Annotated in this window: 49 protein-coding genes (1 of these 49 running past the window's edge); 22 read left to right on the top strand and 27 right to left on the bottom strand. The window is 60.0% G+C overall.

Annotated features, from left to right (window positions below; all coding sequences use genetic code 11):
* The 3 genes from ligM to MGEO_RS05280 all read right to left on the bottom strand — a co-directional run.
* Positions 1 to 724 carry the 5' portion of a vanillate/3-O-methylgallate O-demethylase gene (gene ligM / locus MGEO_RS05290; RefSeq protein WP_085635678.1) on the bottom strand. It extends 683 nt beyond the left edge of the window, so only the first 724 of its 1,407 coding nucleotides appear in the window; the start codon lies at positions 722 to 724; its stop codon lies off the left edge, out of view.
* 23 nt (positions 725 to 747) lie between these two features.
* A complete protein-coding gene (locus tag MGEO_RS05285; RefSeq protein WP_085635677.1) occupies positions 748 to 1,476 on the bottom strand; it encodes a GntR family transcriptional regulator in 729 nt (242 codons plus the stop codon).
* Positions 1,477 to 1,607: 131 nt separating this feature from the next.
* Positions 1,608 to 2,501 carry a helix-turn-helix transcriptional regulator gene (locus MGEO_RS05280; RefSeq protein WP_085635676.1) on the bottom strand — a complete coding sequence of 298 codons (894 nt, stop codon included), beginning with the start codon at positions 2,499 to 2,501 and terminating at the stop codon, positions 1,608 to 1,610.
* Positions 2,502 to 2,576: 75 nt separating this feature from the next.
* Between MGEO_RS05280 and MGEO_RS05275 the strand changes: the two genes are divergently transcribed.
* The 8 genes from MGEO_RS05275 to MGEO_RS05240 are packed head-to-tail and all read left to right on the top strand — an operon-like array spanning position 2,577 to position 12,080.
* Positions 2,577 to 4,070 carry an aldehyde dehydrogenase family protein gene (locus MGEO_RS05275; RefSeq protein ID WP_085635675.1) on the top strand — a complete coding sequence of 498 codons (1,494 nt, stop codon included), beginning with the start codon at positions 2,577 to 2,579 and terminating at the stop codon, positions 4,068 to 4,070.
* 13 nt (positions 4,071 to 4,083) lie between these two features.
* Positions 4,084 to 5,286, top strand: coding sequence for an amino acid ABC transporter substrate-binding protein (locus MGEO_RS05270; protein WP_085635674.1), 1,203 nt, complete (start codon positions 4,084 to 4,086; stop codon positions 5,284 to 5,286).
* 54 nt (positions 5,287 to 5,340) lie between these two features.
* A complete protein-coding gene (locus tag MGEO_RS05265) occupies positions 5,341 to 6,207 on the top strand; it encodes a branched-chain amino acid ABC transporter permease (RefSeq protein ID WP_085635909.1) in 867 nt (288 codons plus the stop codon).
* Positions 6,204 to 7,145, top strand: a complete 942-nt coding sequence (locus MGEO_RS05260) for a branched-chain amino acid ABC transporter permease (protein WP_211297937.1) — start codon at positions 6,204 to 6,206, stop codon at positions 7,143 to 7,145. The genes MGEO_RS05265 and MGEO_RS05260 overlap by 4 nt, the downstream gene beginning before the upstream one ends.
* Positions 7,142 to 7,879 (top strand): ABC transporter ATP-binding protein, encoded by a 738-nt coding sequence (locus MGEO_RS05255; protein WP_085635672.1) that lies wholly within the window; start codon positions 7,142 to 7,144, stop codon positions 7,877 to 7,879. The genes MGEO_RS05260 and MGEO_RS05255 overlap by 4 nt, the downstream gene beginning before the upstream one ends.
* Complete coding sequence (locus MGEO_RS05250) at positions 7,872 to 9,026, top strand: ABC transporter ATP-binding protein (protein ID WP_085635671.1); 1,155 nt, start codon at positions 7,872 to 7,874, stop codon at positions 9,024 to 9,026. Before MGEO_RS05255 ends, MGEO_RS05250 begins: the two co-directional genes overlap by 8 nt.
* Before the next feature lie 4 nt (positions 9,027 to 9,030).
* Positions 9,031 to 10,506, top strand: a complete 1,476-nt coding sequence (locus MGEO_RS05245) for an aldehyde dehydrogenase family protein (protein WP_085635670.1) — start codon at positions 9,031 to 9,033, stop codon at positions 10,504 to 10,506.
* A 23-nt stretch (positions 10,507 to 10,529) separates the two neighbouring features.
* The gene (locus tag MGEO_RS05240; RefSeq protein ID WP_085635669.1) at positions 10,530 to 12,080 is read left to right on the top strand and encodes a flotillin family protein; all 1,551 of its coding nucleotides are present in this window, start codon (positions 10,530 to 10,532) and stop codon (positions 12,078 to 12,080) included.
* Positions 12,081 to 12,158: 78 nt separating this feature from the next.
* Here the strand turns inward: MGEO_RS05240 and MGEO_RS05235 are convergent, their stop codons facing one another.
* Genes MGEO_RS05235 through MGEO_RS05225 form a run of 3 tightly spaced genes read right to left on the bottom strand, consistent with a single transcriptional unit; the run spans position 12,159 to position 15,428 of the window.
* Positions 12,159 to 12,953: a nitroreductase family protein gene (locus tag MGEO_RS05235; RefSeq protein WP_085635668.1), complete on the bottom strand. Its 795-nt coding sequence runs from the start codon at positions 12,951 to 12,953 to the stop codon at positions 12,159 to 12,161.
* Positions 12,954 to 12,978: 25 nt separating this feature from the next.
* A complete protein-coding gene (locus MGEO_RS05230; RefSeq protein ID WP_085635667.1) occupies positions 12,979 to 13,734 on the bottom strand; it encodes a sulfite exporter TauE/SafE family protein in 756 nt (251 codons plus the stop codon).
* On the bottom strand, positions 13,734 to 15,428 hold the full coding sequence (locus MGEO_RS05225; protein WP_085635666.1) for a thiamine pyrophosphate-requiring protein: 1,695 nt from the start codon (positions 15,426 to 15,428) through the stop codon (positions 13,734 to 13,736). Before MGEO_RS05225 ends, MGEO_RS05230 begins: the two co-directional genes overlap by 1 nt.
* A gap of 110 nt (positions 15,429 to 15,538) precedes the next feature.
* Between MGEO_RS05225 and MGEO_RS05220 the strand changes: the two genes are divergently transcribed.
* The 6 genes from MGEO_RS05220 to MGEO_RS05195 all read left to right on the top strand — a co-directional run bounded on the left by MGEO_RS05220 (position 15,539) and on the right by MGEO_RS05195 (position 23,098).
* Positions 15,539 to 16,489: a TAXI family TRAP transporter solute-binding subunit gene (locus MGEO_RS05220; RefSeq protein WP_085635665.1), complete on the top strand. Its 951-nt coding sequence runs from the start codon at positions 15,539 to 15,541 to the stop codon at positions 16,487 to 16,489.
* Positions 16,490 to 16,573: 84 nt separating this feature from the next.
* A complete protein-coding gene (locus tag MGEO_RS05215) occupies positions 16,574 to 18,490 on the top strand; it encodes a TRAP transporter permease (protein ID WP_085635664.1) in 1,917 nt (638 codons plus the stop codon).
* Positions 18,487 to 19,260 (top strand): IclR family transcriptional regulator, encoded by a 774-nt coding sequence (locus MGEO_RS05210; RefSeq protein WP_085635663.1) that lies wholly within the window; start codon positions 18,487 to 18,489, stop codon positions 19,258 to 19,260. The genes MGEO_RS05215 and MGEO_RS05210 overlap by 4 nt, the downstream gene beginning before the upstream one ends.
* Positions 19,261 to 19,288: 28 nt before the next feature.
* Positions 19,289 to 20,734, top strand: coding sequence for an aldehyde dehydrogenase family protein (locus MGEO_RS05205; protein WP_085635662.1), 1,446 nt, complete (start codon positions 19,289 to 19,291; stop codon positions 20,732 to 20,734).
* On the top strand, positions 20,731 to 22,308 hold the full coding sequence (locus MGEO_RS05200; RefSeq protein WP_085635661.1) for an FAD-dependent monooxygenase: 1,578 nt from the start codon (positions 20,731 to 20,733) through the stop codon (positions 22,306 to 22,308). Before MGEO_RS05205 ends, MGEO_RS05200 begins: the two co-directional genes overlap by 4 nt.
* Before the next feature lie 4 nt (positions 22,309 to 22,312).
* Entirely contained in the window at positions 22,313 to 23,098 is a 786-nt protein-coding gene (locus MGEO_RS05195; RefSeq protein WP_233139658.1) for an SDR family oxidoreductase, read from the top strand.
* On the opposite strand, the gene MGEO_RS05190 is transcribed toward MGEO_RS05195, so the two are convergent.
* The 3 genes from MGEO_RS05190 to MGEO_RS05180 form a co-directional block, all read right to left on the bottom strand.
* Positions 23,089 to 24,603: a malonate--CoA ligase gene (locus MGEO_RS05190; RefSeq protein WP_085635659.1), complete on the bottom strand. Its 1,515-nt coding sequence runs from the start codon at positions 24,601 to 24,603 to the stop codon at positions 23,089 to 23,091. The two genes, MGEO_RS05195 and MGEO_RS05190, sit on opposite strands and share 10 nt — an antisense overlap.
* Before the next feature lie 31 nt (positions 24,604 to 24,634).
* Positions 24,635 to 25,321 carry a fumarylacetoacetate hydrolase family protein gene (locus MGEO_RS05185; RefSeq protein ID WP_085635658.1) on the bottom strand — a complete coding sequence of 229 codons (687 nt, stop codon included), beginning with the start codon at positions 25,319 to 25,321 and terminating at the stop codon, positions 24,635 to 24,637.
* A 97-nt stretch (positions 25,322 to 25,418) separates the two neighbouring features.
* Complete coding sequence (locus tag MGEO_RS05180; protein ID WP_085635657.1) at positions 25,419 to 26,288, bottom strand: M15 family metallopeptidase; 870 nt, start codon at positions 26,286 to 26,288, stop codon at positions 25,419 to 25,421.
* Positions 26,289 to 26,630: 342 nt separating this feature from the next.
* On the opposite strand from MGEO_RS05180, the gene MGEO_RS05175 reads away from it, so the two are divergent.
* The gene (locus tag MGEO_RS05175) at positions 26,631 to 27,140 is read left to right on the top strand and encodes an OmpA family protein (RefSeq protein ID WP_408607487.1); all 510 of its coding nucleotides are present in this window, start codon (positions 26,631 to 26,633) and stop codon (positions 27,138 to 27,140) included.
* Between the two features lie 33 nt (positions 27,141 to 27,173).
* The gene (locus MGEO_RS05170; protein ID WP_085635655.1) at positions 27,174 to 29,369 is read left to right on the top strand and encodes a serine/threonine protein kinase; all 2,196 of its coding nucleotides are present in this window, start codon (positions 27,174 to 27,176) and stop codon (positions 29,367 to 29,369) included.
* 8 nt (positions 29,370 to 29,377) lie between these two features.
* Here the strand turns inward: MGEO_RS05170 and MGEO_RS05165 are convergent, their stop codons facing one another.
* The 17 genes from MGEO_RS05165 to tssA all read right to left on the bottom strand — a co-directional run bounded on the left by MGEO_RS05165 (position 29,378) and on the right by tssA (position 52,374).
* A complete protein-coding gene (locus MGEO_RS05165) occupies positions 29,378 to 30,103 on the bottom strand; it encodes a PP2C family protein-serine/threonine phosphatase (RefSeq protein ID WP_085635654.1) in 726 nt (241 codons plus the stop codon).
* Entirely contained in the window at positions 30,100 to 30,783 is a 684-nt protein-coding gene (gene tagF / locus MGEO_RS05160) for a type VI secretion system-associated protein TagF (protein WP_085635653.1), read from the bottom strand. Before tagF ends, MGEO_RS05165 begins: the two co-directional genes overlap by 4 nt.
* A complete protein-coding gene (gene tssM / locus MGEO_RS05155; RefSeq protein WP_085635652.1) occupies positions 30,783 to 34,337 on the bottom strand; it encodes a type VI secretion system membrane subunit TssM in 3,555 nt (1,184 codons plus the stop codon). Before tssM ends, tagF begins: the two co-directional genes overlap by 1 nt.
* The gene (gene tssL, locus MGEO_RS05150; protein ID WP_085635651.1) at positions 34,334 to 35,791 is read right to left on the bottom strand and encodes a type VI secretion system protein TssL, long form; all 1,458 of its coding nucleotides are present in this window, start codon (positions 35,789 to 35,791) and stop codon (positions 34,334 to 34,336) included. Before tssL ends, tssM begins: the two co-directional genes overlap by 4 nt.
* A 15-nt stretch (positions 35,792 to 35,806) precedes the next feature.
* Positions 35,807 to 37,147, bottom strand: a complete 1,341-nt coding sequence (tssK, locus tag MGEO_RS05145) for a type VI secretion system baseplate subunit TssK (RefSeq protein WP_085635908.1) — start codon at positions 37,145 to 37,147, stop codon at positions 35,807 to 35,809.
* A 37-nt stretch (positions 37,148 to 37,184) separates the two neighbouring features.
* Positions 37,185 to 38,726: a type VI secretion system-associated FHA domain protein TagH gene (gene tagH / locus MGEO_RS05140; protein WP_085635650.1), complete on the bottom strand. Its 1,542-nt coding sequence runs from the start codon at positions 38,724 to 38,726 to the stop codon at positions 37,185 to 37,187.
* A 198-nt stretch (positions 38,727 to 38,924) separates the two neighbouring features.
* Positions 38,925 to 39,524 carry a DUF6931 family protein gene (locus MGEO_RS05135; protein ID WP_085635649.1) on the bottom strand — a complete coding sequence of 200 codons (600 nt, stop codon included), beginning with the start codon at positions 39,522 to 39,524 and terminating at the stop codon, positions 38,925 to 38,927.
* Between the two features lie 9 nt (positions 39,525 to 39,533).
* Positions 39,534 to 41,537, bottom strand: coding sequence for a type VI secretion system Vgr family protein (locus tag MGEO_RS05130; protein WP_085635648.1), 2,004 nt, complete (start codon positions 41,535 to 41,537; stop codon positions 39,534 to 39,536).
* 99 nt (positions 41,538 to 41,636) lie between these two features.
* Positions 41,637 to 44,348 carry a type VI secretion system ATPase TssH gene (tssH, locus tag MGEO_RS05125; RefSeq protein WP_085635647.1) on the bottom strand — a complete coding sequence of 904 codons (2,712 nt, stop codon included), beginning with the start codon at positions 44,346 to 44,348 and terminating at the stop codon, positions 41,637 to 41,639.
* Positions 44,349 to 44,384: 36 nt separating this feature from the next.
* Complete coding sequence (gene tssG / locus MGEO_RS05120; protein WP_085635646.1) at positions 44,385 to 45,428, bottom strand: type VI secretion system baseplate subunit TssG; 1,044 nt, start codon at positions 45,426 to 45,428, stop codon at positions 44,385 to 44,387.
* The gene (tssF, locus tag MGEO_RS05115; RefSeq protein ID WP_085635645.1) at positions 45,392 to 47,272 is read right to left on the bottom strand and encodes a type VI secretion system baseplate subunit TssF; all 1,881 of its coding nucleotides are present in this window, start codon (positions 47,270 to 47,272) and stop codon (positions 45,392 to 45,394) included. Before tssF ends, tssG begins: the two co-directional genes overlap by 37 nt.
* Positions 47,273 to 47,278: 6 nt before the next feature.
* Positions 47,279 to 47,776: a type VI secretion system baseplate subunit TssE gene (gene tssE / locus MGEO_RS05110; protein ID WP_085635644.1), complete on the bottom strand. Its 498-nt coding sequence runs from the start codon at positions 47,774 to 47,776 to the stop codon at positions 47,279 to 47,281.
* Entirely contained in the window at positions 47,769 to 48,602 is an 834-nt protein-coding gene (locus MGEO_RS05105) for a type VI secretion system accessory protein TagJ (protein WP_085635643.1), read from the bottom strand. Before MGEO_RS05105 ends, tssE begins: the two co-directional genes overlap by 8 nt.
* Positions 48,603 to 48,663: 61 nt before the next feature.
* A complete protein-coding gene (locus MGEO_RS05100) occupies positions 48,664 to 49,152 on the bottom strand; it encodes an Hcp family type VI secretion system effector (RefSeq protein WP_085635642.1) in 489 nt (162 codons plus the stop codon).
* 87 nt (positions 49,153 to 49,239) lie between these two features.
* Positions 49,240 to 50,733: a type VI secretion system contractile sheath large subunit gene (tssC, locus tag MGEO_RS05095; protein ID WP_085635641.1), complete on the bottom strand. Its 1,494-nt coding sequence runs from the start codon at positions 50,731 to 50,733 to the stop codon at positions 49,240 to 49,242.
* Positions 50,734 to 50,736: 3 nt separating this feature from the next.
* Positions 50,737 to 51,258, bottom strand: coding sequence for a type VI secretion system contractile sheath small subunit (gene tssB, locus MGEO_RS05090; RefSeq protein ID WP_085635640.1), 522 nt, complete (start codon positions 51,256 to 51,258; stop codon positions 50,737 to 50,739).
* Between the two features lie 69 nt (positions 51,259 to 51,327).
* The gene (tssA, locus tag MGEO_RS05085; protein ID WP_085635639.1) at positions 51,328 to 52,374 is read right to left on the bottom strand and encodes a type VI secretion system protein TssA; all 1,047 of its coding nucleotides are present in this window, start codon (positions 52,372 to 52,374) and stop codon (positions 51,328 to 51,330) included.
* Between tssA and MGEO_RS21835 the strand changes: the two genes are divergently transcribed.
* Positions 52,373 to 52,498: a hypothetical protein gene (locus MGEO_RS21835; RefSeq protein WP_269845876.1), complete on the top strand. Its 126-nt coding sequence runs from the start codon at positions 52,373 to 52,375 to the stop codon at positions 52,496 to 52,498. The genes tssA and MGEO_RS21835 overlap by 2 nt on opposite strands.
* Positions 52,499 to 52,606: 108 nt before the next feature.
* On the opposite strand, the gene MGEO_RS05080 is transcribed toward MGEO_RS21835, so the two are convergent.
* Positions 52,607 to 53,731 carry a methyltransferase domain-containing protein gene (locus tag MGEO_RS05080; RefSeq protein WP_143746233.1) on the bottom strand — a complete coding sequence of 375 codons (1,125 nt, stop codon included), beginning with the start codon at positions 53,729 to 53,731 and terminating at the stop codon, positions 52,607 to 52,609.
* A gap of 389 nt (positions 53,732 to 54,120) precedes the next feature.
* Here MGEO_RS05080 and MGEO_RS05075 point away from each other — a divergent pair, with 389 nt between their 5' ends.
* From MGEO_RS05075 to MGEO_RS05055, 5 genes are read left to right on the top strand one after another with little or no spacing between them, the layout of a single operon-like run.
* The gene (locus MGEO_RS05075) at positions 54,121 to 54,543 is read left to right on the top strand and encodes a hypothetical protein (protein ID WP_408607486.1); all 423 of its coding nucleotides are present in this window, start codon (positions 54,121 to 54,123) and stop codon (positions 54,541 to 54,543) included.
* Position 54,544: 1 nt separating this feature from the next.
* Positions 54,545 to 55,168 carry a MotA/TolQ/ExbB proton channel family protein gene (locus MGEO_RS05070; protein ID WP_085635637.1) on the top strand — a complete coding sequence of 208 codons (624 nt, stop codon included), beginning with the start codon at positions 54,545 to 54,547 and terminating at the stop codon, positions 55,166 to 55,168.
* A 10-nt stretch (positions 55,169 to 55,178) separates the two neighbouring features.
* Complete coding sequence (locus MGEO_RS05065) at positions 55,179 to 55,622, top strand: ExbD/TolR family protein (RefSeq protein WP_085635636.1); 444 nt, start codon at positions 55,179 to 55,181, stop codon at positions 55,620 to 55,622.
* Positions 55,619 to 56,035 carry an ExbD/TolR family protein gene (locus MGEO_RS05060; protein WP_085635635.1) on the top strand — a complete coding sequence of 139 codons (417 nt, stop codon included), beginning with the start codon at positions 55,619 to 55,621 and terminating at the stop codon, positions 56,033 to 56,035. Before MGEO_RS05065 ends, MGEO_RS05060 begins: the two co-directional genes overlap by 4 nt.
* Positions 56,032 to 57,570, top strand: coding sequence for a DUF4384 domain-containing protein (locus MGEO_RS05055; RefSeq protein WP_085635634.1), 1,539 nt, complete (start codon positions 56,032 to 56,034; stop codon positions 57,568 to 57,570). The genes MGEO_RS05060 and MGEO_RS05055 overlap by 4 nt, the downstream gene beginning before the upstream one ends.
* Positions 57,571 to 57,671: the final 101 nt, after the last annotated feature.

Here is a 57,671-nt window from a genome sequence, read left to right as displayed (position 1 = left end):
CGCACTGGACGAGGTCGACGCCCGCATCGCGCGCCGCTTGAAGAATGGTCGAGTGGATGTAGTGCTTGTCCTCATACGGACCCCAGACTTCGAGACCCGGCGCGCCGGACATGCCATGGCGCAGCGCCTGCACTTTCTTGGAGCCGATATTGATCCAGTCGACATGGAAGAACTTGATGTCCGGGATCGGGCCGCCGTTCATCTTTTCAAAGATCTTCGGCGCGTCCGGACCCTGAATCTGATAGCGGTAATGGGTGCGCAGGACGCGTTCGCCCTCGGGGCGCGACGTGGAGCGGGGATCGTGCTTGATCCGGACGTTCCACTTGCCCCAGGCAGCGGCGAACATCAGCCAGTTCGAAGTCGGCGCGCGGCCCACGAGGATGAATTTGTCCTGACGTTCGCGGAAGATGATGTGGTCGCCGATCACATGGCCGGCAGGCGTCACCGGGACGTAGTGCTTGGCCCGGTTCAGATCGAAATTCGAGAAGCTGTTGATGCCGTGATAGGCAAGGAATTCTTCCGCCTGAGGCCCTTCGACGATCAGTTCGTCCATATGGTGCGACTGGTCGAAGAGAACGGCAGAATGGCGCCACGCTTCCTGTTCAACACGCCAGTTGCGGAATTCCGGCGTAACAACCGGATACACATACATCCCGATCTGGGAATTCCGAAGCATTTCAACGGGATTCCCCCATTCCTTCATCTTATCAGACAAGCTGGGCATAGACGTGATCTCCTCCTAGGATCTTATTCGGCTGATAGAAGTGACAGGCCGGGAACCCGCGTCGCGACCCCCGGTCCTGCGTTGGCCAGGTAGTCAAGGTTGCGCCGCGCAAGGCGGGCGTGTTCGCGTGACAGGGCTTCGGCCCTTGCCCCTTCCCGGGCCACGATGGCTTCGAGAATGGCGCGGTGCTGGCCCTGAGCAATGACCAGGGATGCGCTGAAATCCGGGATCAGTTCCTGTTCGCGCAGGAACGCACTGGGCGAGGCCAGCGGAAGCTGGCTGATCCGGGCGACCTCGCGTTCGATGATCTGACTGCCCGACATGCCCGCAAGAAGCGCGTGAAACCGTGCGTTTTCATGGACATATGCATCGAAGTCAATGTTGTCGGGCTGCATCAGAGCGCCATCGATCGCTTCAAGGACGTAGCGCGCTTCTTCCAGTTTGACCGGATCGGCACCGCGCTCAGCCGCCAGACGCGCTGCGGTGCCTTCGATGACCCCCCGAAGCTCGATCGCGTCGTTGATGTCATCGAGCGTAAAGCGCGCCGCGCGGCAGCCACCGGTTTCGATGCGTTCCAGCAACCCTTCGGCAACAAGCCGGTCCATCGCCTGACGCAGCGGCGTTCGCGAGATCCCGAGCCGCTCGGCAAGAGCGACTTCCGGCAACCGCGCGCTGGCTGCGAATTCACCGCTCATTACAAGCGAGCGAAGACCCAGCAGCGCCTTGTCGAACTGCGTCTTACGATCTGACATGCACCCCCCAGTGCAAACCGCCTCCCCGCGGCATTCTGGCACTCTGGCTATTCTGTATACAGAAATCTGTCAATCAGTAAGTTTGAGGCGATTTTTCGCCTTATGAGGATATTTCTGTATACATTATTGATTTAGGGCCAGTCGAATGGGCGTCCCGGATCGGACACACCAAGTTCGGTGCCCTTCTGAAATGCCGCGCGATAGGCACCCGGAGGTTGCTGCGCGTGACGCACGAAGAATCGGTTGAACTGGGCGGACGAGCCAAAGCCCAGCGCGCTCGAGATTTCGTTGATCGACCGGCCCGACGTTTCCAGAAGCAGCCGCGCTTCGATCATCACGCGTCGGTCGATGATGTCTTTCGGACCAAGATCGCGGACCCGGCGACAGATGTCGCCAAGCCGGTCACGGGTGAGGCCCAGACGTTCGGCGTAGTCATTCACAGTCCAGCGTTCCCGGAAATGCCGTTCGACAAGAGTGCTGAACCGGGTGAAGGCGCGGTGTGACGGGCTGGCCCCGCGCGGACCGCCCGAAAACGACTGGGCCGAGCGGAAGATCTCGATCAGGATCACCCGGAGATAGGCTTCGACCACCACATGTGCCGCAGCGGCGTCTTCATCGAGTTCGCGCCGGATCCCTGCAAAAGCGGTGCGCAGCGCAGCGCGTTTTTCGGAAGCCTGCCTGAGCGGAACGCTGATGTCGTGATCGGCAACGTCGCGAAGATCGCGCGCCTCTGGAAGGTGGCCGATCGTGTTGCCCAGCACGCTTGCGTTGAGGAGCACGTAGGCCCCTACCGCCCCGGCCTCGAACCTGAGGCGCAGACCTTCGCGCCACGGGCGCCAGGCCAGCGCCGGCCCCTCGATGCGCTGCGCGCCTTCGGCAATGTCGACGGCCCCGTCTTCAAGCAGAATCGCACACCAGGACGGCCCGCGCAAACTCTCGGCCAAGCCCACAATTCTGGGTCGCAGCGGACCCTCAACTGCCCCGGCGCGCACGGTTGCGGAGTCGTGCAGTTTCTGATCCGGCATACATATTCCCACAAAACGATAATCATTTGCTGCAGAATATCATTTACTCTGCCATTCTCCGAGCGATTTTATGAAATGGCCGAGGGGATACGGCCTGCGTTCAGTGAGCCTGGGGAGGAGCACCTGTACGAAACCCGCTTGATAATTGCCGGGCGTCACGTCGCGCCTGACCCGGTTGTTGCGTTTGAACGCCGACACCCGGTGTCGGACGCCATTGTGACCCGTGCCGCGGCTGGCCGCGCCGCCGAGGCGCGCGCTGCGGCGGCGGCTGCAGCCAATGCATTCGCAGGGTGGTCGGCCTTACCAACCCGAGAGCGTGTCGGTCTTCTGCAAAGCGCAGCGGACGCGTTGATCGCCCGTGTCGATGAGGTGGTCGAAATCGCATCGGCCGAGGTGGGATCGGCCCCTGACTGGGTGCGTTTCAATGTCGATCTGGCCGCAGGTATGCTGCGCCAGACATCGGACCTGATCGAAGTGATCGACGATACAGCGTCACCGATCCCCGGACATACTCTTCGCCGACGGCCTTGTGGCGTCGTGCTGGGGATCGCCCCGTGGAACGCGGCGGTCACCCTTGCCACACGGGCCGTGGCCGCGCCGCTGGCCTGCGGAAACACCGTTGTGCTGAAGGGGTCGGAGCTTTGCCCGAAAACCCACGAATGGGTCGCGGATACAATCTGCGGTGCGGGCCTGCCGCCCGGCGTTCTGAACTACATCACCAACGCGCCCGACCATGCAGAAGAGGTGGTCGAGGCGCTGATTGCCCACCCTGCCGTGCGTCGGGTGAATTTCACCGGATCGACCCGGGTGGGCCGCGAGATTGCCGTGACGGCGGCACATCACCTGAAACCCTGTCTGCTGGAGCTGTCGGGCAAAGGCACGGCAATCGTTCTGGCGGATGCGGATTTGGACCTGGCCGCGCGTGCCATCGCGCATGGCAGCTTTTTCAACCAGGGCCAGATCTGCATGTCGACGGAGCGGATCATTGTTGCCGATGCAGTTGCGGATGATTTTGCCGGGCGGTTGGCGAACGAAGCCGAGGCCTTGCGGTTTGAACCGGGTCAACCCGGACCGCTGGGCGCGCTCATCAGCCCCGCAGCGGCGGTGCGTTTGCGTGCGATGATCAACGACGCCCTGTCGAAAGGGGCCGAACTGATCACCGGCGGCGAGTTGTCCGGGGGTGGGATACAGCCCGCCGTGCTCGACCGGGTCGCTCCGGGGATGATGTTCTACGACGAAGAGGCGTTTGGCCCGATCACCGGGATTATCCGCGTGGCGGATGCCGAAGAGGCGCTGGCGTTGGCCAATGACACGGATTTCGGCCTCGTCGCTTCGGTTTTCAGCCGTGACACAGAGGCGGCGCGCGACATGCTCTGCCAGATCGAAACCGGGATCGGCCATGTCAACGGATCAACCGTTTACGACGATCCCCGACTGCCCTTCGGCGGGGTCAAAGCCTCGGGCTATGGCCGTTTTGGCGGGCGTGATGCGGTGCATGAATTCACCGAATGTCAGTGGATCGCAATCCACGACACGGCTCAATCAAACGACACAACAAACGATCAATAAGGGAGGAAGACACATGAAACGCAGAGAACTCTTCGGACTGGCCGCCTCAATGGCCCTTGCTGCGGGTCTGGCAGGCCCGGCTGCGGCGCAGGACGCGCTGAAGATCGGGGCGGTCGGCCCCAAGACAGGTCCGCTTGCGGGCGGTGCGGCGGTGACATTCTGGCCGAACGTCCAGCTTTGGGCGCATGATGTGAACGAAGCCGGCGGCATCGACGTGGGCGGCACCAAGCGGATGGTCGAGATCATCGAATATGATGACCAGACCAACCCCGGCGAAACCATCAAGGCGGTGCAGCGTCTTGCCACACAGGACGAAGCCGATTTCATCCTTGCGCCCTACGGCACCGGTTTGAACATCGCGTCCGCGCCGATCTTTGAGCGCTATGGCTACCCGATGGTCACGCACACGGCGATTTCCGACCAGATCGAGGATCTGTCGGGCAAATTCCCGAACATGTATTTCCTGCTCGGCGGTGCGACCGGCCTTGCGGGCGGCGTGGTCGAGGTGCTGAGCCAGATGCGCGAAGCCGGTGAGATCGGCAGCAGCGTGGCGATGGTCAACGTGGCCGACGCGTTCGGTATCGAACTGGCCGAAGCGGCACGTCCGCAGTTCGAGGCAGCCGGGTTCGACATCGTGTACGACTCGTCCTACCCGCTGGGCACCCAGGATCTTTCGCCCGTCATCAACGGCGCAAAGGACGCCAATCCGGATGCCTTCGTGGCGTGGTCCTACCCGCCTGACACGTTTGGTCTGACCGAGCAGGCACAGATCGCGGGTCTTGCGCCCAAAGCGTTTTACACCGCTGTGGCCACCGCCTTCCCGGCCTATGCCGGACGGTTCGGCGCTGCTGCTGAAGGCGTGCTTGGTGCAGGCGGCGTCTATGCGGATGGCGACGCGTTCAAGGACTACGCGGCGCGGCACGAAGCCGTGACCGGCGCCAAGCCGGACTACTGGGCGTCCGCCCCGGCCTATGCCTCGTTCCAGATCCTGCAGATGGCCATCGAAGGCGCGGGTACGACCGACAAAGCAGCCGTGGCCGAGTACATCGCCAACAACGATTTCGACACCGTGATCGGGCCGATTTCGTGGGACGAGAACAACTCCAACGCGGAATACTGGACGGTGGGCCAGTGGCAGGGCGGCGTCTTCAAGGGCGTGGCCTCGACCGGACGTGACGGTGCGGTTCCGGCGCAGCCGAAGACCGGCTGGGAATAATCCCGTGTCGGCCCCGGCATGTCCGGGGCCGTCCACACCAATCCCGGAGACCACATGGATATTCTGATCACAGGGCTCTTGCTGGGCGGCACCTACGCACTGATCGCGATGGGGCTGAACCTGCAATACGGCATGGCAAGGATCATGAACCTCGCCAATGGGGAATTCCTTGTGGCCGGGGGGTTTGCCGCCTTCTGGTTCTACACGGCCGGGCAGGTCAGCCCGCTTCTGACGATCTTCATCGTTGCGCCACTGGCCTTTCTTCTGAACTGGCTGGTGTACGTGGTGATGCTGCGGCCGCTGGTGAAGCGCGCCAAATCCCATGGCCAACTCGAGGTTGATGCGATCCTGACCACCTTTGGCCTCGCCTTTGTATCGGTTGGCATCATGCTGGCTCTCTTTGGCGGAGACTACTTTTCCTATTCCTATCTCGCCCGGCCCATTACCCTGATCGGGGACACCTACGCTCTGAACCGCGTGACGGCGGCTGTGGCGGCGGTGATCATCTGCGGCGGTTTGTGGCTTTGGCTGAACCGCACCCGCGCGGGCATGTCGATCCGGGCAATTGCCGTCGATCCGAAAAGCGCGCGGCTGGTGGGTATCGACGTGCCGAAGCTGTCGGCGCTTGCCTTTGCGCTTGGCGGCGCGGTGACGGCTGTGGGCGGGGCTTTGATCTCCACTTTCCTGACGCTGGATGCCTCGACCGGCGTTCTCTTTACGCTCAAGGCACTGGTGATCGTGATCATGGGCGGTGTGGGTGACGTGCGCGGCACCATTGTTGCGGCGCTTCTCCTCGGTATCCTGGAGACCTTTGTGGCGACACTGATCGACCCCGGTCTGACCTTGGCTGCTGCCTATCTGCTCTTTGTGCTGATCCTGCTGTTCCGTCCACAGGGCCTGTTCGGGAGGCGCACGACATGAGCATGACCAAGCGCGACTGGCAATCCATCACGCTCTCGGCGGTCCTGCTGGCGGTTGCCGCCTGCCTGCCCCTGACCGGCGACGCCTACATGCTGTCCATCGGCATCACCATCGCGATGTATGCCGTGCTGGCGACAAGCTGGGCGCTGTTTTCCGGCCCGACGCATTACATCTCTCTCGCCACGGCCGCGTTCTTTGGCCTTGGCACCTACACCACGGCCATTGGGATCGAGAACGGACTGAACTACTGGGCGACGCTGCCCATCGCTGCCGTTCTCGGCGCTGTTCTGGCGGCACTTGTCGGACTGGCGACGCTCCGCCTGTCGGGGGTCTATTTCGTGATCTTCACGCTGGGTCTGGCCGAGCTGGTGCGTCAGGTCGTGACATGGGGGCAGAACGTGTCCGGGCAGAAAGGCCTCTATGTTCTGACCGACATCACCGAGGTGCACATCTACTGGCAACTGCTGGTGCTTGGCGGGATCGTCTACCTGACGGGCTGGGCCATCGGACGGTCGCGGCTTGGGTTCGCCCTGCGCATCATCGGGGATGATGAAGAGGTCGCGCGCCATTCCGGGATCAACACATCACGCGCCAAGATCCTTTTGTTCATGGTGTCAGGAGCCACCGCAGCGGTGGTCGGGTCGATGCTCGCCCCTCGCTATATCTACATCGAACCTGCGCTGGCCTTCACGCCGATGCTGTCGTTCCTTGTGGTCATCATGGCGCTCCTCGGTGGCACAGGTCGGCTTTGGGGGCCGCTTGTCGGCGTGATCCCCTTCACCCTGCTGTGGGAGGCAATCTCGGCCAGCTTCCCGAACCAGACGACGCTGCTTCTGGGCCTCAGCTTCCTTGTCATCGTGTACCTGCTGCCACGCGGGTTTGTCGGACTGATCGAAAGCGGCAAGCGCAGGATGCGGGAACGGGAGGCCTTTGCATGACTACCGGTCCCACAGTCCTGTCCCTGCGTGGTGCCACCAAACGGTTCGGCGGGCTTGTCGCCGTGAACGACATGGATTTCGACGTGACCGAGCACGAGGTGCTGGGCCTGATCGGCCCCAACGGGTCGGGCAAATCCACGACGCTCAACCTGATCTCTGGCGCGTTGAAACCGACCGAGGGAACGATTTCCCTGCGCGGCACACCGATTTCGCATCTTTCAGCCGCAGACATTGCGCGGCGGGGCATTGCCCGGACATTCCAATTGGTGCGGCTTCTGCCGTCCATGACGGTGCTCGAGAACGTCCGTGCGGGTGCCGTGTTCGGCCATCGCCGCCGTTGGGGCGCCGAGGCGGATGCCCATGCGATGCGGATGCTGGCACTGGTGGGGCTAGACCGACGGGCGAACGCCCATGTGGGCGAGTTGACCTATATCGACACCAAACGTGTCGAGCTTGCCCGCGTTCTGGCGTCAGAGCCGAAGGTACTGCTTCTGGACGAATGGCTCGCCGGGTTGAACCCGACCGAGCTTGAGGAAGGTATCGCGCTGATCAAGCGGCTGCGCGACGAGGGGCGCACCATCATTCTGGTCGAGCATGTGATGGACGCGATCCGATCGCTCTGCGATCGCTGTGTTGTCATGTCCACCGGCACCAAGATCGCGGAAGGTACCCCCGAAGAGGTGCTGTCCGACCCCGAAGTGATCCGCGCCTATCTGGGGGATGACGATGCTTGAGGTTCGCAATCTCTCGGTCAGCTATGGCAAGCACCGCGCGTTGGACGGCGCATCGCTGCGTGTCGGCAAAGGCGAGATCGTCGTCATTCTGGGGGCTAACGGCGCCGGAAAGTCGACGCTTCTCAAAGCGATCTGCGGGATTTGCGAAGGGCATGTGGCCGGTCAGGTGTCGCTGCAGAACGCCGAACTGGTGGGGGAAAAACCGCACAGGATCGTCGAAGCGGGCATTGCTCTGGTGCCAGAGGGCCGGGGGGTTTTTGGCGATCTGACGGTCGAGGAGAACCTGACGCTTGGGGCCTACGCCGAACGCGCACGTGACGAAGAGGCCGGCAATCTGCAACGTGTGCTGTCGCTGTTTCCCAAACTGCAGGAGCGCCGCAAGCAGACCGTGCGCACCATGTCGGGGGGCGAACAGCAGATGGTCGCCATCGGTCGCGCGATGATGTCGAACCCGTCGATCCTTGCGTTGGATGAGCCATCACTCGGGCTGTCGCCGCTGCTCTGCAAAGACCTGTTCGAAAGCCTGCGCGTGGTCAAACAGGCGGGCTTGGGCATCCTATTGGTCGAACAGAACGCCAAGCAAAGCCTGCGCATCGCAGATCGCGGCTATCTATTGGAGAACGGAACCATCGTGCACGAGGATGATGCAGAGCGGCTGGCGAATGACCCGGCGGTGCAGAAAGCCTATCTGGGCGGCAGCGGAGCCGCGACCGGGGCCAAGCGCCCTGCCCCGGTGGCAGCGCCGAAACCCGCAAGCCCGCGCCCGGCGTCTGGGCCGAAGCCGAGCGATATTGCAGCAGCCGCCATGAAGTCGGTCAGTGCTCCGGCGCGTCCGGTGCCAGCGGCCAAGCCCGCAGCGCCAGCGCCCAGACCAGCGCCCGTGACCAACGGCACGGCCCCTGCCCCAAAGCCCAATGCGCCGAACATCTCGGATCTGGTGGCCAAGGCCAGTGCGACCGCATCACGCCGCAACGGCGCAATGCCGCCACCGCGTGCGCCCGTGCCGGCGCCTGCGCCAACACAACCCGCGCGCCCGGCGCAGCCCGCGATCCCGGACTTCGCGTCGTCGTCGGATCGGTTGCGCGCGATGATCGAAGATATCGAAGCGGCCGCCCGCCGCGCCGAAAGCTACAAGCCAAGGAGATAACGCCATGCTCGACTCCACCGCCTCTGCGCCCACCATCCGCGGCATGTATATCGGAGGAAGCTGGGTGCCCGCCGCGCGCACCTTTGATGACCTGAACCCATCGGACAATTCGCTGTTCGCCCGCATCCCGGATGGCAGCGCCACCGACATGGACCGCGCGATTGCAGCTGCGCAGGCCGCATTTCCGGAATGGTCAGGCAGGACGTTTCAGGAACGCGCCAAGATGCTGCTGCGCATCGCGGATGTCTGGGAAAGCCGCAAGGACGACTTCATCCATGCTGTGATGCACGAAGGCGGCGGGTGGTTCGGCAAAGGTGTATTCGAGGCCGGGTTCGTGGCCGAGATTTTCCGAACATCCGCCTCGCTCTGCTATCAATCCACCGGGGAAGTCCTGCCTTCCGCAGACGGCAAGGTGTCGATGGCGACCCGCTGGCCGCTCGGTGTGGTCGGCGTGATCTCACCGTGGAACATGCCGGGCATCCTCACATCGCGCGGATACGCAGCGGCGCTGGCGGCGGGCAATTGCGTTGTGCTGAAGCCATCCGAGGACACGCCCTATTCAGGCGGATTGTTCCACGCCGAAGTGCTTGAGGAAGCGGGCGTTCCGGCGGGTGTGTTCAACGTGGTCACCTGTTCGCGCGAAAGCGTGGGCGAAGTGGGCGATGCGCTGATCGAAGACCCGCGAGTAAAGGGCATTTCCTTCACCGGTTCGACCGCTGTCGGTCGCCACATCGCGGCGAAATGCGGTGCGCATCTCAAGAAGTGCTGCGTTGAACTGGGCGGCAAGGACTCGATGATCGTTCTTGAAGATGCCGATCTCGACAAAGCCGCCGAGGCCGCAAATTTCGGCTGCTTCATGCACCAGGGTCAGGTCTGCATGTCCACCGAGAAGCTGCTGGTCCATGAAAGCGTCTATGAGCCGTTCATGCAGAAATTTCTGGCCCGCGCGGGCAAGCTGAAGACGGGGCATGTGAACGACAAGTCCAACACGCTTGGCCCACTGGTGAACACCCGTCAGGCGCACCGGGTCAAGGCGCTGATCGACGATGCGGTTGCCAAGGGCGCGCAGGTGGCTCTGGGCGGCAATGCGTGGGACAATTTCGTGGAACCCACTGTGCTGACCCATGTCGATCGCGACATGGACATCTGGCACGACGAAACCTTTGGCCCGGTGGTGGTGGTGATCCCGTTCCGCAGCGAAGATGAAGCGATCGAGCTGAACAACGACACCGAATACGGCCTGACTGCCGCAGTCTGGACCGCCAATGAGGGCCGCGCTCTGCGCATGGCCGGGCGGCTTGAGACCGGGATGGTCCATGTCAACGACCAGAACATCAACGACGAACCGCAAGTGCCGTTTGGCGGTGTCAAAGCGTCAGGCGTCGGCCGCTACGGCGGGCGCTGGTCGCTGGATGCCTTTACCGAACTCCGGTGGATCACGCTTGAACGCGGCGGTCGCCATTACCCGCCGGTCTTTTGATCAGCGTTTAGGGAGGATTACACATGACAGCCCTTGGATGGATCATCCTGCTACTGGTCATTGCCGCCATCATCTTGGTGCTGGCCGCTTGGTTTTATGAGCGCGCCACAAATGAAATCAGCCTTGTGCGCACCGGGGTCGGTGGGCGCAAGGTGGTGATCGACGGGGGCACCCTTGCCATTCCGTTCTTTCACGAGATCAGCCGCGTCAACATGCAGACCATCCGTATGGAGGTCAGCCGCGCGGGCGACAGTGCGCTGATTACGAAAGATCGGATGCGCATCGACGTTGGGGCCGAGTTCTATGCCTCGGTCATGCCGGAGGAAGCCGCGATCGTGCGCGCGGCGCAAACGCTGGGCAAACGTACCTTCCAGCCGGATCAGCTCAAGTCTCTGATCGACGGGATGATGGTGGATGCCCTGCGTTCTGTCGCCGCGCAGATGACGATGGACGAGCTACACGAGAACCGTTCGGAATTCGTGCGTGAGGTGCATGAGGCGCTGGCGGACACTCTGGTGAAATACGGATTGCAGTTGGACAGCGTGTCCCTGACCGCTCTGGATCAGACGCCGTTTTCGTCTTTGGATGAGAACAACGCCTTTAACGCCGTCGGGATGCGCAAGCTGGCCGAGGTGATCGCCAAGTCCAAGAAAGAGCGCGCGGAAATCGAAGGCGAAACCGCCGTTGCCGTGCGCCGCGCCGAGGTGGACGCGAACCAGCGGCGTCTTCAGATCGAACTGGAAGAGCGCCGCGCCGAGATTGCGCAGACACAGGAGATCGAGACCCTGCTGGCCGCGCAACTGACCGAGGTCGCCCGCAAGAAGGCCGAGGCTGAACGCGAAGCGGCGCAGGCGCGTATACGCATGGAGCAGGAAATTCAGGCCACCTCGATCCAGCGCGAATTGCAGATCCGCGAAGCCGAGATCGCGCAGTTGCGCGCGCTGGAAATCGCTGAGCAGGAGAAGGTCATCCAGACTGCTGCCAAGAGCGAAGAGGAATCCAAAGCCAAGGCCGAAGCCACGTTGGCACGCGCCGCGCTCGTCAAGGCGGAGGAGGAAATCCAGACCCTGCGCGCAATGGCCGAAGCGGAACGCCGGAAGTCGCTTGCCCTGCTTGCCGCGCGTCAGGATGCCGAGGCCAACGCCGAACGCGCCCGGATCACCTCGGTCGCGGATCAGGAAGTGGCCAAGGCCAAGGGTGTGATCCGCCGCGAGGAAGCCGCGTCCATGAAGGTCTACAAGACCGCCGAGGCCGAAGCCGAAGCGGAACGCATCAAGGCGGAGAACACTCGGTCCAAAGAGCTCATGGCGATGGAGCTTGAAAAAGTCCGGTTGGATGCGATGCCCAAGATTCTTGCCGAGATGGTCAAACCGGCCGAGAAAATCCGGGGCATCAACATCAACCACGTCAGCGGTCTTGGGAAATCCGAGGGTGGCAGCACCGGGTCTCCGGTCAGTCAAACCATCGACTCCATCCTCGACATGGCTGTGGCCCTGCCCGCCATGAAGAAGATCGGCGACCAGATCGGCGTCAATCTTGACGGTGTTCTGCCGGAGGACGGAAAAAAGAGCTGACCTCGGGCACGCTTATCCGCGCCCGACACATCAAACGCCATCCCGCCGACAAACGGGGTGGCGTTTCACTTGTCCGGATCAGTCGATCTTTGACGCATCCTTGTACATGACGCGATGTCGGCGGGTCCTGATCCAGTCGTCAAGTTCGTCATCGGACATGAAGTATGTCTTGTCATACCGATCCCGGTGCAGGATTTCCTCCATCGGACGCCGCCAGCGCTTGTAGGGCTTGGCCGCAGGAGGTCCGAAGAGGAAAATGTCGAGCACCGAAATCTCGTCTGGAATCCCGAGCAGTGGGCGCATGGCGTTCTGCGCCTCCTCCTGACCGATCGCTGTAACCCACCAGACGTTGTAGCCCAAAGAGGCCGCCGCGAGATGTGCCGACATCGTTGCAGCCGCAACGGATTGCAGCAGAATACGCTCGGCATTTTCATGATACATGCGGTCGAGGTCCGAGCCGTCATTCAACACCGGAAACGCATTGGTCCAACGCATGTCCGAGCACACGACAATGAACCCCGGCGCCGTCGCCAGACCGCGATAGTCGGGCGTCGGGAATTTCATCTTGGCCTTCGCACGAAAGCGCTGCTCGGCCACGAAATACTCGGTGATCTTGGCTTTGGTGTCCTGATCGCGCACGACGATGAACTGCCACGGTTGCGCGTTTGCTCCGGATGGCCCGTGGCGTGCCGCTTCGAGTATCATCTCATAGTGGCGTTCGGGCACGACATAGTCCGGATCGAATTTCCGCACCGTTACACGGTTCCGGATCGTTTGCATCAGTGCCTCGTAGCGGCTCTCATCACCGATTTCCGGCAGATCGACCTCGGCTTCGGCTTCGGTCAGATCAACAGCTGGCGTTGTGTCAGTCATGGTCCTCCCCCCTTACTGATCCGCCTCACCCCAGAATTCCACTGTTCCAGGCGTCCCAGATGAGCTTGCTCGCGATCACCGCAAGCAGCGTCAGGATCACCCGGTCAAAGGCGCGCTTGGACAGGAACTTTGCGCTCCAGGATCCGACAGCGATGCCCATGAACATCGGGACAAGTGCGGCGAGCGCGAGTATAACACGATCCCAAGTCAAAATCCCCAACGCCGCCAAGGTCGGGATCTGAAGGGCCGACATGGCGAGGAAAAAGACGGATATGGTCCCGATGAATTCGGCCCGCGACAGGTTCAACGCGTTGAGAAATGTCACGGACACCGGCGCGGACAGGCCCCCGGCCCCCTGCATCACACCGCCGACAAATCCGACGGTCGCACCCATCTTTCGACCGCGATCCCGGGACAGGTACCAGTCAGGGCGCGCCAGACGCAGCCCGATATAGCCGAACACGACCAGTGCCAGGGCCGCCATGAGGATCGGCACGGGCAAGGTTGCCAGCAGCACCGACCCGACAATCACCCCAGCCGCGCCCGTCGCGGCGAATGTCAGGGCAAAGCGGCGTTCGGTGACTTCGTTGCGGAAGGTCCAGGACTGCCAGATGTTGGTGCACAGGTTGAGCACCGAGAAGATCGCCACCGCCATCGGAACATCGAAGATCAGCGCAAGGACCGGGACGCCCACAACCGGCGCACCCGCCCCTGTTGCGCCCTTCAGGAAACCGCCCAATGCGATTCCGACGCAGGCCAGAGCGAGAGATGCAGGATCCATCAATGGTCGTCCGATGCCGCGACGGACAGATCAAGCAGCACCTGTCGCCGTTCCGTTCGGATGATCTCGACCGCGCGGCGCAGTGCGTCCGGCAGATCAGCGCCCCGTTCGATGCGCTCTGCATGAGCACGGCTGGCCCTGGCCACCTGCGTGAAATCCGGGAGTGGTTCAAGCGAAGTGAGCGGAACGCGGTTCTGGCGCACCGCTGCCCCATCCGGATACCCCTTGACCACCGAACGGCGCACCGCGTTCCACATCGCATTGTTCTTGATGATCGTAAGGATGGGAAGGTTCAGCGCTTCGGCAATCTGATGGCAGGCCACCGGATTGGCAAACATATAGGATCCGTCTCCCATACAGGCGATCACCAAGCGGTCGCGGTCAGCCAGCTGCGCCCCAAGAGCCGCAGGCATGGCCCAACCGAGGCCTCCCGCGTGGACGTTGGAAAAGACCCGGTTCGGCCCCTTGACGGTCATATGCGGCAGCAGGAGCCCAAGTTCGGAGAACGCCACCGCGCCATCATCCATGATGTCCGAGACACAGGCGCTCATCCATTCCGCCGACATCGGGCCATCGCCGCCCGCGTCATGTTTTTGGACGGCATTGCGGGAGTCCATTGCCCAGGCCCGGACGCGGTTTCGCCGGGCCGATGCGCCCGCATCCGGTGTCATTTTCAAAAGCGACTCAAGTGCCACAGCGGGATCGGCGGTGATCGCAAGATCGGTGCGATACCCCCGAACCGGCATCCGGCGGAAAAGCGGGTCCGGACCGATATGCACGACCCGGATATCCCTCTCAGGTGCGCTGACAGCTTCAATCCAGGGCACGCCGGAGTCCAGCACGATCACGAGATCGGCCCCTGCGGTGGCCGCTTTGGGGTTGTAACCGATCAACGACGGGTCGGTCGATGCCAGCACATTGCGGATACTGAACGGCTCTGCAACCGCGAGACCGAAGACATCCGCGCAGCGCGACAGGGCGTTTGACACCCTGCCCTTCGGGTCGCCGCGCTGGCAGAGGACGACGGGTGATTGTGCCTCGGCGATCCATGAGGCCAGCGTTGCAATCGCCTCTGTTTCCGGAACCGTTGGGCGCGCGCTGACCGGAGCACCGGCTGCCGCAAACCCGTCCGGCAGCGGCTCTGTCAACGGCTCTTTCGGCAGGCTCATGTAGACCGGGCCTTCAGGGGCGCTTGTCATCAGCGCCGCTGCGCGCTTTGTCACGCTGTCTGCCTGTTCGGGATAGCGCAGTTCGTAATCGAATTTGACCACGTCCCGGACAAGGCTGGTCTGATCATACATCTCCTGACCATACTGGATCGGCGTCATGCGGCCGCCCTTGCGCCCCGTCTCGGTCAACGGAGTGCGGCCTGACAGCATGAAAACCGGCACATTGTCCGATGCTGCATTGATGACCCCCATCACGGCATTGGCCAAGCCGACATTCACATGGACCATGACCGCCTGCGGTTGCCCGGTCACGAGCCAACAGCCATGCGCCATCGCAACTGCCGCGGTTTCATGCGGCACCGTCACGGGCGTTGGCACAGCACTTTCGGGAAGCCGCGCAAGCCCTTCGATTATGGGCGGAAAATCCGTTCCGGCATTGGCAAAGAGGTAGTCGATCCCACAGTCTTTCAGGGCCGTCAAAAGCGCTTCGCCGCCGGTCTTTGGCCGGGCTGCATTTTCAAACATACATCCTCCCTGAATCTCCTGCTTGATATTCTGCCGACCCGGCGTAAAGTCAATGTATTCTCAATAATTGGGATTCTAACCCAAGCGAGAACCATATTTGGGAGGACACCATGAAGACGCTACTCACCGCGGCTGCGGTATTCCTGAGCGCGGCCATCGGCACGTCGGCCACGGCCCAGAATGTCGGCATTGCCACATCGAACCCCGGATCGCTTTTCCACAACATCGGTACTGCCGTTGCGAATGCGGCCAACGCGGCCGGGCTGAACACCACGATCCAACCGGCCACAAGCCCCAACCAATTCATCCCGTTCATCGATCAGGGCGGAATCGAGTTTGGCGTGGCGAACCTTCAGGAGGTCAATTACGCCATTACGGGTGACGCATGGTGGGACGGACGCACCAACCCCAACCTGCGGGTCGTGGCGCATCTGATGCCGCTGGTCGAAGCGATCTTCGTGCGCGCCGACAGTGACATCATGAAAGTGTCCGACCTCAAGGGCCAGCCGATGACCGATGGCTACACGGCACAAAACACCATCCTTCCGCAGCTGTCGGCATTTTACGCGACAGCAGGCATGACGCGCGACGACGTTGAAAAGGTCTCGGTCGCAAGCGTGGTCGCAGGGGCCGATGCGTTTATGGCCGGTGATACGGTCGGTTTCATCTTTGCGCACGGTGCAGGCAAAGTCCGCGAGGCGGATGCTGCCGTCGGCGGTCTGCGGGCGCTTGGTGTCGAGGATGACAGCGACGCAGCCCTTGCCGCAGCGCGCGAGCATTGGCCGACCGCCTTTTTCACCACGCTGCCCGAAGGCGCGATGCCCGGTGTGCTGGAGGACACGGTCTATATCGCGTTCCCGCAGGTGATCTTCACCCACGCCAATGCTTCGGATGATGCGGTCTATGCGATGGCAAAAGCGATGTACGAAAACGCGCAGGTCATGGCGGACACTTTCCCGCCGTTCCGGGCGTTCAAACCGGAAAACATGAAGGGCGATCCCGGCATTGCCGAGTTCCACCCCGGAGCGCTGCGCTTTTTCGAGGAAGTCGGCCTGAACTGACGTCAGTCCGAATGCGTGCGCCTTTTTTGGGCGCACGCTCTGACACACACCGGTTCAACAGACCGTCAGGATTACGAGAGACCTATGCCCGCCCTGCCAGCGCGCCTTGCCAAACCCTTGGCCGACCTGCTTGCCGCCTGCCTTGTTCTGCTGGCGGTCGGTTGGGCCTTGTCGCTTCAGCGGCAACTGGGGCTCGATCTCTATCCTCAGCAGTTTTTTGCTGGGGTGCTGTTTTTCGCGCTGCCGCTTGCTTTCCTGACCCTTCCCGCCAGGCGCACACCGGAGCGGGGTGATGTTCCGCTCTACGATCTGGCGCTGGCCGCTCTGTCGATGGTCGCCATTGCCTATATCGCAGTGAACTATCCCGATCTGGTGCTGATGATCTTTTCCCGGCCGCCAGAGCTTTGGGTGACCGGGTTGGTCGTTATCCTCCTTCTTATGGAGGCTCTGCGCCGCGCGACAGGTCTCGCTTTGGTCCTGATCATCGCAGCATTCCTGCTCTACGCGCTTTTCGGAGACCAGTTTCCGGGGCGTCTCCAGGGCCGCCCCCAGAACTGGCAGCTTCTGGCAGGATATTTGGCGGTCGACTCGAACGGCGTACTTGGCCTGCCGATGTCGGTTGCGTCCACCGTCGTGATCGCCTTCATTCTCTTCGGGGTGCTGCTTGGCATCACGGGCGGATCGCAGTTCTTTACCGATGCCGCAATGATCGGCATGGGGCGGTTCCGCGGTGGGTCGATGAAAATCTCGGTTCTTGCCTCCGGTCTGTTCGGATCGATCTCGGGTTCTGCCGTGGCCAATGTGGTCGGTACCGGCGTTGTCACCATCCCGATGATCAAGCGCGACGGCTACCCGGCGCACAAGGCGGGTGCCATCGAAGCCGTCGCGTCGACCGGAGGGCAGTTGATGCCGCCCGTCATGGGCGCGTCCGCATTTCTCATGGCTGAATTCCTCGCCATTCCCTACAGCCAGATCGTCATGGCGGCCTTGCTGCCTGCAATTCTCTACTACGTGGCGCTGTTTATTCAGGCAGACCTGGAAGCGGCAAAACTTGGGATCCAACGTGTCCCGGAAGACCAGATCCCGGACCGGCGCACGGTTCTGGTGGGCCTGCATTTCGTCACGGCCTTTGCAGTTCTGATCTATCTGCTGTTCTGGCAGCGCTACCAACCGGAACGCGCAGCGCTTTGGGCGGCCCTCGCCCTGTGCATCACCGCGCTGATCTTTGGATACAGAGGCCTGCGCCCGACGCTGGCGAACCTGTTCGGAAGCCTTGCCAGGACCGGGCGGGGCGTGATCGAAATCCTGCTGATTTCGGCGGCATCCGGAATAGTCATCGGTGTGCTGAACATCACCGGTCTCAGCTTCAACCTGACCTATGCGCTTGTGCAGGTCGGCGGGGGGAGCGCCGTGATGCTGCTGGCCCTGTCTGCCATCGTCTGCATCATTCTGGGCATGGGCCTGCCGACCCTGGGGGTGTACGTTCTGCTGGCCGCGCTTGTGGCCCCTGCCCTGATCGAGGTTGGGATAGAGCCTATTGCAGCGCACCTTTACGTCCTCTACTTCGGCATGATGTCGATGATCACGCCACCGATTGCGCTTGCCGCATTTGCGGCTGCCGCAATTGCCAAGGCACCCGCAATGGCAACAGGCTGGGCCGCGATGCGATTTGGCTGGGCCGCTTATGTCATCCCGGTTCTCTTCGTTTTCAGCCCGTCGCTCATCCTGATTGGGGAAACCGGTGAAATCCTGTTTGCGGCCGTCACCGCAGGGCTTGGGGTCTGGCTCGTCTCGGCAGCCTTGGCCGGATATTTCGTAGACCGCCTGACGCCTCTCAAACGGCTGCTGTTCATCGCAGCCGGGCTGATGGCACTGGTCCCCGCCGGAGCCTTCCAAGGCGCACTTCTGACCGACGCGGCCGGGGTGGCACTTGGCCTGCTGCTGATCGCGACCGAACTGATGCGCCGTCGCGCGCCTGTTGCCGGGGAGGATTCAGCATGAGATCAGTATCCGGGTCCGGAGAACGTCTGCTCGCCATTCTTGGCCTGTTCTCGGAAGAGCGCCCCGAGTGGTCGCCCGAAGAGATGATGCACGCGCTCGGGTTCTCGCGACCGACGCTTTACCGCTATCTCAAGACGCTCAAGGATGCGGGCTACATCGTTTCGCTGCCACAGGCGGGGTATACGCTTGGACCTCGGGTAACGGAGCTCGATTTCCTCATGCGTCGGTCCGATCCGCTGATTGCCGCTTCGGATCAGCACCTCAAGGACCTCGCGCGCGACTTCATCGGTTCGGCCTTCGTGCTACGTTTCTACGGTCAGAAGATGCTCTGCGTCGCTTCCGAGGTATCTGCGCCGGAACCCAGATCGTCCTACCCGCGCGGCCGTCCGATGCCCATTGGCAAGGGCGCCGTCAGCCGGGCCATCGTCGCCTTTCTGCCGCCAAAGGATCGCTCTGCTTTGGTCACCGATTACCTTGACGCCTTCGTCACGTCTGGCATCGGATCGACCAAGGAAGCCGTTCTGGCCGAATTGAAGCGCATTCGCCGGGACCGCGTGGCCACGGCTCGGGGCGAAGTCACGCCCGGGCTCGTCGGGGTTGCGGCCCCGATCCTGGCTGGTGACGGCACCCCGATCGGCGCGCTGTGCCTGTCTACTGAGGAAGCCTGCCTGACCGAGGATCAGTTGGATGACCTGCGCGACACGATCCGTGACCGCGCCGAGGTGATCTCGGCCTTGCTTGCACAGCCACAAAGGCAGGCCATCGCATGACACGTCTTCGTTTCAAAAGGCATCACCCATGACCCACTCTCCTGCACGACATTATATCTGTGGTCACTGGATCGGAGACGGACCGCTTGCCGACAGCGTGAATCCGGCAACCCTTGCGCCCATCGGACAATACCATCCGGGAAGCGCCGCTCTGGCGGACTCGGCCGCGAAAGCCGCCCGCGATGCGTTCTTTTCAACGGACTGGGCTTACGCCCCGCGCCTGCGGGCGCAGGCTTTGCTCGAAATCGCAGATCGGATTGAGGCCGCAAAGGACGAGATCGCGGATCTTGTCGTTGCGGAGAACGGCAAGATCCGCGCCGAGGCCATCGGCGAAACGATGGCTGCCATTTCCGAAACACGCTATTACGCCGGTCTGGCACGCGACATCCGCGGCTCGATGCAGGAGATCATGCCCGGGAGCCTGTCGCTTTTTCATCGCGAGGCCGCGGGAGTCGCGGGCATCATCGTGCCCTGGAACGCGCCAGTTACGCTTTTGATGCGTTCGCTTGCGCCGGCGCTTGCGGCGGGCTGCACCGCCGTGATCAAGCCTGCGCACCAGACGCCTTTGGTTCATGCACGCATCATGGAGGCCATTTCACAGGCTCCGTCCCTTCCGAAGGGCGTTGTCAACTCGGTCAACGAAAATGGCATCGACGTGGGACGCGCGATGACCGCATCGCCTGATATCGACGTGATCAGCTTTACCGGGAGCAGCCAAACCGGACAGGCCATCATGGCCGCCGCTGCTCCGACGCTGAAGCGGGTCGGTCTGGAGTTGGGCGGCAAGGCCCCAGCGGTGATCTTTGAAGATGCCGATCTGGATCTGGCCGCGCGGGAACTGACTCACGGCGCGTTGGCGATGGCCGGGCAGATCTGCGTGGCTGCAGCGCGCTTTCTGGTTCACGAGTCTGTCGCAAAGGAATTCGAAACCCGCGTAAGCGCCGCTTTCAAATCCGTTCGTGTCGGCCCCGGAGACAAACCCGAAAGCCAGATGGGATCGCTGATCGACCTCGACAACCGAGCCCGGATCGAGCGGTTGATCGAACAGGCTGGCGACGAAGGGGAGTTGGTCCTCAAAGGAGCCGCTCTGTCCGAGGCCGCCTTCCTGACCCCCACCCTTTTTCGGATCGATGACGTCAATTCACCGCTCGTTCAGGAAGAACTGTTCGGTCCGATCGTTTCGATCGAAACATTTGCTGACGAGCAGGAGGCCGTCGCCAAGGCCAATGCGACCGCCTACGGGCTGGCCGCATCGGTGTTCACGGCTGACCATCATCGCGCCCTGCGCATGGCGCGGGCGATCCGCGCGGGAACGGTCTGGCTCAACTCCCATCTCAAGCTTTTTGCCGAAGCGGAGACCGGTGGTTACGGCAAGTCAGGTCTTGGCCGTCTGCACGGCCCCGAAGGGCTCTACGATTTCCTAGAGACCAAACACATCTACTCCGAACCCGGACGTGTGGGGGGAATGGCATGAGCAACAGTTTCGACGTTGTTATCAACGGTGGCGGTCCGGTTGGGCTTGGGCTGGCCATCGAACTGGGCCAGCGCGGCATCCGAAGCTGCGTCGTCGAGAGGTATCCGGACCCGCAACCGATCCCGAAGGGGCAGAACCTGACACAGCGCACGGCAGAACACTTTCAGGCTTGGGGCTGTGAAGCCGAACTTCGCACCGCGCATCCAATCCCTGAAGGTGGCGGAATCGGTGGTATGACGGCCTATGGGCAACTGCTGTCGGATCACACCTATGACTGGCTGAACCGGTCCAATGTGCGGGACTATTATTTCGCCGAGAACGCACGTCTGCCACAATACGCGACAGAGCGGGTTCTCCGCGCAAGAGCCGCAGAAATACCCGAGATTACGGTGCTTTACGGGTGGTCTGGCGAAGGCCTGGAGCAATCTCCAGACGGCGTACGCCTGCAAATCCGTGAACGCGATGGCGATGGCGAACAGGTGATCGAGGCCGCCTATGCGGTTGGCTGTGATGGCAGCCGATCCTTTGTGCGCGATGCCGCCGGGATCAGCGAGACCCTGTCAGACCATAACCGTCTGATGGCGTTGCTCGTGTTCCGTTCCGAGCAGCTACACGACCTTCTGAAACGCTATCCCGGCAAGGCGTTCTACAATGTCCTGCACCCGGATTACGAAGGATACTGGCTGTTTTTCGGACGGGTGGACTACGGTTTGTCGTGGTTCTTCCATGCGCCGGTCCCGTATGGCACCACCACCGAGAATTTCGATTTCCGCGCTCTGTTGCACAAGGCTGTCGGGCAGACCTTCGACCTGGATTTTGACCACATCGGCTTCTGGGACCTGCGCGTGTCGCTGGCCGACACCTACCGCGCCGGTCGGGTGTTCATTGCCGGTGATGCTGCGCACAGCCATCCCCCCTATGGCGGCTACGGTATCAACACCGGGTTCGAGGACGCGCGCAACCTCGGCTGGAAGCTGGCCGCAACCCTGCGCGGTTGGGGCAGCGACGCGCTGCTGGACAGCTACAGTGCAGAACGCCAGCCGGTGTTTGCCTCGACTGCGCGCGACTTCATCGAAAACTTCATTCACGAAGATCGGGCGTTCCTGAAGGCACATGACCCGCAGACCGATCAGGACGGCTTTGCCAAGGCGTGGCGTGCACGCGCTGAAGGGGGATCGGGCGTCGAGGATTTCGAACCGAACTACGAAGGTTCTCCCATCGTGCCACAGACATCGGGCAGGCCAAGTGCAAAAGGCTCCCACAGTCTTGTCGCGCGGGCAGGACACCACCTGCCCCCTGCCGGAGCCGAAGGGCGAACCGTATCCAAAGCGCTTGGCCACGACTTCACCCTGCTTGCCCACACACCGGGCACGGCTCAGGCCTTCAAGGCGGCGGCAGAGGAACTGAACATTCCGTTGGCCATTCCCGAAAGTGCGCCCGACTGGCATCGCCATTGGGGCAAGAGCACCGTTCTCGTGCGCCCGGACGGGTTTGTGGGTTGGTCGGGGGGTGACGTGACATCCGGGGATGCGCGCACGATCCTGCGTCAGACAACCGGACAGGCCGGGGACTGATACGTTGGCAGGTCGGAAACATGTTGTCGTGACCGGGGGCGCGTCAGGCATCGGCGCGGCGACCGTAGCGCTGTTCCGCGAGGAAGGTTCCCACATCACCGTCATTGACCGGACCGATCCCGGTGCGACTGCGGATGCCTGGGTACGGGTCGATCTGTCGGACCTGAAGGCCATTGACCGTATCGACCCCGGTCCACGGATTGACGTGCTGGTCAATGCCGCCGGTCTGCCGCCCCGACCCGGACTGGAAAGCATGGTGCTGCGCGTGAACGCGCAGGCACTTGTCGCGCTCACAGAACATCTATTGCCACGGGTGCAACCCGGTGGCGCCATCGTCAACATGGCGTCGAAAGCCGGTGGGAAATGGCGCGAGCACCTTGCGCAGGTCCGTCGTTTTCTGGCGCTGTCCGGTCCTGACGATCTGGATGCATTCGTCAAAGCCGAAGGCATCGACCCGGTGCGCGCCTATGACCTGTCGAAAGAGGCGGTGATTGTCTGGGGTCTGTCCAATATCGCGCGGTTTCGCGATCTCGGGCTTCGGGTGAACTCGGTCAGCCCGGCGGCGGTGGCAACCCCGATCCTTGACGACTTCATGTCTGCCTTCGGAGACAGGGCGACCCGGGGCGTTGCGATCACCGGGCGCGCAGGTCAACCAGAGGAAATTGCACGGGTGATCCGTTTTCTGGCGTCAGATGAGGCTTCCTGGATGACCGGCTGCAACATCGACTGCGATGGCGGACTGACCGCACAACTGGAATACGACGCGCTTGTTGGGCAGGATCAGCCCTGAAACACCTTGGCATAGGTGTCGCGCAACTGGTTCTTTTGGACCTTGCCCATGGTGTTGCGCGGCAGCGCGTCCACAACCTCGAACACCTTCGGACGTTTGAATCCGGCCAGATGCTCGCGCGCTGCGGTCTTGATTGCATCCACATCAATGGCATGGCCGGTTTCCGGCACGATCACGGCCACCACGCTTTCCCCGAAATCCGGATGCGGTGCGCCGATCACGGCGGATTCCCGAACGCCGGGTAGCGCATCGAGGAACAGTTCGATTTCTTTCGGGTATATATTCAAGCCGCCCGAGATGATCAGGTCCTTGCCGCGCCCGGCGATCTGCACGTAGCCGTCACCGTCGATCAGTGCCAGATCTCCGGTGATGAAGAAACCGTCCTCGCGCAACTCCTCCCGGGTCTTCTCGGGCATGTTCCAGTACCCTTTGAACACGTTGGGGCCGCGAACCCACAGCACACCGATGTCACCGGCCGGGAGTTCCACGCCGGTATCGGGGTCGCAGACTTTGACCTCGCTCCCCTGAAGCGGAAACCCAACCGTTCCCGCGCGGCGCTCACCATCGTACGGATTGGATGTCGACATGTTGGTTTCGGTCATGCCGTAACGTTCGAGGATACGGTGGCCCGTACGTTTTTCGAACCGCTCATGCGTTTCCGCCAGAAGCGGGGCAGACCCCGAGACGAACAGGCGCATGTGAGCCGCGACGTCCGAGGTAAACCGCGGGTCATCCAGAAGCCGCGTATAGAAGGTCGGCACACCCATCATGGACGTTGATCGAGGCAGAGCGGCAAGCACAGAATCCAGATCGAACTTCGGCAGAAAGATCATGGATCCACCGGCCAGCAGCATGATGTTGGTGGCGACGAACAGACCGTGGGTGTGAAAAATCGGCAGCGCGTGAAGCAGAACGTCCTTTTCCGTGAAACGCCAGGCATCGACCAGAGCTTCGGCATTGGACAGCAGGTTGTTCTGCGTGAGCATTGCCCCTTTCGACCGCCCGGTCGTACCGGAAGTATAGAGAAGCGCTGCAAGGTCGTCTCGGCTGCGCGGAACGACATCGGAACGGGTGGCCATTGTACAGGCAAGCTCCGTGAACGACCCGTCGCCGTTCGATCCGAGCGTTCGAAGCGGACACCCAGCCTTTTCCGCGATGGGGCGCAGGGCTTCTTCTTCGCCCGGATCGCAAACAAAGATCGACGCTCCGCTGTCATCGACAAAATATGCCAGTTCCCGCGCGGTATACGCCGTGTTCAGAGGCAGGAAGATGACCCCCGATTTGACGCATGCTGCGTAGAGCGCAAGCGCATGGGGTGATTTCTCGATATGGACGGCGACCCGGTCGCCGGTCGATACGCCCAGGTCCGCCAGAGCGTTGGCCATCCGCGCCGCCATTTCGAGGAATTCGGCGTGCGAGATGGTGCCTCCGTCGGGCAACTCCAGAAACGTACTCTGTTGTCCCTCATGCGGCGCAAACAGCGCATCATACAGCGGATTGCTCATCGGGCAGTTCTCTCGGTAACCAGGTTGCTTGTCAGACGACCTTTACGGTGAGGCTACCAAGACCGTCGACCGACATGACCATCACATCCCCCCGCACGACCGGACCGACGCCCGACGGGGTTCCGGTCTGGATGATGTCGCCTGCCGCCAGTTCAAAATATTCGCTGAGATAGGAGATCATTTCGGGCACTTTCCAGATCATCTGGTTCAGGTCGCCCTCCTGACGCACTTCCCCGTTGACGGTCAGGGTCAGAGCACCTCTGTCTGGGTGCCCGGTCTCTTCCACCGGAATAACCGGACCGCAGGGTGCGGAGCGTTCAAAGGCTTTGCCGATTTCCCAGGGGCGGCCCATTTTCTTCATCTGTCCCTGCAGATCGCGGCGTGTCATGTCGAGTGACAGGCCATAGCCGTAGACATGATCCAACGCGTTTTCGATCGGAATGTTGGTCCCACCGGACTTGAGCGCGACGAACACTTCCGCCTCGTGGTGAACGTCTTCGCTGTGCGGCGGGTACGGAAATTCGCCGGACGGATCGAGGTTGTCCGGGTTCTTCTGGAAAAAGAACGGCGGCTCGCGGTCAGGATCGTGCCCCATCTCGATGGCATGTGCCGCATAGTTGCGACCGATGCAGTAGACGCGCCGCACCGGGAACAGAGCGTCTGTCCCTTGAACCGGCAACGCGACGGTTTTCGGGGTGTCGATTACGTATGTGGCCACGCCAGCCTCCTGAATGTCGAAAGATTGGCGGCGGTCTATGTCACGGTCTGGCGGAAATCAATTCCCGGGGCGGCGGCATTGCGGCGCAAGGGATGCGTCAGAGGGCACCTGCGTTGATCCACTCGTCCAGCTTCTGCCGGCTGACCTCGAAATGCATGCTGTCCTCCCGGCCCCAGGACGCGCCCCAGACCCAGCCTTCGGTGCGGAAGAAATCCGCGAGGATCGTCAGACCAAGCTGGGTTTTGCCGTCGCCAAGGGTATCAAGAACGCCGTCGATGTTCAGATCGACGGCCAGCCCGAAGGCATGCGTAGAGGCCCTGCCCCGCGTGCCACGGATCTGACGGACACAAAGCGAACCAGCTGTATCGATCCGGTCGTAGAGGTCGGGATCTGTCACGCGGATTTCCTCGAACACCCGTCGCAGGGAGTCTGCTGCAGGCTTCAGCATACGGACGCGGATCGGACCCACATCCTCAAGCACGAGCTTGCTGGCCAAGCGCGGATTGGTCATCTCTTCGCAGCGGTCGGACATGACTTCGCGAGGCGGACCAAAAACGCGCGTCAGGTAAGATGGACCGGCGATGGTCAGACCTTCATTCACCTTCTTGCGGTTGGCGATGAGAACCACCTGAGCATATGCGTCGATGATGTCGTTTTCGCCGTTCTGACGGAACACATCCGCGCCACCATCATCGGTCGGGGCCTGGACAGAGGGCTGACTGGGCGCCATTTGCATCCGCGACGCAGAGGCGGACACCCGGGAAATTTCCTTGGACAGATCTTCAACCTGGATCTGCAAATCCTCGACCCGCTGGCTCAGCATCTCGATTTCGATCCGTGCTCCGGAGTCAATCGCAGGACCCGCAAACTCATCCTGGGATCCCTGCATGAGCTTGGGGAGGAATATCCAGATGATCGGGGCCAGTATGATTGCGATGCTGAGAATGATCGCCGGAAGAAGACGCATGAATACAAAATCCTAACCACAAAAAACTTTATTGGAGTAAATCGGATTCCCGATTTCAAGCCAAGGAAAACCTTGGCGGTCGATACGCGAGAACGGTGACGGGCGCGTGACAGAATACAATCCTTCCATCCTCGCGAAGCCGTGCAGGGCTTTTCGGTTGCCGCTCCGTCAAAGCCATTGCCGGTCGGCCGTAGCTAAGCTAGACTTTCCGTATCAACGCTTTTTCATTCGAGGACATGTATTAAAATGTCGTACATTCGAACTGTTTCTGCACTTACTCTTGCGATTTCCTTGACTTCCGGGTTGTCCGGATACGCTCAGGCACAGTCTTCCGACGGTGGCATGACCGCGGAAGAAATCACTCAGGCATTTGAAAAACAGAAAACCCGAGGACTGGTTCTTGTTCCGTCCGACACGACCGCCCCATCGACCGATACGTCGACCACGGCAAGCACGGCAGCGGCAGCCAGCACCACGGTGACCACCACTGAGACCGTTTACAACGAAGTCGACAAAGCGGATCAGGTGAACATCAAGATCAAGTTCGACTTCGACAGCGCGACGCTGCGCGATGATCAGAAGCCGCAGCTTGCGACCCTGTGTCAGGTCATGAAAGCCGTGGACGTGAAACTGTTCCAGATCGTCGGACACACCGACAGCTCGGGATCGGCCTCTTACAATGAAAACCTGTCCCTGCTGCGTGCCAAAGAAGTGAAACGGCATCTCGTCAACGAATGCGGCATTGCGGAAGACCGCCTTGAGGCAATCGGGATGGGAGAAAGCGTACCCTTTAACGCCGCCGACCCACGTAGTGACGAAAATCGTCGTGTTGAGTTCCAAGCGCTTGGTTAATGACTTCGGTCACCGTCTGAAACCGGAGACATTATGACAGAAAGCCGTCCAGGAGACCTCTTTCAGCCTGGCGATCTGGTGAATAACACCTACCGCGTCGAAGCTATTCTTGGGCGTGGGGGGACATCTGATGTTTACCGCGCCCGATCCGAAATCTCGGGACGACTTGTTGCACTCAAGGTGCTCAAGGCAGAGTTCTCAACCAATGAAGACTATCTTCTTCTGCTCACCCGCGAAGAAGCGATGCGCGAAATCCGCCATGACGCCATCGTGCGCTATTCCGAGAACCACCGCACGGCAGATGGTCATGTCTATCTGCTGATCGACTACATCGACGGACCCGGGCTCGACAAAAAGCTCAAGGAAGGGCCGATGTCGGCAGACGATCTGCTGGTGATCTGCCGGCGTGTCTGCGAAGGGCTTCAGGCCGCGCACGAGCGCAACATTTTCCACCGCGATCTGTCGCCAGACAACATCCTTCTGCGTGACGGTGATCCGGCGCAGGCTGTGATTATCGATTTCGGCATCGCAAAGGACACCAATCCGGGTGCCGAAACGATTGTTGGCAATGAGTTCGCCGGAAAATATGCCTATGCGGCTCCAGAGCAGTTGGCAGGCAAGACCGACGCGCGAACTGACATCTACTCGCTGGGCGCATCTCTGCTGGCAAACTTCCGGGGCAAATCACCGGATATCGGACGAAACCCGATGGAGGTTGTCCAGAAGAAGGCCGAACCTCTCGACACTGAGGGTGTTCCCGAGCCGCTGAAGGCGCTGCTGGACAAGATGACTCAGCCGAACCCGGATGACCGGTTTCAGAGCGCGGCTGCGGTTTTGGCCGCGCTTGAAGGCGGATCATTCAACACGCCAGACGCCGACGAGTTGTCCGACGCGACGGTTATCGCGCCGCTTCCCTCGGCGTCCAAATCTGAGCCCGAGGCGAAGCCGGTGACGGCCCCACCCAAGCCTGAACCGCAACCAAAGACCGCCAAGCCCGCATCTTCGAAGGAAGGCAAAAAAGGCGGAGCCGTTCTTCCCATCGCAATTGGTGGTGCGGTTGTTGCTGCAGGGCTGGCCGGGGCATTTGCGTTCGGGCTCTTCTCGTCCGAACCAAGCCTGCCTGTTGCCGAACCCTATCGCTTGTCGATTGCCAAGGCAAAGGACTCTCTTCCACGTGCGGTCGGATTTGTCCCGGCAGAAGAAGTCGCCTCGGAGTTGCGTGAGCAGATGCAGGCGCAAGACGGAACTTTCGACCTGACGCTGGCAAGTGGCGCGATTTCCGAGACATGGGGCGAGGATGTGCTTGCGGTGGTCGATGCCATCGACGAAATGGATACGTGGCGGGTGTCGCTGTCGGGGGACACCGCTGATATCGAAGGGGCAACGACCAGCCGACCGATCTACGATGCGGTTCAGGCGGCCTTCGATGCGGGGATCATGGGGGCCTTGAGCGGCACACCCTCGCTGACGCTCGAAGAAATCATTCTGGCTCCCGAGCAGATCGATCCGATCCTCAACACCTATGCCGACTGTGGGCCGCTCACGCTGGCGAACCGCCCGATTGCGGGATACGGCCCGGAAAGCCTGGTCGAGGTGCGAGGCGTGCTGTCGAGCGAAGAAAGCCGCGCGGCCCTGTCCAATGCGCTGAGTGCTGTTGCCGGGTCACGTCCGGTGCGGATCGACGCCGAAATTCTGAATTCGACACTCTGCCTGATCGAAAGCGTGATGCCGAAGGCTCCGTCCAGCGCGATCGACATTGCGTTCTATCAGGGGGACCAGGACAACAACCCGAACCCGACCGGAGAATTCGTCGTCGGCGAAAACCCTGTGATCGACGTGGAGCTGCCTGCGGGCGTGACGGACGGCTACCTGTCGGTGTCGGTGCTGGATGTCTCGGGCAACGTTTTTCACCTTCTGCCAAACCTCAACCGTCCCGATAATTCCGTCGAAAGCCTGCGCGACGGTCAGGATGGCGCGATCCCGATCCGGGTGGCCTATTCGATCCAGGAGGCTCAGCAGACCGGTGGTCTGGCATTCCGGGTAGATGACTCGACACTGGGCAAGACAAAGGTGATCGTCATTCATTCAAGCGAACCCCTGTTCACCGAACTGCGCCCCACGAGCGAGTCCGCGCTGAGCTATTCAGAAGCGCTTCTGGAGCAGGATCGAAACCCGTCTTCGCGCATCTTCTCACTCGACAGCCGCATTCTGGAAACGCTCGCCCGCTGAAGACGGGGTCAGGTTACGTCGACAACGATCACCGTGATATTGTCGGCCCCGCCCCCGTCGAGTGCGATCTGAATGAGCCTGTCGGACACCGTTTCGAGCGGTTCTGTGCGCAGAACGTTTTCGATCATTCCGAAGGTCGCGTATTTTGTCAGGCCGTCCGAACACAGAAGGAACCTGTCTCCCGGTTCCACGACACCACGGACCTTGTCGAGTTCAAGCTCGTCTCCGACACCAACCGCGCGGGTGATGGCATTTGACTGTGGATGATGTTCGGCTTCATCCCATGTCATCTGGCCCGCTTCGACCAAGGGCGCGACAAGCGAATGATCGGCGGTCAGCATCTGGATATCGCCGCCATGCAGGCGGTAAATCCGGCTGTCCCCGGCCCAGATCCCGACAAAGTGCGAATTGGCGAGCATCAGACTCGCGACGGTGGCACCGATAGTTGCCGCTCCGCGTGCATCGGCTTCGGCACGAATGACACTGTGCGCTTTCTGAATGGCGTGGCGCAGGGCATGCATGCGCTCGGTCGCTGGCAGGTCGGGTTCAATCGTAGCGATCATATCCGTGATCAAGCGGCTTGCGAAATCGCCCGCCTCGTGACCGCCCATTCCATCGGACACCACCCAGATATTCTGTTCCGGCAATGCCAGAACCGAGTCTTCATTGACCTTGCGCTTTAGGCCCACATGGCTGCGGGCGTTGAAGCGGACCCGTGGGGTAACAACATTCATAAAATGCCTTCGCTCCAAAGATCTGCGTCCAGATCGAACAAACCTTGCATGTTCGGCCCATCCGGTAAACCGTCACAGACCATCAAGCGCGCGTCGTCGTCGAGCATTGCGGTCCAGATCGACGGCGATTGAAAGGATCGGGTCATCAGGTCCGCCGCCAAACGGGGCATCAAGGCATCCGCCTGTTTCGCCCTGCAGGCGATAACGGCTCCCGGCGTCACTCGGCACGCGCCGTCATCAACAGCTTCGCTCAGGGTCACTCCCGCGAGTTTTTCCTCCAGCGCATCTTTGCTGATGTCTTCGTCCAGAACCGAAAGCGCGATCAATTCGAGCGCATCAAAGGTCTTATCTTCGTCAAAATGACTTCTGATCACTGCGGTGTCGTCGGCAAGCGCGGTCATGAGCGTCAAAGGGAACCGCCGTCCAACCCTGTCCACTGAAGGCATGAGAACGCCAAGAACGGCTGCCTCCCCTGCCACACCGGCAGAAAGACAAAAGCGCCAGATGGGAACGGACATGTAGAGTTCATCCCACCTGTCTCCGTAGGCATGTGCCCCGGACACAAGGCAACGCTGGAGCCACTCATCCCACACTGTCGCAAAACCCGGCGGTGCATTGATGCGGAAGAAATCCCCGACAGAGGGGATTTTCCCGAAGGCTCCGAACGTTGCTGCCGTCATCAGAACGTTTTCGGGCAGCTGAATTTCGAAAGCGCCGGCAGCGCAAACGGATTCAAGACTGATCCGGCCTGAAGTTGGAAGATCGAAATGCGCCCGCCGACATTGAAGATGACCCGCTTGCGGTCCGACACATTGGTCCGCCGAACCTCGGCCGCATCGAGCAATCGGAACCAGGCCCAGGGGCCGTCCTTCTGCAGGACACTTTCCGCGTTCGACGCTGGCGGTGCAAAGGTGATCCGCGCCAGTCCGACCGCTCCGGGCCAATCCAGCGCGACGGGTGTTGGTGCCCCACCGCGATGTGCAAAGGGAATCTGTTTGCCATGCACCTCGAGCATGACGGATTCCGCTTTCGGATCCAGAGCCTGCGGCATGATCTGAAACTGGATGTTGGGCGTGCCGCCGGCAAAGAAAGCCTCGCGGATTTCGGCCGCGTACTGCAACTGCTCAAGCACCGCAGGACTGATACCGAGATCGACATCATTGACCTGTTTCCAGGACCACGGACGCGTCCGCGTATCGATATACTGAAGCAGGTTCTCGTTGACGAAATTGTCGATGAGACCCGCAGGGCCGAACAGCTTTTGGAAGTCGGCTATCGCAACATCCGCACGAGCACGACGGTTGAACGGATAGCGGTCCGCCAGTGCCTGTTCGCAGAACGGCAGGATGGTCGATTGCCAGCGGGCATTGATCCCGGTGCGTGTGTTGTCCGATGTGATGCCCGAGGACCCCGATGCGATCTGCGTCGCCCAGCGCTCCAGCGGCCCATCAGCACGCGCTGCGGCTTCCTGAAACCGTTGGATCGCCGCTCCGCCTTCGCTGCTGGAGGATGAACCGGAGAAACTCATCTTGTTCAGTTCCTGATACAGCTCGGTCAGAAGTCCGATCAACTCATCCAACTGCGACGGCAATCCCGGTTCGGGTGCCTGAGTAAGCTGGTGCAGCCAGGTAAAGCGTTCCTCAACATATGCGCCCGGCGGTTTGGGCTCTGCTTCGCCTGAAGCCGCAGCAGATTTGGCCAGAGCTTCAAGAAGCACTCGGGTGCGAGATCCGGCTTGACGCTGTGCGCCTTGCTGAACTGCAGAACCAAGATCATCGGCCAACTGCCCGGTGGCTCCCGAGCGGTCCTCGGTCAGCTTGGTCTCGTCGGCAATGGCTTCGAGGATATTCACGATCGGGGACGTCGGCCCCGACAGCACATTGGTGACCTCGACCGCATGACTCAGCGATTCAAGCGGGATGATATCGATGTCCCCGAGGATGGCATCGTACCGGGCTATGAAGTCGTTGTAATAAAGGTCGAGCACATCCCTGCTCAGGGCCGCAAGCGCCTGTTCGGTCTGCTCTGCCTCGCCCCTTGGACCAAGAACCCAGCTTTCCCTTTGAATCCGTTCCGCAACGCTGAGCGCTTCACCGAGGAATACGTCGTTGAACCCGTCATAGGTGAAGATCCCGTCCACGCCATCGGTCAGCGGCTTGCCGGAAGAGCGAACCAGCACACGGGCCACAGCCGGCCCGCCCGCGTCGGAAATCCGCCACTTCGGAAGCGCCACCGCGTTCGGGCTGTTGATGATGCCATTGTAGACCCGCTGGGCCAGCGGCATCTCGGAAAGCAGGGTCTGCACCTGTTCGATCAGCGGACCGTTGAGTTCGATCTGCTGCATCGGCTGATCCAGAAGCGCCGCAAGATGGATATTGAGATCCTGCCGGAATTCCTCGCGCGCCGGTCCCGGATAGGCCAATTCCCAATCAAGCTGCATCCATTCCGTGACCAGATCCCGGTTCATCGGCCCCTGAAGGCCGAGGATCAGATAGATCTTCAGCGCCTCATAGAGCAGATCCGCATTGTTCATGTTGGCGCTGATCTGTTCCTCAAGCCGCAGCAAGAGCCGCGGCAGAAGCCTTTGGTTCAGCGCCCGGCGATAGGTCTGGGCCGACTGAGAGCCGATGACCTCTCCCTGGTACAGCCCGTATGTCAGACGGCTGTCCGGTTCGGGATCAGAGATCGTCGGGTTTGCCGGCATGTCGCGCAGCACATTCAGCGCTTCGACCACCGGAACCAGATCCGTATCGCCAATCGGGCTTCCGGGAAGCGTCGAGGCGGCGGCGGAATATTCAGACACATGCGCGTTTGCCTGTGCGATCAGGTCGCTGTTGCCCTGGAAAGACCGAACGAGAAGTGTCCCCGCGCCGGCTGCCACCATGATCGTCGAAATGATTGCCGCCCATTTGGTGATCCTGTAGCGCCGTTCCACCTTGTCGTCGGCCGAGACAAGTCCGGCCTCGGGAAAAATGACACCTTCGAAAAGCCGTGTCAGGAAGTAGGAGCGCCCTGCCCCCTGCCCCGACCCGATGGCCTGTCGACCGATACCGAAGGTCCGCGCCATACTGAGCATCAGACGGTCGATCGGCGTGCCTTCCTGCGTGCCGGAGGTAAAGTAGACACCACGCAGCATCTGACGGTGCTGGTAGCGGTTTTCCTGGAAAACCTCGGTCAGGAACGCCTTGGCGACACTCCGGATCGACGCCACCTGGGTCGGGAACCCGGCCACCAGAGTCCGGCGCTGCGGATCCGTTTCCGCCTGCATCCGTTCCAGTGACTGAGAGTTCAGGCGCTCCAGCAGAAGCGCGAACTCCTCGTCGAACCCGGCAATTGGGGAAGCTTCGGCCTTGCCCTGTTCAAGTGGCAGGGTGAAGCCCCAGACCTGTTCGCGGTCTTCCTTGCCGAGGTTGTCGTGGAACTCGGTAAAACCTGCGATCAGGTCGGCCTTGGTGAACAGCACATAGACCGGAAAACGCACCCCAAGTTTTTCGCGCAATTCGGTCAGGCGCGCCCGCACCGCAGCCGCATGACCTTTTTGGGTGATTTCGTCCTGCAGAGCCAGATCGCTCAGGCTGATCGCAATGATCGCGCCGTTGATCGGCTGCCGCTTGCGGTACTTCTTGAGCAAGTTGAGAAAGCCAAGCCAAGCCGCGTTGTCGACCTGAGCATCGCTTTCCTGTGTGGTGTAACGGCCTGCGGTGTCGATCAGAACGGCATTGTTGGTGAACCACCAATCGCAGTTGCGAGTACCGCCGACCCCACCGATGGCCTGCTTACCCATTTCATCCGCAAGCGGAAACTGAAGGCCTGAGTTCACAATCGCTGTGGTCTTACCGGCGCCCGGCGGTCCGATCATGATATACCACGGCAGCTCGTTGAGGTGCTTGCGCCCGTTCTTGGACTTTCGCAGCTCGGACATTGCCGTCTTGAGCTTGTCCCGCAGTTCCGAGATTTCGCCACTCGCGATGTCGTCCCCGCCATCCGCACTGGCCGCGATTTCCTCGGTCAGTTCCGTTTCGCGCTTGCGACGGGACAGAAAGATGCCAAGGCCGATCCCGCCGAAGATCAGCGCGAATATGCCAACAGTGATCAGGCGCGAGAGCAGCGATCCGAAGGGCCGGAACTGGTCATTTCCAATAAGCGGTCCGAGATACCAGACCAGCAGCGACAGAACGAGAGCCGCAAAGAGGAGGCCGAAATAGATCGACGTAAAGAAGCGCAACACCTTCATGCTTCATCCTCCCGAACAAGAACCACTTCGATCCGGCGGTTGGTCGCCCGGCCCTCGCGCGTGCCGTTGTCGGCAATGGGCTCCGAATCCGCTCGTCCCTCGGCGCTCATGCGCGCGTCATCGTCAATGGCGCCGGCCATTCTGTTCATCACGGACTTCGCGCGCGCCAGAGACAGGTGCATGTTCGACGGGAACCGCGATGACCGGATCGGTACATTGTCCGAATGGCCGACCACGATCACCTTGCCCGGCTCATCATTCAGCGCCTGCGCGATCCGGTCGATGATGTTGTGAAACTTATCGACAAGGGTATCGGACCCCGAGCCGAACATCCCGGACCCGGCTATGCGGATCACCAGAGTGTTGCCCTGGCCGAAGACCTTGACCAGTCCCTCGTCGATTTCAGGTTTGAGGAATGTGACGAACTTCTCGAGTTGCACCGCCTGCGTATCTACCGGCGGCGGTGGTGGCGGTGGCGGGGCGCGACGTTCCAGCTCGGCGACCGGCCCGGCTTCGATGATCGACAATTGGCCGATAAGGTTTTCGGTCCGGTTGGACAGCACATAGCTGAGGCTGGCAAACTCGGAAATGAGCAGCAAGCCCGTCATGCCCAGCGCGATCCAAACCGGCTTCCATGCGGACAAGGCCCGGTACGGTTTGTCCGCGCCCTTCCAGTGTGGCGACAAATCGCGCTCAAGCGCACCGCGCTGTGCGCGGATCAATGAGGCCAGACCGGACCGGATGCGCAAATGCTTGTCGACGCCGCCCTGCTCGACCCTGAGACGGCCTTCGAACCCGAGCGACAGACACATATACATGAATTCGAGCAGATCGATATTGTTACCCGGTTCCTTTTCCAACCGAGCCAAAAGGTCATAAAAGCGGTCGCCGCCGACGGTTTCCCTGTGAAACGTGCCGACCATCGACTGCAGGCCCCAACTCGACTGTCCGCCCCAAGGTGTGTTCAGAACCACATCGTCAAGTGTTGCACACAGCGCGTAGCGGGCCGCCTTGACGGTCTGCGCCGGAATGCCCGCCTGCAGCGCGCGGTTCTCGAAGGCGCGGACTTCGGACACGACCGATTGGCGGAGTTTGTCTGCATCCATGTGCTGGGCGCGGTTGCGGATACGGCTGATGAGGGAAAACAGAGGCGCTGCACAGGCATTCAGCCGGTTCATTCCGGTCAGAACCTGTTCGACCTCCTGCGGCTGGCTTTTGGGCGCTGCTGTCGCACCGCCCTGCCCGCCAGGTCCCGAGGGAATTCCAAAGGTGTCTACCGCCGGCGCCGCGGACTCGGGCACAGGTTGTGGCTGAGGCGGCACCGGCTGCTGTGGCGGCACCGGCTGCGCATAGGCAGGTGGCGCCTGCGGGGCCGAGCGGCGGCCTCCCGGGTTGGGCTTGATGACCGTTCTATCGGTATCGTCCGGTTCGGCAAACGGGTCTTCGTCCGACATCGCAGCAGCCTTTTCTTAACTATTTCGTATCGCCCACAGCTCCATATCGAGTCCCGGGTACTGACCTGACACATGGACGGCGATGCCGCCGGACGTTGTCATTTTGCCCCAGTACGGACTGTCGGCGTCGAGTTCAAAATACACTTTTCCCGCCTGATACGGCACTTGTCGGGGCGCGACAGGCAGGGGTCTCAATGTGATGCCCGGCAGGGCCGAATTGACCAGTTGCCGGATCTCTTCCACGGGACCAATCTTGGATTGGCCCGCAAAATGGCGACGAATGTCTTCGGCCGGAACTTCGGCCTTGACCGCCAGAACAAACCCGGCGGTGGAGAGCAGCTTGCGGTCTGCGATCAGACCGACGCTGATGCCGTATTTGCGTTCCTCAAGTGCGATCAGAACCGCCGACTGCTCGAGAACCGCGCTCAGATATTGCCGCAGCACACGGAAAACCGGCATGAATGTCGCCGGTTGATCGTCGTGCTGATAAGGCGGAAGCATCGGGACTTCCTTGTTCTCCGCCATAAAAGCCGCCAGTTCTCCGATCAGCGTGATGCAGGCGCGGTACACGGTTTCGGGATGAACGTTCTCGATGTTCGTGAAATGCCGGAAAAGCGGAAGCGCCCTGTTCACTGTCATAAGCAGCAGAAAGTCCGAAATGTCCGCTGTTCCACGGGCGGGCCCACTCTCGGACAAACGGCCTGCAAGTGCCTGCATCCGATGGGACAGAAGCCCTTCCATCTCGCTCACGAAACCGGCCAGCGTCGGAGCGGCACGAATATCGACACAGCTTGGAATGAAAGCCCGATCGAGGAGGATCTCTTTGTCGGGGCGGACTTCTATGATCCGAGCGATCGGGATCACCAGCATGTCTGCAAGATCATCGACCTCAAGCGCAAATTGCAGCCGCAGTTTCCCGACGCCAAGAGTGACAGCCTTTTTGACTGTCCCCATCACATCGGTGATTTCGATTTCAGCGGGTTTCAGTCGGCTGGCGGATTTTCCGCTGTCTGTCAGATCGACCTCGGTCGCGCCCTGCCGACGCTGCGGTATCGTCAGGACGACCACGCAGTCCTTTATGTTTTCAGGCACTTCGAGCGAGGGCGGATGGTCTTCCGCCTGCGGGACGCGAAAAACGGTTCCGTCCTGCGTCAGCCCGGCGCAGGATTTCACGGCGAATTTTCCGACCTTCAGCGCTTCGTCATCAATCTCAAGCTCACTAAATCCCCACGCGTACGGGGTCACCCGTCGTGCCAGGCCAGCAACCAGAGCCTCGGTATAGCGATCGGCCTGCTGGAAGTGGTGAGGCTGCAGAAACAGCCCCTCTGTCCACAGCACCTTGTTGTCCCAGGACACGTTCAATTACCCCCGTCAGTTGCGCGCATGAACACGCTTATTTTAACTTGTCGAGCTGTTCCTTGTACGCGCGGGCGAACTCGCGGCTGAACAGTTCGTGAAAATCATTTTCCGCCTGATCGGAAATCTGGGCGTACATCTTTTCGTATACTTCCCAATACCGGGCTTTCTTACCTTTAAACATACTTCCAATAGCGCTGGATGTCTCAATTTGACCTGCAAGGACTTCGGGATCAAGCTTGGCGAGCACCCCTTTGATCGCGGCTTCCATGCCGGTGACCATGGCGATCTCGTGCGCCTTGATGTCATCCAGCGCCTGTTCAGTGGCGCTTTCAGAGCTCAGGTAGCCTTTTGCCTTGGGCTTCACGAGAGCCGTAACGGCGTCATCCTCGCTGAGTGAGAACTTGAGCGGGTTGTTACCACCCGACGCGATCATGGTCTGATCGATGCGGAATTCGGACTTGATCGACGTGCGGGTCATCAGGATTTCGCGCAAGCCGACAATCATCATCCGCATCATCCGGCCCATGCGGGTCATGGTCTTTTCAAGCTCGGCATCATCGATGACGAGATCCTCGGTATCCAGTGCCGCGATGAATGCGCGGGCGGCACACTGGTCGCCTCCGGAACCTGTCGGCACTGCCGGCTCGGGCTTCGGCTGTGGTTCCGGGGCCGCTGCAGCCGGCTTAACCGGAGGCACCTCTGTCACGTCATCTTCGACCGGAGGCGGAGCATCCGGCATAATCGTATCGCCTGCGTCCGCTTCAGGATCGACAGGTTCGATATTCGTTTCAGGGTCCGGTTCCGCGTCAAACAGAGGCTCTGGTTCCGTTGCGACGGGTTCGGGTTCCGGCGCGGGTTCCTTTTCGGGGATGCTATCATCTGTCGGCGCAAGGAAATCGTCCCAGTCATCGGGAATAAGACCCGGACTGCTTTTGGAAGAAGGCGTGAAACTGTCCGTAACGGATGGGTTGTGCATAGGCAGCGATGCCCCCTCGCCCTCGCGCCCGTCTTTGGGCTTCTGAAAGAAGGGATCCTCGTCCTCTCCCAGAGGTGGCAGGAGATCATCAATCGGATCGGTCGCGCTGATGTTCTTGGGGCCCGTCGGTCCACCTTCGGCACCGAGCAGATCGTCAAGAAAATCACCCTCGGCCCCCGGATCGTCGAGCATGGCAAGCGGATCGGGAGCGGTGTCAGCATTCCCATGCGACAGTCCGGTCTGTGTTGGCGCTGGCGCAACAAGATCGTCGAGATCCGGCAATTCACGACCGATTTCCACAACCAGCTCGTACCCGCCTGCGGACAGAACATCGCCATTGTTGAGCGGTGTCGGCGTGCGGCCAAGCGGGACCTTGGAATAGTTCAGAAACGTTCCGTTGGTGGAAAAATCCACGATCACAACCTTGCCGTTGTGATCTTCAATCACGAAGTGGCTTTTGGAGAGCATCCGCTCCGGATCGGGCAGGACAAGATCGTTGCCCGGCCCGCGACCGACAGTCAGACTGCCGCCTCGCATCTGAACCGGGCGCCCGTCTCCCGGCACCATCCCCGAAGATTGGAACTTCAACGTCACCGTCATCACTGGCGGTCAGCCTCCCCAAAGCACAGAACATTCATCGGAAGCCGAGACCATCCGTAAACCCGTGAAGCCCCGGACGTATGGCCAGCAAAGGTGTCATCAGCCAAGAAACACCCACCTGCCAATCCGTTGCTGCGGAGTGTTCGACGACACAGATGGCTGCCTGTCAAATTCATTGGCCTGCGGCCTTCCTGGAAGTTACGCACGTTTCTCCTGGTCCTTTGGCTTACCGTTCCCACCCCGCCCGATATCAACGGCGCGGTCAATAACCTGTTGAAAATACGCGTACATATCTTCAGTGCGTGACGTGATTGCCTCGATATTCATGGCGAAGGCGGCGATTGCCGCCGCGCCCGGCGGTGCAGGCAGTTTCGCCATGTCTCCGGTACCGAGTGTCCCGTCACAATACATCACCGCCATGGCGCAATGGATCGTCCGGTCGCCTCTGGCGGCCCGGTCGAGGCTGTCAATCGCGGCGTTTCGGTTCTCTTCGGTTGGGCGGAACACCCAGTCTTCGGACGCCTTGAGCGACGGTGTTTCATTCTCGACCCCCGGCCCGACAATGTCGCGTGCCGCCAGACACGCCCACCAGACCCTTTCCCGGGGCGGAAGCGAAATCGCCAGCAGCTTGAGCAGATCGACATTTGCAGACTGCTGATCAAGCTCGCTCAGGACAACTTCGACCGAGGCGCTGGCCGGCGCGGTGATCTTGGCGTCGAGCGTGACATTGCTCTGGGCCAACAGTTTTGCGGCGGGCTCCGGAGGGATCTTGGTCAGGTTTTCAAATCGGCCGGTCATGATGCCCCCTCAGTTGATCATCACGAGACCGCCGGTAAGCGTGAGCATCATGCTGCCGTTTACCGTGGTTTTCGGACTGGTGACATCAGCCTTCATTTTGGCGTCCACAGTGATTGTCGGGCTTGTCATCGTGATCGACATCGGATCCATCTTGATCGTCGAACCACCGCATTTGAATTCAATCGACTGGGCGGCGCTGACCGTGATTTTCCCGGATTTTACCGAGACGTCCATGTTCCCCATTTTCAGGGTCGTGTTGTGATCGCCCCTGTTGATATTGGTGATATGGTCACCCTTCTTGACCGTCTCGGTATATGTCCCTTCGTTGATTGTCTCAGTGACATCGTTGTGCACGGTTTGGGTCAGGTCACCCGGATCTTGTTTCTCAAGCCCAACCGTTATGGTCGCGTTGTTCTTGACGATCTGTTCGTAGTCCTTTTCGGCCTGAAAGCGGACCAGTTCTTCGCCCTTCTTGTCCTCGAACATCAATTCGTTGAAGCCGCCGCCGCCTTTGCTGCTGTTCGTCTTGACGCCTGACTGGGTCTTGTTGTCCGGCAGTGCATAGGGCGGCATCGTTCTGTCATTGTAGAGCATACCGATACACATCGGTCTGTCCGGGTCGCCCTCTTCGAAATCGATAACCACTTCCTGGCCGATGCGCGGGATCGCGATAGCGCCCCAGTTCTTGCCGGTCCACGGCATCATCGTCCGCACCCAACACGTGGTCTTGTCGTCTTTGTTGCCGTCCCGATCCCAGTGGAACTGGACCTTGATCCGTCCATACTCGTCGGTGTGGATTTCTTCGCCGGACGGCCCTGTGACGATCGCAGTGTGTATTCCGCCGACTTTTGGCCATGGGGTAACCAACGGTGCCCGGTACTGTTTATCCGCCTCCACAACCCGAAAGCTGACCATATGGGGCTCGTCTGTCTTGATCGGCAGGTCGATCAGAGTCTCAGGCTCTTTGATCCCCTTGAAGATGTCCGCAACGAAAGCTTCGATCTGAACGAAGGTATGCACACATTCCGCGAGCATGACCTCTTTCGCATCATTGGCCAAGGGCAGTTTCGAGACCGAGAATGTACGCCCAACCGCGAGATTCACAGCGTCCGAAACACCCGATATCGTCAAGTGTGCAACCGCTTCCGCCTCCATCCGAACGCGGGCACGATGCTCACCAAGGTCGCCCGAGCGGAAGTGGCCCGGATAATCATACCTTTCATTGGCTTCCTTGATGTGATCCCGGTCAGTTTTCACACTCTCCGATTTGAGCACCGCAGTGGAGGTCTCGAAGTTATAATCGTCAAGAACGACCTTGCCGCTTCGCACTTTCTCCAGATCGCTCCACTCGAACACATATGGTTGAACAGTTTCATGCGTCGACCGCATCGCATACTCACGAAACTCAAGCGATGACGGCTCTGGAACCGCGACGTGTTTGCCGTAGTCGTCCATGAGAACCATCTTCTCGGTATCCGGCTCATGGTCGAAGTAATAGTAGATGCCCTCTTCTTCCATCAAACGATGCAGAAAATCGAAGTCCGTCTCCCGGTACTGAACGCAGTATTCCCGTGCTTCGTAAGTATGAGACAACTTGTTCTGAAGGTCGCCTGAGAACCCGTACTCCTCCAGCACGGACTGAATGATTTCCACCACGGTCAGGTTCTGGTAAATCCGCAGATCGGTCCGCCGTGTGAGGAACCACAACCAAGGCCGGATCTCGGCTTTGAACTGCGCTCCGACATCCAGAGTCGAGACGAACTCGGCGGATACGCAGGTCCCGCGGAACCAGCGCTGGCTGGATTTGTCTTCACTTTCGGCAAGGAGATGCATGGTTTTCCCCACGATCTCTTTAAGCGCCAGCTTTTCATTCTCGCAGAAGAATTGGACCTCGATTGTAGGAACGCAACTCAGTTGTTCGCTCACACGCGCTGCGATGGGCAAAAGCTTTTTCGATTTGCTTTCGCCCTCGAGACGCAGCGGAAACGCTGTGGGATCGAGATTTTTCAACATGCCAGCCGCTCCTTCACGGTACTACGACCCTACTGCACAAAGGCCGAGCTGACCAATGCCCCGTTCAAAGCATGGGCCCGGACCCTGGCGACACACGCTTCAGTCGAACGCATAGGTGAACTCGCCATCCTTCACATCGATCGCAACCTTGCTGACACTCTGCCCTTCCATCATCCGCTTGAGGAATTCGGCCGAGATGTCCGGAAGCATGGTGTTGGTCACAATCGCGTCGATCATCCTGCCACCGGACTCGAGTTCCTGACAGCGCTCGACGATCGTATCGACAACGCCATCCGAATACTCGAACGGTACGCCATGAGCTTCGGTGACGCGCTTCTTGATACGGTTGAGTTGCAGACGGGTGATCTTGCCGATCATGTCCGGGTTCAGCGGATAGTATGGGATCGTCACCAAGCGCCCCAGAAGCGCCGCCGGGAAGATCTTGAGCAACGGATCACGCAGCGCCTTCGCGATACCCTCAGGTTCTGGCAGCAGATCGGGGTCCGAACACATGTCCATGATCAGATCCGATCCCGCGTTAGAGGTCAGCAGGATCAGTGTGTTCTTGAAATCGATCAACCGGCCTTCGCCGTCTTCCATGACGCCCTTATCGAAGACCTGAAAGAAGACTTCGTGAACGTCCGGGTGCGCCTTTTCCACCTCGTCGAGAAGAACAACCGAATAGGGCTTGCGCCGCACCGCCTCTGTCAGAACGCCGCCTTCGCCGTACCCGACATAACCCGGAGGCGCACCCTTGAGACTGCTGACGGTATGGGCTTCCTGGTATTCAGACATATTGATGGTGATGACGTTCTGTTCGCCGCCATAAAGCACCTCTGCCAGCGCAAGCGCGGTTTCGGTCTTGCCGACACCGCTGGTGCCCGCGAGCAGGAACACCCCGATGGGCTTGTTCGGGTTGTCGAGACCCGCGCGGCTTGTCTGGATCCGCTTGGCGATCATCTCCATCGCGTGATCCTGACCGATCACGCGTTTTGCAAGGTGATCCTTCAGTTCCAGCACCGTTGTCAGTTCGTCTTTGACCATCCGGCCCACAGGGATACCCGTCCAGTCTCCGACAACGCTGGCGACCGCCTGTGCATCGACGATTGGAAGGATCAGTGGTTTTTCGCCTTGAAGCTCCGTCAGCTCGGCGTTCTTGGCCTTCAACTGGCTCAGCAACTCGGCCCGTTCTTCCGCCGTCATCGGGCTTTTTTCTGCGGCTTCCTCTCCGCCCGCATCAGGGCTGTCCACCGGGGCGCCACCTTCGCGCAGCTTGGCCCGCAGATCCAGGATTTCGGCCACCACGGACTTTTCAGCCTCCCAGCGCTTGTCCAGTTCGGCAAGCCGGGCTTCTTCTTCTTCCTTGAGCGCCGTAATCGTTTCGCGCCGATCCGTGACATCCATCCCGGCGGTCTCGTCGCGGCCGATGATTTCCAGTTCCGTGGTCAGCGCGTCGATGCGCTTGCGGCTGTCATCCACTTCTGCAGGAACCGCGTGCTGGCTGACGGCGACGCGGGCACATGCCGTGTCGAGCACACTGACCGATTTGTCCGGCAGTTGACGCGCCGGGATATAGCGCGCGGACAGCGACACCGCCGCCTCGATGCCTTCGTCCAGAACCTGAACCTTGTGATGGTTTTCGAGCATCGTGGCGATGCCCCGCATCATCATGATGGCTTTGGGAATGCTGGGCTCTTCGACCTGAACCACCTGGAAACGACGGGTCAGCGCCGGGTCTTTCTCGATGTGCTTTTTGTATTCCGCCCAGGTCGTGGCCCCAATCGTACGCAGCGTGCCGCGCGCGAGGGCGGGCTTCAACAGGTTGGCGGCATCGCCGGTCCCTGCGGCACCCCCTGCCCCAACCAGCGTGTGTGTCTCATCGACGAACATGACAATCGGCACTGTCGATGCCTGCACCTCGTCGATGACCTGTCGCAGGCGGTTCTCGAACTCGCCTTTCATCGACGCCCCGGCCTGCAGCAAACCGACGTCCAGAGCAAGCAGCCGCGCGTCACGCAGCGCCGGTGGGACATCCCCGCGGGCGATCCGCAATGCAAAACCCTCGACCACAGCCGTTTTCCCGACCCCGGCCTCACCGGTCAGGATCGGGTTGTTCTGGCGCCGCCTCATAAGCACGTCGACGATCTGGCGGATTTCCTCGTCGCGACCGACGATCGGGTCGATTTCGCCGTTGCGTGCCTGTTCGGTCAGGTCCGTGCAATACTGAGACAGCGCTTCTTCCTTGCCCATGGCTCCGGGTGCCATAGCGCCCGACGCCTCGCCCGGGACGGCACCCCCGCCGGTTTGCGATCCGTCCTGCGGACGGAGGCTGTCTTCCACCGACCCATCGACCACCTTGGCAAAGTTTTCGGACAGATCATCCGCACCGATCTTCGAGAACTCCCTGGAGATGTTCATCAGGATCGACCGCAATTCCGGCGTCTTGAGCATGCCAAGAATGAGGTGTCCCGTGCGCACCTGATTAGAGTTGAACAAAAGTGATCCGTAGACCCAGGCGCGTTCCATTGCGTCCTGCAGATGCGAACTGAGGTCCGAAATCGAACTCGCGCCACGAGGCAGCGCATCCAGAGCACGGGTCATGTCGGCTGACAGCCTGGCCGGGTCGATGTCGTAATGCTGGAAAATCCGCTGGATGTCCGAGTTGTCCAGTTGGACGAGCTGCGCGAGCCAATGGACAATCTCCACATAGGGATTGCCGCGCATCTTGCAGAATACGGTGGCCCCTTCCACCGCCTGGTATCCAACTTTGTTGAGTTTCCCAAACAGGGCGACACGGCTAATCTCTGTCATTTCAATCTCCTTCGCTTAACCGCGAACAGGTTTCTTCTAGGCCGCAAGGGCATCTTGCAATGGTACGTCCGTCAAAGGTGTCATGAACAAATCCGCAACTTCTGCGGGGTGATCTTCCGATCCGATCCAGCTTGTCAGACCCAGCTGGGTCGTAGATCCGAGTTGGGCCTGTGGTACGTCCTCTCCACGCACCACGAGGTTCACATCCCAATCGAGCTGATCGCCCACATAGTTGCGCACGATGGCGCGCAGCCGCCTCAGCGCAGGTGTTCCCGGAAGAAAGCGCTTGTATTCCTCAAGTGTCAGCGGACCAATCCGCAGCCGGAACTTTGAGGAATGGGACCAGACCCGTTCTCCGATACAGGCCGTAGTGCCGAGACCTCCAAGACCGCCCAGTTGCCAACGGTCATCCGGCTCCAGCGTGAGCCACGCGCCAACGAATTCCTCAAGAGACACCGGAGCATCGAAGAACCCGCCGATGACCGCGACCAGTCCCTCGGCGTTCTTGGGAGCCGCCGAAAGAACGCCAGCAAAATGGCGTTTTGCGAGATCGGGCATCGCATCCCGGTCCCGCAAGTGATCTCCGAAAAACCCACCCAGCGCGCCGATTTTCTTTTCCGTCTCGGTGTTCTCGCCGCGGTCAAAGGCCGGGGCGGGCTGGCCCCGCACCCAAGCGCGGTAGAGCAGTTCCATCGGGCGATGGGTCAACATGTCCGCGAACGCGACGAACGTCGTGTCCTTGTGATTGGTTTTTCGCCCGCGCGCGTATTCCGTCAGGTGCAGCGGAAGCGGACCATGCGGGCCAAACAGTCCGAAGAACAGGTTTCGAAGTCTTGCCGGTTGATCCGCCGTCTGCGGATCGAACGCGTGGATCGTGGACTTCGGGAAGGCCAGCTCAGGTTCCTGTCCGAACCTGACCTTTTCCTGTCTCGGTCGGCGCGCGGTTCCAAGTCGAGGCTGGTCGGCGAAATGCGCTTCGAGAACACGCATCGCAAAGAAAATGTGGTGGGATTGGGGGTCGCGGACCAGTCTCTCGAAATGAGTCAGATCACGCGGTTCGTCCCCATCTTTGGTGACCATCGCGCAATCTCTCCCCTTTGCTGAGTCTTTATGACTGTTTCCGTGAAACTGTTTATTGTCGAATACTTGCGGAAGAACCGCTCGAGCACCGACCCCATTGTGTAGATGGAACTTCCCTCAAACAGGCTCTCGTCAAATTCCATTGTGATCTCGAGTCCCCGGACCGCAGTCGACAGCACGCCATCATGAATCCGACGGACGATTGGCCGGGTCTTTACGGAAACGATGCCTTCCAGCTGGCGCTCCATCGCGCTGTCTCCGATGGGTGTGTAAAGCCCGACCAGTTCACGCAGAGCCGCTGCTCCACCTCCGGGCGATTCCGTTTCGTCTGAAATCGACAGGTAATTCAGGCTCAGATGGCTGACCGCGCGCCACGCTGCGTCGCCCTGCGCGATACAGGTGCGGGGCTTCGTCGGACCGATCAGGGTCCTGATTGTTGAAACCGGGCCGCCTTCGGGCAAGTGAAAGACATTGTCGACACCCGACGGCAGCAGCATCGGCAAATCCCGATTGGTGACCATCGCTTCGACCGCCAGTTGGCCCATGTCGCCGGGATACGGAGCTTCGTTCGCGTCGACGACGGACAGGTAGCTTTCCGAGCCAAGGTAGTTCGTTCGGACACCTCGAAGGGCTTCGCTTTCGCTGCGCTGACGCAGATGGCGGGTGTGGGTGTAATACGCGGACCCTCCCCCTCCGGCGGCGGTCAGTTCATCGGATGAGTAGAACGCCTTGAGCGGAAGATCGTCCTTTCCTTCCTTCCGGATGCCCGTGACCTTGGTGATCGAAAAAATCTCAAAGTCCTTGGGCGCGGTGCGGTCTGCAACCACATGATGCTCGGTCGTGCGATGGCTGATGGGAACCCTGTCGCATCGTTTTGGAAAGAGGTTGATCGCCGGCACACAATGCAGCTTGAAGGCTTCGGGGGTCACATTCGGCGCGATCTCGGATTTGTTGTCGCGCAACAGCATGTAGATATCCATGCTGTCCCCGGTCGCGCGCTGTAGCGGCGCGGACAATCCCGCAACCTCGATGAAGAGGTTCCGCTCGGGCATGGCGAAGAATTCCTGCAGCAACCGGTAGCCATCGAACGACGGGCGTGGAGTCGGCAAAAGCGCTTCTTCCGGTTCCAACCCGCGCGACCGGACCGGCGTCGCCAATGGCGCAGTCCAGTCATCTCGACGGTCAACGGACCGCGCCACCACAGTCGATGGCCGGGCGCAGAGCATCTCGAAGATCGTCCAGCACGAACTGACCTGCCCGCCAAGAAAGAACGTCAGTCTGTTGAACGGCAATTCCTTGATCGGCAGCCCGCCATGGCGTTTGAGACGAAGTCGGATTGCAGCCCGCGCCTTTGGATCGGCAGCAACACCCGCTGCCACCAAAGCGCCGCGGCCATCGATGTATTCCGCTTCGCTGACCACGACCGGCCAAAGCTCAAGGTCATGCGCGGTGCGGAATTGACAGGGCTTCTGTGCCCCCGGCACCTGTTTAGATCGCAGGACGGTTTGACGAGGAAGCGTATACCCGCTGGCAACGTCGGCGTTCTCCATGTCGGGCGTCAACTCGGCAATCATCATTGACGGCGTCGGCGCAAGGAAGTGCGGAAAAACGACGTCCAGCAGATGGTTCGTGAACGCCGGGTATTGCAGTTCCAGCTCAAGCTGGACCCGTGCCGTCAGAAATGCAGTGCCCTCGAGCAGGCGCTCAACGTAGGGGTCGAGAATCTCCAGCCCGTCCATCCCGAGACGCGAGGCGATCTTGGGATAGCTCTTGGCGAACTCCGCCCCCATCTCGCGCAGAAACGCGAGTTCGGTTTCGTAATGTCTGAGCAGCCGGGTATCCATGTCTGGTTACCCTCCGTACTCGAGCGAGACATGCCCGGTGGTGGTGTCAAACTGGCTGCGCAGATACAGCTCACTCGGAACGGGTTCGGCCCACATGTCCGCCACGATATCGAAGACAATCAGCGACTCGCGCTTTTCGTCTTCCGTCCGACCGATCACGCTCAGTGTTCCATCGATCAGACGCGGCTCGAACAACTCGACCGCGCGACGGATGGCGTCTCTGACCGCAACAGCCCGCTGCTTGTTCGCGAAATCCCCGGTGGAATCCGGCACGCCATAGTTGACCACGGACCGCACAACGTTGGGATATCGTTCCGCGTCCAATTCGGTGTCGAGGTTGCCGGTGTTCAAAAGCCAGGCCAAGTCCCGCTGAATGATCTCACGCAGCTTGCGAATGTCGATCACGCGATCAGACGGATTTTCCGATGTCTTTTCAGGGTTTTCATCGGTGAGGCGGTCAAGAATGGACGGCTGAAGCCGGTCTGTCAGTGTGCGGTCAGCCATCAACCCCGACCTCGCCTTCGGTATCAGCCGACACCGGGGCAAACTGGAAGTTGCGCGTGTCCATGAGAGACACCTCGGTTTTATCCGTTGTCAGCAGACGCTGGCCCAGGCCGGCATACGTGTCACTGCCAAGGTCTTCCCATTCCGTGACGCGGGAAAGTTTCATCGCGTCGCTGCCGCGTTCGGCTGTTCCCGGATACCGCGTCGGGATCAACCCAACCAACTCGCCACCATTCTTCAGGGTCAGGTTCGCCCCTGTCCAGACCGTGTCACGCAGGTCCGCCGGCGGTTCGATTCTGAGACTCGAAAGCACATTAAAAGGCATCCAGAAGTATTTGCCATTAATGATAATTTCGAGGACTGGCCCCAGCCTCATATCCGCATCTGCGATCCATTCAAAATCTGTTTCGTCCAACGTACCCGCCGTGGTTGGCGCTTTTTCGAACGCCTCGTCGCGGAGTTCCGCTGCGCGGTCGGGTTTGCCCTGCGCCAAGGCTTTGAGCCCCTGCGCAAGAAGCGCAACCCAGTCCTGCGGTTCGCCAAAGATCAGCGGGTCCTTGTCCCCTGCAAACACCTTTTCACGAAAAACCTCGCAGATAATCGCCTCGCGATAGGTCTGCGCCATCGGCAGAGCCGATGCATCAAGCTGAGCCGACAGTTTCAACTGCGCCACGGCGCGTTTCCAGTCGCCCATCACACACAGCAACTGGAAAAGGAAAATCCGCAGTTTCGCATCGTCCGGATTTGCCCGAACGCTGTCCTGTAGGCTCGCCAATGCGCCGGTCAGGTCACCGGCCTTAAGTAGTTCGGTCGCTGAATTTTGCACAGGCGAGCCTCCATTAAGTGATGTCGGCAAAGAGTTCGAATACTTTGAGACGCTGTCGCGATCACATCTCTACGTTTGCGCCGATATCCCACTTGAAGTCTTTGTCTGGGTCGCCAGAACCATCTTCTTTCTGCTTCACATAGGTCCATTTGACCTTTTCGAAGTTCAGAGTGACATTCTCCGTCAAACGGTCTTCGCCTCCGGAACCGCCGGTGGAAATGGACGTCACCAGAACGTTCTTCATCTCCATCTTGATGTATTCCAAGGGCTTTTTGCCGGCCTTACGCACGATCAGTTTGGCTTCGGGGAAATGGTCTCCATTCGCACATTTCAGCATGAGGTCTGGTGATGAACTGTCCACCCACTTCGTGCAGCTGATGTCCTGATAATTCGCTTTGCCGGAACCACCGCCACCGCCGACATGGAATGTTCCGGAGTTACTGATACCCCAAGACCAAGCCAAGAGATCGATCCCACTTTCGCCTTTGTATTTGTCGTCCTTCGTTTCGCCTGGCGCACCCTTGATGATCAAAAACATATCAACGGCCATTGTGTATCTCCTTTCTTAAGATGTGCGGAAAACCCGCGATTGTATGAAGTTTTTGGCCGCAGCGATCACCCGCTGCGGCCATTAGAATTATTGCTTCTCAGAAGGCAGTTTCGAAACCAGCCGTAGCGATACAGACAGACCTTCAAGCTGGTAATGCGGCCGCAGGAAGAATTGGGATTTGTAGTAACCGGGGTTCTCCGGATCCGCCTGAACCTTGACCTCTGCCGCAGCCAGCGGCTTTTCGGCCTTGGTCCGTTCACTGGACGTTTCCGGCGAGCCATCGACATATTGGATGATCCAGTCGTTCAGCCAGCGCTCCATGTCCGAACGCTCTTTGAACGATCCGATTTTGTCCCGAACCATACACTTGAGGTAGTGGGCAAACCGGCAGGTGGCGAAGAGATACGGCAGGCGTGCGCCAAGATTGGCGTTTGCTGTCGCATCCGGATCCTCGTAGACGGCTGGTTTGTGCAGCGATTGCGCACCGATGAACGAGGCCTGGTCGGTGTTTTTCCGGTGCAGCAGCGGCATCAGGCCCGCCTTGGCAAGTTCAGCTTCGCGCCGGTCACCGATCGTCACTTCGGTCGGGCACTTCATATCAACGCCACCGTCGTCCGTCGGGAAGGTGTGCGTTGGCAGGTTCTCGATCGTACCGCCCGATTCAACGCCCCGGATCCGGCTGCACCAGCCGTATTCCTTAAAGGACCGGTTGATGTTGAACGCCATACCGTAAGCCGCGTTCACCCAGGCAAACTTGCTTGAATCGCCATCGCCGGTGTCTTCTTCGAACGCGAATTCCTCGACCGGGTTCGACTTGGCGCCGTACGGCTGACGTCCGAGGAATTTCGGCATCGCCAGACCGATATACTTGCTGTCCTCGCTGTCGCGGAGGCTCCGCCAGCCGGCGTATTCGGGCGTCTGGAAGATTTTGGTCAGATCGCGCGGGTTTGCCAATTCGCTCCAGCTTTCGAAGTTCATCAGCGAGGGTGCCGCTGCAGCAAGGAACGGGGCGTGCGCGGCAGCACCGATCTTGGCCATTTCGCCCAGCAGTTCCACATCGGGCGGGGTGTGGTCGAAGTAGTAATCCCCGACCAGACAACCATAGGGCTCGCCCCCGATCTGGTCGTATTCCTCGCCGTAGAGCTTCTTGAAGATCGGTGACTGGTCCCAGGCCGTGCCTTTGAACTTGCGCACCGTCTTGTGCAGATCCTTTTTCGAGATGTTCAGAACGCGGATCTTGAGCATCTCGTCGGTTTCGGTGTTGTTCACGAGGAAGTGCAGTCCGCGCCAGGCGCTTTCCAACTGCTGATATTCCTCGTGATGGATGATCTGGTTGATCTGTTCGGACAGCTTCCGATCGATCTCTGCAATCATCGCCTCAAGCGACAGCAGAACATCTTCGGAGATCAGGCTCGCATTTGCCAGAGCCTGCTCGGCAAGTGTCTTCACCGCCGTTTCAACAGCTGATTTGGCAGAATCCGTGCGCGGCTTGAATTCTTTCTGAAGAAGGCTCGCGAAATCGGATTCAGAGGCTTCGGTTGCGCCAGCCTCGACCTGTGCTTCTGTTGCTTGTTCAGCCATGACTTATCCCTCGTCTTTCGCCGCATCATCCCCATCGGTCGGAGCAGCCTGCGCTGCCAGCGACTTCAGAAGCGCCGGATCGTTCATCGTTTTCGAAATAAGCTCTTCCGCGCCGGGCTTGCCGTCCATGTAGGTCATGAGGTTCGAAAGCTCGTTGCGGGCTGCCATCAGCTTGCGCAGAGGTTCTACCTGCTTGGCGATCGCAGCCGGTGAAAAATCGTCCATGCTTTCGAAGGTCACATCGACAGAAAGGTTGCCTTCTCCTGTCAGGGTGTTCGGGACCGTGAACGCGACACGGGGCTTCATCGCCTTCATGCGGTCGTCAAAATTGTCGACATCGATTTCAAGGAACTTTCGATCAGCAATACCCGGCTGTTCGACCTCAGACTTGCCGGCAAGGTCCGACATGACGCCCATCACAAAGGGAAGCTGGATCTTCTTCTGGGAGCCATACAACTCGACGTCGTATTCGATCTGCACCCTGGGTGCGCGATTTCGCGCAATGAACTTCTGAGAACTGGACATATTTTATTTCCCCATCTGTTGTTCGATATTCTTTATTTTTTATCCGGTCGCCGTGTTCAGCGTGCCGGTTTACCAACTGTCGTCTTTAGCCTCCGGTTCGGCAGCTTGCGGTTCCTCCTGAACCCCGCTGATAAGTTTCACATTGTCTGCACCCGATGGCGCGAGATCTTTAATGATTTCCATGAAATCTGCGCCGACCAGCCGCTTTGCGCGCTTGAGAAGGATAGGCAGCGGGCTGGAAGGCTCGTTCCGAGCGTAATAATCGATGATGCGATCCAACGCAGCGGTCACATCCGAACGTGTTGCAATCTGACCGGGCGCGCCGCCTTCGCGCGCCGCCGGCTGGGCCGCCCCGCCCGCCTCGGGCGCCGCGTCCTCGACCGTTTCCTCCGGAGCATCCGTGGCAACATGTTTGGAAAGAACCTTCACCATGGTGCCCAAGACCTTCTGCAGATCTTCCAGCGCAGGACCAAAACCCGGGGTCTTTTCGATAAAGATCGCGTCAATCGCGTTTACATCCTCCAACGCAGACGATGCCGCATTGAAATACGCTTCCAGTTCTTCATCTGCGGTGTCGGTAAAAGCCGCCTCGATCTCGCTTGTGGACATCGGGGTTTCGTCGTCCGACGGTGACAATTCTCCATTGGCAATGTCGATATCCCGAAGAGTCACACGCCCGAGCACCCGGCTGTTGGTCAGCGGGGCCGCAGTACGCAGACCACGCACAACGGTCGATCGCGCTCCAAGACCCGACACCGCGTTGATGCGCATCATGGGATCGTCGTCGTCATCCTCGTCCAACTGGGGATGACATGTCTCCCAGAACTCGTCGAGGCAGCCACGGATGTACGAGGTCATCTCTGCCAAACCGGGCAAACCGTTCAGGCGGACTTCGCAGTCAGCAAGATACACGGCCGCGCGGATATCGTGGCTGCGTTCCAGGATCACGCGCGCCTTTGCGGCCAAGTCTTTGTAGTCGAGTTCACCAGCTTCGAGGATCTGGTCTCCGGCCTGCCGCTCTTCTTCGGGTTGCCCCGCAAGCTCCATTGCGATGAAGTCCGGGTCGTACTCCAAGTTCTCGCCGCTGGGCGCATCTTCCCCGAGAGATTTGAGCATGTCTGACAACGTGGCAGCCCTTAAATACAAAAAAATCAAAACAGCCCGAAAATGGGCAACAAAACTACGTCAAGGTTATCAAGTCTTTGTGAAAAATCCAGCACTAGAATCTGACCTTGCGTAAATTTCTTCGACAATCCGAGGAGAAATGCAAGTGCTACGGCAAAGTCGGGTCAAAGGGATCGGACGCCGCAGCAATCGAAACAGCACTCACCAAACACAGGGTTCCGCATTACACTGGTTGAAGAAACCGCTCGACTTCGTAGCCTGAATTCCTCGCAGCCGACAGCAAGGGTGACCAGAGGTTTTCAATGTCCCCCGGCGCATCACGCACAACCGCAACGCCGGTCTTGGCAGCGCGCCTGCGCAACCTGTCCGCCGCAGTCTGAGAGGTTTTTGCGACGTAGACATGACCGTCCACATGCCCACATTCGAGCCCTTTGTAGCGGTGGGCAAATCCAAGATACGGCGCGATCAGAATTGCCCCTGGCTTTGCCATGTCGACGATGCGTTTCTCCATTTCGATCAGCTTTTCTTCATCCCGGATCGGACGATAAAAATAGACGACCTCGAAATCGCCGTATCCCTCGAAAAGCAGCGCATCCGCCTCAAACACGTTCGCGCGTTCAACGTCCCCGCGCCTCATCAAGTCCTCCGCGACCGAGACATAGGACGCCTGAAAATCGAAGCCGCTGACCTCGTCAAAATAACGAAGCGCGGTCAGAACTTTGAGTCCCCCGCCACATCCGACGTCTAAGAACCGTTTCGGGCCCGAGTGATCCATGGCGATCAAAACGCGATAAGCCGCGTGCAGATGCTGATGGAATTCGCTGTTCGGCAATGCGATGTCCGCGAAACAGCCCGCACTTTGTGCGCTTTCGGACTGGCGTTCGGGGTTCAGAATACCATGCAACCAGTCAAACACCTCATCGCTGGCGGCGACCTGACTGCGGTGGGTTTCAGGAATTGTCGCAGGATACAGCGGAATCCGTTTGTTGCGCTCCCTGACCTGCAACTGAACAAGGTTCCGGATCAGCGTCCACCGGTTCAATTCAACTCGTGTCAGGCTGAGTTGGGCGGAAAAGCTGCCCCAGAACCGTCGCAGATACAGGAGTTCATCACGCGACTTGGCTTCCGCTTCCTGCTCCATCCTTATCTTATTGGCACGATGCGCGAAGGCTTCGAAGTTTCGCACGGCAAGATCAAGTTGCGCGCAGATCGAGTGGGCCTTCAGATCGTTCATGCCCTCCCGTTTCAACAATTCATCTGCAAGAACCTGTACCGTGTCCCTGACAGACGCTCGAATATCGCGCAGTTCTGTCGAGATTTCTGACAGATCCTCCGAAGTCTCAAGCATGCGTCTCTCCAAGATTTCAAACAATAGAATCAAAATATTGCGCGATATGGATTCGTCATTCGCGACGTCCGCTTCGCGACCGATCAAACGAATTATCCACGCTGCCACGCACCCCAAGTGTTGGCGTAAATCCGGTTCCAGTCCAGCATAATGTCCTCTTTCTAACGACTGGCCCGATCACGTCAGATCGCCATGAAACGGCCGGGGTTGACCGAATTCCATTCTTCGCGTTTGCTTGACCCACACCAACCACAGAATTGGGGAAAGGTCAGATTTACAACGCCAAATGCGCACCCTCATTCTGAATTAATAGAAACAATAACATATACTTATAAGTTATAATTAATCAAAAACCTGAAGTTTATCAGGGCAGTTTTCGGGAGGTCACCTTGAACAAAATCACCACCAGCCTTGCGGTCGCATGTCTCTGTTCGGTCCCGCCTTTGGCTTTCGCGCAATCCGGATCATTGTCTGTGGAGCTCAACAAATTCGAACCCGGCGAAGCCAACGGATGCCAGGCCTATTTCCTGTTTCGCAACGACACGGGCAAGAGTTTCGAAGGCTTCGAGATGAGTCTCGCCATCCTCGACGCCAACGGTGTTATCGACCGGTTGCTGTCCATCGACGCGGCGCCCCTACCGGTTCAGCGGACCACGCTGAAGCTGTTCGCAATACCGGATATCGATTGTGGAAACATCTCGGAAATCGTTCTGCACGACATGCCCGTCTGCAAACCGCAGAACGAGGACAACACGGACTGCTTTGAATTCCTCGAACTCGGAAGCAAAGCCGACGCAGCGCTGGTGAAGTGAGATGCCTTCATCACTGTCGGATATCGGCACGGGTGGTCCGATCATTCTTCTTCTGCTGATCCTGTCGGTCTTTTCACTGGCTCTTATCGTCTACAAGATCATCCAGCTGTGGCGCGTCACCGCCAATGCCCCTGCTCGCGAGTCAGCATTGAGCAGCTATGAGTCCGGCAACTTCGCAGAGGCCCGCAAGGCGGTCGAAAACGGTCCCGCACCGGCAGACCGCGTTCTTGCATTTGCCATCAAAGCCCTGAACGACGGCAAGTCAGGCCCGCCCCTCATGACTGAGCTGGTGCGGCGCGGAAACGAAGAGTTCTCGCGCATGACCAACCATATCCGCCTGCTCGAGTTGATTGCGATGATCTCGCCTCTGCTTGGATTGCTGGGAACAGTGCTCGGAATGATTCAGTCATTTCAGGAACTTGAACTTGCACAGGGGGCGGCGAACGCATCGGTTCTTGCCGGTGGGATCTGGCAGGCACTTTTGACGACGGCAGCGGGGTTGCTGGTGGCGATACCGGCTGCGGTCGGTGCAACGCTGCTGTCTGCGCGAGCCGAACGCGGGGCGCAATTGATAGAAGGCGCTGTCGCCCAATTGATGCTGATTGCCGGTCAGCCAACCACATGAGGCCGGTCTGATGCAGGACCCGTCAATATCGATCCTCAAACGGCACAAGCCGCCGCGCGCGTTGATTTCGCTGGTGCCGATGATCGATGTCATGCTGATCCTGTTGGTCTTCTTCATGGTGACCTCCACCTATCTGAATCTCGATATGATTCCTGCGGTGGAGCGTGTGGATGACGCCTCAACGTCGGACGGATCCAGCGGCAGCACCGGCACTGCCACGACCATAATGATACGACTTGGTGCAGATGGCGTGCCAACAACGCAGGGTCGTGGCTTCGACCTGCCAGCTCTTGAAGCGCTGTTTCTTGAAAGGATGGCGAGCGGCGATGATCTGCGCGTTCTTGTTCTGCCATCCGGGGCCGCTGACATGCAGGCGTTGGTTTCGGTGATGGATGCCGCGACGCGGGCTGGTGTCACCAATCTTCGGGTTGTCAGACTGGAGGTCGCGGAATGAAACTGTCGCGGCCTGTCACCCGCCAACCACCGGAAACCATCGTTGCCCTGATCGACGTGGTGTTTTTTCTATTGGTGTTTTTCATGCTGATTGGGCGCATGGATGCGACAGCACCATTCGATGTGGCCCCACCAACGGCGGCAACCGGCGCAAACATGCCTGCCGGTGGCATCACGATTTCTGTATCGGAAGGGGGCAACATAGCCGTGGACGGTGTTCTGGTGGACCGAAACGCGCTTGACGACACGGTTAAGCCCCTCATTGCGCAGGATGCCAATGCATTGGTCAGGATCAACGCGCACCGCGAAACGGAATTGCGTCACGTTCTCCCGCTGGTCAATCGCATGGAAGCGCTTGGCGCACAGGATGTGGTGCTGGTCGTGACGCCTGAAACATCCCCTCCATCGCAATGATCCGGGCGACTGGAATCTGGGGTGTTGCCACGGCGATATCCGTTCTGACCCACATTGTTGGTGGCTACGCGCTCTTTGCCGCCGTCATCCCTGATGAGGTGCCGGACCAACCCCTGCCGGAAACGGAGCTGGAGCTCGCAGCCTACCAGGTCAAGCGCACGCAAGCGGCTGAAACGGAACCGCAATCCGATCAGGCAGCCTCCGGCAATACGAGCGGCACCGCCCTGAGCCAAGGCAGCATCGCCAGTTCACGGGCCGAGCCCCGCCGCCCCGTGGGCGAAACCGGCGTACCTTTGCAGACTGACGGAGCGCGCGTGACATCCGCCGCGCCACAATCAGCACCTCTGAGCGAGGTTTCCGACGCGGCGGACAGGGTAGAAGCACTAGCCACTCAAAGCCCGCCGCTTCCGGCGATTTCGGCAGTTTCGGACACGTCCAACCCGCTGCGCGTTTCTTCAGAAACAGTGGAAACGGGACGTGTTCAGGCGCAGGCGCTGACGGCGGCAGAGCCCGCAACTGCACCACTTCTGACCGCGGCACAGCCTGCGGTTCTGGTGTCTGGCGCAACCGAGATTTTGGCTTCCGTATCCCCTGCAATTACGATGCAGGCGGCGTCCGCGCCGGAAGCGCTCGCCTCGGTTTTACCCGTCGTGCAACAAGCCGTCGCACCGGAATCCGCAGTGACTTTGGACCCGCCTGCAGAACGGAGCAAAGCGGCGTTTGCCTTCCAGGGGGAAGGCGGCAGCGCCGTTGACCCTGTGTCGCTGTCTGCGTTTCAGAGTTTCATGGAGCCGGGAGACCTGAGCGGTGCCGCTGCAGACGTCCGGGACGGCATCAGCGGAGTTCTCAGCGCGATCCCCTGCTCTCGCCTGCAAGTCGAGTTCGATCCTGAGAACAACGCTCTGCTGGTTTCCGGCCATGTCCCCGAACCATCGCTCCGGGGCGCGGTTCTGTCGTCCATGCAGGCCAAGATGGGTCGCGACATTCCGGTGCGGGACAACCTCCTGATCCTGCCCCGTCCACAATGTGGCGCACTGTCAGGCATCGCCAGCGTTGGTCTGCCCCAATCCACAGATCAGATCACCAACCCCCTTCTTCTGGGCGAAGACACACATGCTCGTGAATTCCACTATTCCGAAGGGCAGCCACTGGTCATGCGTTTACAGGGGGCGGACTACGACGCCTTTGTCTATGTCGATTATTTCGACGCCAACGGCAACGTTCTCCACCTCTTGCCAAATGAATTCACACCTATGGAACGGACAGCCGCGAAATCGGCGGTGCAGATTGGTTCAGACACCATTCTGGAACCCGGACAACCCGGCCTCTATATCGAGATCGGTCCGCCCTTTGGACAGGAAATCGCCGTCGCGTTTGCCGCATCCGAGCCTCTATATGATGGTGTCAGGCCCTTGGTGGAACCCGCCGAACCTTACCTTGACTGGCTCAGGGACCAGGTCGCGGCGGCGCGGTCCGCCAATCCGGATTTCAAGGGAGAGTGGGTCTATTTCTTCGTTTCGACATCTGAAAACTGACCCGCCAACGGCACAGGGTTACCCTGGGGCAACACCAACCTTGCTTTGAGTCCCTGCCCGGCTTAGCGTTTTGGGCAACGCCGTCACGCGTGGCCTTAGGG

It is taken from the genome of Marivita geojedonensis, assembly GCF_002115805.1.
Lineage (GTDB): Bacteria > Pseudomonadota > Alphaproteobacteria > Rhodobacterales > Rhodobacteraceae > Marivita > Marivita geojedonensis.
Note: the sequence above shows the minus strand (reverse complement) of the source record. Positions and strands in the feature narration are given on the sequence as shown.

Bases quoted from the DNA above. Each gene is read 5' to 3' on its own strand.
- MGEO_RS05190 (WP_085635659.1), bottom strand. From the start codon at position 24,603: ATGAGCAATCCGCTGTATGATGCGCTGTTTGCGCCGCATGAGGGACAA.
- tssE (WP_085635644.1), bottom strand. From the start codon at position 47,776: ATGGCTGACCGCACACTGACAGACCGGCTTCAGCCGTCCATTCTTGAC.
- MGEO_RS21835 (WP_269845876.1), top strand. From the start codon at position 52,373: ATGTCTGACAACGTGGCAGCCCTTAAATACAAAAAAATCAAAACAGCC.
- tssL (WP_085635651.1), bottom strand. From the start codon at position 35,791: ATGTCGGACGAAGACCCGTTTGCCGAACCGGACGATACCGATAGAACG.
- MGEO_RS05265 (WP_085635909.1), top strand. From the start codon at position 5,341: ATGGATATTCTGATCACAGGGCTCTTGCTGGGCGGCACCTACGCACTG.
- MGEO_RS05280 (WP_085635676.1), bottom strand. From the start codon at position 2,501: ATGCCGGATCAGAAACTGCACGACTCCGCAACCGTGCGCGCCGGGGCA.
- tssH (WP_085635647.1), bottom strand. From the start codon at position 44,348: ATGACAGAGATTAGCCGTGTCGCCCTGTTTGGGAAACTCAACAAAGTT.
- MGEO_RS05225 (WP_085635666.1), bottom strand. From the start codon at position 15,428: ATGTTTGAAAATGCAGCCCGGCCAAAGACCGGCGGCGAAGCGCTTTTG.
- MGEO_RS05245 (WP_085635670.1), top strand. From the start codon at position 9,031: ATGCTCGACTCCACCGCCTCTGCGCCCACCATCCGCGGCATGTATATC.
- MGEO_RS05260 (WP_211297937.1), top strand. From the start codon at position 6,204: ATGAGCATGACCAAGCGCGACTGGCAATCCATCACGCTCTCGGCGGTC.
- tssM (WP_085635652.1), bottom strand. From the start codon at position 34,337: ATGAAGGTGTTGCGCTTCTTTACGTCGATCTATTTCGGCCTCCTCTTT.
- MGEO_RS05135 (WP_085635649.1), bottom strand. From the start codon at position 39,524: ATGACCGGCCGATTTGAAAACCTGACCAAGATCCCTCCGGAGCCCGCC.
- MGEO_RS05270 (WP_085635674.1), top strand. From the start codon at position 4,084: ATGAAACGCAGAGAACTCTTCGGACTGGCCGCCTCAATGGCCCTTGCT.
- tssB (WP_085635640.1), bottom strand. From the start codon at position 51,258: ATGTCCAGTTCTCAGAAGTTCATTGCGCGAAATCGCGCACCCAGGGTG.
- MGEO_RS05250 (WP_085635671.1), top strand. From the start codon at position 7,872: ATGCTTGAGGTTCGCAATCTCTCGGTCAGCTATGGCAAGCACCGCGCG.
- tssG (WP_085635646.1), bottom strand. From the start codon at position 45,428: ATGGTCACCAAAGATGGGGACGAACCGCGTGATCTGACTCATTTCGAG.
- MGEO_RS05055 (WP_085635634.1), top strand. From the start codon at position 56,032: ATGATCCGGGCGACTGGAATCTGGGGTGTTGCCACGGCGATATCCGTT.
- tagH (WP_085635650.1), bottom strand. From the start codon at position 38,726: ATGACGGTGACGTTGAAGTTCCAATCTTCGGGGATGGTGCCGGGAGAC.
- MGEO_RS05170 (WP_085635655.1), top strand. From the start codon at position 27,174: ATGACAGAAAGCCGTCCAGGAGACCTCTTTCAGCCTGGCGATCTGGTG.
- MGEO_RS05065 (WP_085635636.1), top strand. From the start codon at position 55,179: ATGCAGGACCCGTCAATATCGATCCTCAAACGGCACAAGCCGCCGCGC.
- MGEO_RS05275 (WP_085635675.1), top strand. From the start codon at position 2,577: ATGGCCGAGGGGATACGGCCTGCGTTCAGTGAGCCTGGGGAGGAGCAC.
- MGEO_RS05100 (WP_085635642.1), bottom strand. From the start codon at position 49,152: ATGGCCGTTGATATGTTTTTGATCATCAAGGGTGCGCCAGGCGAAACG.
- MGEO_RS05060 (WP_085635635.1), top strand. From the start codon at position 55,619: ATGAAACTGTCGCGGCCTGTCACCCGCCAACCACCGGAAACCATCGTT.
- tagF (WP_085635653.1), bottom strand. From the start codon at position 30,783: ATGACGGCAGCAACGTTCGGAGCCTTCGGGAAAATCCCCTCTGTCGGG.
- MGEO_RS05210 (WP_085635663.1), top strand. From the start codon at position 18,487: ATGAGATCAGTATCCGGGTCCGGAGAACGTCTGCTCGCCATTCTTGGC.
- tssF (WP_085635645.1), bottom strand. From the start codon at position 47,272: ATGGATACCCGGCTGCTCAGACATTACGAAACCGAACTCGCGTTTCTG.
- MGEO_RS05215 (WP_085635664.1), top strand. From the start codon at position 16,574: ATGCCCGCCCTGCCAGCGCGCCTTGCCAAACCCTTGGCCGACCTGCTT.
- MGEO_RS05070 (WP_085635637.1), top strand. From the start codon at position 54,545: ATGCCTTCATCACTGTCGGATATCGGCACGGGTGGTCCGATCATTCTT.
- MGEO_RS05255 (WP_085635672.1), top strand. From the start codon at position 7,142: ATGACTACCGGTCCCACAGTCCTGTCCCTGCGTGGTGCCACCAAACGG.
- MGEO_RS05205 (WP_085635662.1), top strand. From the start codon at position 19,289: ATGACCCACTCTCCTGCACGACATTATATCTGTGGTCACTGGATCGGA.
- MGEO_RS05130 (WP_085635648.1), bottom strand. From the start codon at position 41,537: ATGTTGAAAAATCTCGATCCCACAGCGTTTCCGCTGCGTCTCGAGGGC.
- tssA (WP_085635639.1), bottom strand. From the start codon at position 52,374: ATGCTCAAATCTCTCGGGGAAGATGCGCCCAGCGGCGAGAACTTGGAG.
- tssC (WP_085635641.1), bottom strand. From the start codon at position 50,733: ATGGCTGAACAAGCAACAGAAGCACAGGTCGAGGCTGGCGCAACCGAA.
- MGEO_RS05235 (WP_085635668.1), bottom strand. From the start codon at position 12,953: ATGACTGACACAACGCCAGCTGTTGATCTGACCGAAGCCGAAGCCGAG.
- MGEO_RS05165 (WP_085635654.1), bottom strand. From the start codon at position 30,103: ATGAATGTTGTTACCCCACGGGTCCGCTTCAACGCCCGCAGCCATGTG.
- MGEO_RS05080 (WP_143746233.1), bottom strand. From the start codon at position 53,731: ATGCTTGAGACTTCGGAGGATCTGTCAGAAATCTCGACAGAACTGCGC.
- MGEO_RS05175 (WP_408607487.1), top strand. From the start codon at position 26,631: ATGACCGCGGAAGAAATCACTCAGGCATTTGAAAAACAGAAAACCCGA.
- MGEO_RS05240 (WP_085635669.1), top strand. From the start codon at position 10,530: ATGACAGCCCTTGGATGGATCATCCTGCTACTGGTCATTGCCGCCATC.
- MGEO_RS05180 (WP_085635657.1), bottom strand. From the start codon at position 26,288: ATGCGTCTTCTTCCGGCGATCATTCTCAGCATCGCAATCATACTGGCC.
- MGEO_RS05200 (WP_085635661.1), top strand. From the start codon at position 20,731: ATGAGCAACAGTTTCGACGTTGTTATCAACGGTGGCGGTCCGGTTGGG.
- MGEO_RS05230 (WP_085635667.1), bottom strand. From the start codon at position 13,734: ATGGATCCTGCATCTCTCGCTCTGGCCTGCGTCGGAATCGCATTGGGC.
- MGEO_RS05220 (WP_085635665.1), top strand. From the start codon at position 15,539: ATGAAGACGCTACTCACCGCGGCTGCGGTATTCCTGAGCGCGGCCATC.
- MGEO_RS05285 (WP_085635677.1), bottom strand. From the start codon at position 1,476: ATGTCAGATCGTAAGACGCAGTTCGACAAGGCGCTGCTGGGTCTTCGC.